Origin of the sequence: Hanstruepera flava (assembly GCF_023634025.1) — a bacterium.
Taxonomy (GTDB): domain Bacteria; phylum Bacteroidota; class Bacteroidia; order Flavobacteriales; family Flavobacteriaceae; genus Hanstruepera; species Hanstruepera flava.
Window position 1 is genome coordinate 115343 of record NZ_JALJCW010000003.1, and the last position, 57671, is coordinate 173013.

Genomic DNA, 57671 nt, shown 5'->3' on the forward strand with positions numbered 1-57671 from the left:
AATTATCGCTGAAGATGTAGAGGGACAAGCATTGGCTACTTTGGTAGTAAACAAATTACGTGGCGGATTAAAAATAGCTGCAGTAAAAGCACCAGGGTTTGGTGACAGACGTAAAGCTATGCTAGAAGACATTGCTATCTTAACAGGTGGTGTTGTTATCTCTGAAGAACGAGGTTTCTCTCTAGAAAATGCTGACTTAAGTATGTTAGGAACTGCTGAAACGGTAACTATTGACAAAGACAACACAACGATTGTTAATGGTTCTGGAAAAGCTGCTGACATTAAAGCTAGAGTAAATCAAATTAAAGCTCAAATTGAAACAACCACTTCAGATTATGACAAAGAAAAACTACAAGAGCGACTAGCTAAATTAGCAGGTGGTGTAGCTGTTCTTTATGTAGGTGCTGCAAGTGAAGTAGAAATGAAGGAAAAGAAAGACCGAGTAGATGATGCTTTACATGCTACAAGAGCAGCTGTAGAAGAAGGTATTGTTGCTGGTGGTGGTGTGGCATTGGTAAGAGCTAAAAAAGTTCTTGAAAAAATTACCACAGAAAATTTAGACGAAGTAACAGGTATTCAAATTGTAGCACGCGCCATTGAGGCTCCATTAAGAACAATTGTTTCTAATGCTGGTGGCGAAGGTAGTGTTGTAATTTCCAAAGTTATGGAAGGCAAAAAAGATTTTGGTTTCGATGCCAAATCTGAAACCTATGTGGATATGCTTAAGGCCGGAATTATTGACCCTAAAAAGGTAACCCGAATTGCATTGGAAAATGCAGCTTCGGTGGCAGGTATGATATTAACAACAGAATGCGCTTTAATCGATATTAAAGAAGATGCTCCTGCAATGCCTCCTATGGGTGGCGGAGGAATGCCTGGCATGATGTAAAAATCACATTAAATAAAAATAATTTAAAAACGCTCCAAGAATAATCTTTGGAGCGTTTTTTATTCTATATTTATTCCTCCATAAGTCACAAACAAATGAAGATTAACCACTTTTGCCTATTTATTTTAGCACTTACTTTTAGCTTTACAAATGCCCAAAATGACTCTATAAAAAGTATTGAGCAACAATACATTGATTACTTTAGTTTAAATCATGAAACGATTTACACCCAACTCAATAAAACTAAATTTTTTACAGCAGAAAATTTATGGTTTAAAACTTATATATATTATACCAAGACTCAAAAACCATATCGCAGAACTACTAATATCTATGCTAGTATTTTTGATTCCAAAGGTAATTTAGTTGAGAAAAAGTTACTCTTTGCAAAAAACGGCACGACCGCTGGTAATTTTAATTTAAAATCTGATTATCCACCAGGAACTTACTATTTAAAAGTATCTACCAACTGGATGCGTAATTTTAAAGAAGACCATTATAGTCTTGATGAATTCCAAATAATTGGCTCCAATTCTGAAGAAAACATCACAAGCAATACTTTAGAAAAAGAATTCGATTTTCAGGTTTTACCTGAAGGAGGGCATGCCCTAAACCATGTAATTAATAATTTTGGATTTAAAATTATTGACAAGAAAGGTGAAAGTGTAAAAATAGATTCGGGTTATGTGATTGATAGTCAAAATAACAAAATAACTACTTTTAAGAGTAACGATTTTGGCATGGGACAATTCAGCCTACTGATAGACGACAAAGAGCATTATACAGCAGTGGCTATATTAAAAGATGGAAAAACAGTCCGAAAGCCCTTATCAATGGCAAAACCATTTGGTGTCGCTATGAATGTATTTAATAATATTGAAAAAAGCGACATCGCAGTTGCTATTAAAACCAATAAAGCATCCTTGCCAAAATTAATAGATAAACCATATTTCATACTCGTTCATAGAGATGGTTTAGCTTTCAAAATAGATGTGAAGTTTGAACCAAACAAGTACACCTACTTACTTAAAATCCCTAAAGTCAATTTATATTCTGGCATCAATATTATTACTTTATTTAACGATAGTAATCAACCAATATCAGAACGTTTGACCTTTAACTATTCTGACAAATCAACAAAAAACATTTTGTTTTTAGATTTTACCAAAGAGGAAGACTCAACTACCGTTAGGTTTGGATTTAACGGCAAAAAGGATTCCATTTCCAAAAATATGAGCGTATCAGTTTTGCCCGCTATCACAAAATCTTATAATCCAGATAAAACAATACTTTCAAAACTTCTTTTAAACCCTTATGTTAAAGGATATATTGAAAATCCTAATTACTATTTTAATAATAAAAGTCCAAAGGCCGCTTATGATCTAGATGTTCTTTTAATTACTCAAGGATGGAGCAAGTACTCGTGGAGTAATATTTTTAATTCCCCTCCAAAACCTTATTACCCCTTTGAGTTTGGTATAACCATTAATGGTACCATTTCAGATAAAAATGATTTATCGCAGGGTGAAATTATGCTTGTTTCGGGACTTAATGAAATTTTCTTAAGTTCTGATATAAAACCAGGTAATAAGTTTAGCTTTGAAAAATTATATTTATCAGATAACTCCAGAGTATTTTTTAGCCTAAAGGATAAAAATGGTAAGGTAACCACTCCAAAAGTTTATTTTAATGCTTTCCCAAATTTAATCAATGAATCCATTAAAACGGAAGCTAACATAAAGCAAGATGAAGAATTAAATCTTCAAATTAAAATGGATGAGTTTATTTATGACAATGTAACTATACTCGACACTGTTGATTTAAAACACGCGCGAGACACTACAAGATACAGGTCAAAATACACCAATAGATATGGGTCGACTTTACGATTTGGAAACTCTGATTATCGTAATATTTACGCTAGAAGCAATAGGAATTATGATATTCGGATTTTTGAAGGGCAGTACGGCAGATATGCTGGTGGTGGTAGATACTCCAACAATATTTATGGTCAAGGTGGCTATTTTGGAACGCGAGATGCTGCCCCTGGAGATTTCAATCAAATTTTTACTCAACACAATCCTATGATTGGCAGTAATCTAGCCAGTCAAACATATTCTACCGTTTACAACGCTGTTGCAGCTCCTAATTTTGATTATCAAGATTATCAGAAAAAAGCGATGATTGAAATAAAAAACTCTATGATTGAATTTGGATTTTCTAGACCTGAAACATATTACACTCCTTTTTACAATAAAACAAAACGAGATACTTTTGCTGAATATGGAGTTTTGCATTGGATTCCAAATGTAACCACAAACCCTAATGGTATTTTTAGTTTTAAGATTCCTAACTATTTTTATGGAAAAATTAATTTGTATATAAATGGCATGGGCAGTGATGGTAGTTTATTTTCTAAAGTAGAGACAATTGATCTAAAATAATCCTACTGTTGTTAATAATAGATTGATTACCCACAGGCATTAAAAACAAAAACACGGTTTAGAACCGCGTTTTTGTTTTTAATTAGAGAGCTGTTGCTACTTTATATGCAAAGAATTCCACATTAAGTTAATCATTTCAACACCTTCAGGGTCTATTTCGTCATTCATATTCATAGTCATAATTAATATGCCCTCATCCTTGCCTCCAAGGGCTGTAATTTCATAGGTTTCAATCTCACCTTTATATTCCAAAACAGATTTTAAAACCTCTAATTTATGCCCAGAAACCAAAGTTCGTTCGTAATCTTGACGCTTCATGGTGTAACCATAACTAATACTTTCTTTTGTAACCTCATTAAGCATCATTTCTTGCAGCATGGTAGGATCGAATGCTTCATATTTTTGAATTAAAACACCTGAACCTGAAGCTGTCATAATCATAATCTGCTCTATTCCTTCTTCTAGAACAGTCTTTGAAATACTATAATCTTTAATATACTTAAAGTTATAGAATGAATCTTCATAAACCAGTGTGTCTTTCTCTCTAACAGATATCGTTATTGTCTTACCATTAACTTTAAATTCATTGTTTTCATCTAGAGCAATTTCATGCGACTCATCGCCTATTGTTAGGATAAAATCTTTTTGACTAAAACTTGATAAAGTTATTAGAAAACATGCGAGGCAAATTAAATTTTTCATAATAGAGGTTTACGGGTTAGTGAAACGAAAATAAACCAATTAAAACTTTTACAAGTATTATTTCCAATTAATTTTTATGATCTTCTTTAACCTCTTCATCTCTATACCTACAGCAATCATGAACAGAATTATAGGCTTCATCTGTTGCTTTTAACTCTTTAGTGTCATGACCAACAGCTACAATATTTTCTGTTATCGTTTGTAGGTTTGTTTTGCGCTCATCATAAATTAATTTTAATTCGTGGGTTTCAACATTCCACACGGCAGATTTTACTCCTTTTGTTTTAATACATGCCTTTTCAATTCTTTCTTTACACATATTACAAACACCATCTACTTCCATACTGGCTTTTGCATTCTTGTTTTGGGCGAAACTTAATGCACCAAAAAACATAAACACTACTACTATTAATTTTTTCATCTTTTTATTTTTTAAGTTTTTAATTTATTTTAAATCGCAATCCTGCGTAATACATACTTCCAAAAACTGGACCATATACAAAGGTTGTATCAAAATTTGATCCAAAAGGATTTTCTGCGGACATTACTGGATTACTTTGTCTTACATTGGTAATATTTTCACCTCCTAAATATACTTCAAATTTTGAAGAAAATACTTTGGTAACTTGAGCATTTAGAGTGGCAACCGTTGGCGAATATTCTGGTAACTGAAATTCCAAAGGATTACTTGCTGTTGATGAAAATCGTTGCTTACTTAACCAATTAAATGTTGCATCAAACTTCCATTGACTAGCAGAACCTTCTTTTACATTTGTTTTATATGAAGCATTTGCAAAAAAACGATGCTTTGGTGTTAACGGGTTTTCCAACTGACCCGACTGATATTCTGTTTGTACATTATAGTATTTATATGCCAATCGCAGATCAAATCGCTCAAATGCATTATAGTTAACTTCGGTTTGAAAACTATTTGCAAAACTTTTTCCTTGTAAATTATAAAAGTTTACTTCTAAGGGATTTTCATAATCAACCACAACTTGATTCTTGAAATTAGTTCTATAAAAGTCGAATGTTACATCACCCTTTCGATTAAACAAGTTAAAGCCTTGTAAAAACGAAACGCCATAGTTCCAAGCAATTTCAGGATCTAAACCATAAATATCTCCTCCTGAACTTAAAATATTTATCTGTCTAGAAGTTGAAAATAGTTTTTGGTTCTCGGCAAATATGTTAGCACTGCGTTTACCTCGACCAATTGAAGCTCTAAAAGCCGATTTTTCCCAAGGTGTATATCTTAAATGTAATCTAGGGGTTATAAAGAAACCGAGTAAATTGTGTTGGTCTACCCTAACACCTGCTATTAAATTCAACTTGTCTAAATTATCATAGTTGTATTCAAAAAATCCACCTATAGAAGTCTCTGTGCGTTCATAATCTGTAGCATAAACCAATTCATCATAATGATCATAAGTATAACTTATCCCTGTTTTTATTTTATGGCGTGAATCGCTAATTATAGAGTTATAAACTACATTGGCATACAAGCTATTATGCTGTATATCATAAATATTAAATCCGAAATAGGAATCTTGCTTATGACCACTAAAAGCAGTTTGAACACCTAAACTTTGATAGGGTATTTCAGGATTTACATAGCCAAATTTTGCAGACAATTCATAACGTTCAGTATTAATCTCACTTCCCCATGCATTAGTTGTAAACTTATCGGTTTCAGGTCGAAAATCTACTTGTCCAGCCAGTTTATTATCAGACACATACTTTAAATTAATAAAGCTAACCAATCCTTTTTCTGGATTGGTATATTGCCAACGGTTCATTACATTTATTTGGTCGTATAGTGGCATATCCATAAACCCATCGTTATTTACATCATGTCGTTTTTTATGTCTATTACCGTGTAAATACAATCCTGTGCTCCACGTATCACTCACTTTAGTGTTAAAATGCGTATTTAATTCCAACCGTTGATTACTCGCTCCATAAAGATTTACAAATAATTTATCATCAGATAAAGGCTTTACCAACTCGGCATTAATTTGTCCAGCAATGCTTTCAAAACCATTTACAACACTACCGGAACCTTTAGTGATTTGAATACTCTCTACCCAAGTTCCTGGTATAAAACTTAATCCAAAAGCTTGTGATGCTCCCCTAATAGATGGAATGTTCTCGGTTGTAATTAAGATATACGGACTTGTTAAACCTAGCATTTTAATTTGTCGTGTTCCAGTTAAGGCATCGGCAAAATTCACATCTATTGAAGGGTTGGTTTCGAAGCTTTCCGATAGGTTACAACAAGCGGCTTTTAACAATTCGTCACTACTAACCATTATAACATTTTGTGCTTGTAAATACGATTTTGCTGTTGCTTGTTTTCTAGTAGTCACAACCACTTCATCCAAATTGCTTGCAGGCTCCAAAGTGTGTTCTACTGTTTTGGCTGAACTTATAGTTAAGGTATCTGTCTTATAACCAACATAGCTAATTATCAGCTTTTTATATTGCGAACTATATGGAACAGAGAATTTTCCGTTAAAATCGGTAACATCGCCTTTATCTGAATTCAGCCAATATACATTTGCACCAGGCAATGGAATTGTTTGATTTGAATCGTTTTTTTCAAAAATGGTTCCTTGCAATTCATCTTGCGCAAAGGTTATAAAAGGTAATAACATGACTAAAAAAAATATCTTTTTCATGTTAATAGGTATTTTTAATTAGCATAATTACAGCCATTACAATCATAATACTGTTTTCAATAAACGTAGCTTTGGTCATTGGTAGTTTGAGTGCAGTTCCCAAACAAGCACATTGAATACTCTTTTTATCCAACAATGTTTTCGTTACACCAATAGTTGTAATTCCTAAAATCACCAATGTGATTACTAATGCTAGCGGGACTTGAAAGCGCATTAAAAACATAAGTCCTAAAGCAACTTCTATAAAAGGATAAATCCATCCATAAACTGGAATTGCTTTTGCTAAAGGATCGTACATTCTAAAAGATTCTGGAAAACCTTTTAAGTCTAATAGCTTAAAAAAGCTAAATACAATATAAAAGAGCCCCATAAAATCGAGCATAAAACCACTCCAATCTATTGGGTTATTGTTTAATAGAAATGATGCTAGAATGATATAGCCAAAAATTAAAAACAATGGAAATAATTGTCTTAACTCTGATTTCCCTATTTCGCTTACGGAATTTGGTGATTCAAAAACGTTACGTTCCTCTTTTTTAGAAATCGAATATTTTTCTGGTAATACTTGTTGAAGCTTTTCTGTTGAAATATGCTTATCCATAGTTATTGTAACCTTTGAAGTTTCTAGATTAACCATAACATTTTCAACATGATCTAAAGATTGTAAAGCCTCTTCAACTTTAGACTTACAACTATTACAGGTCATTCCTGTAACCACATATGTATGTTTCATTATTATTTTATTTGATAATTATTTCTTTTAATTCCTTACGTAAAAAATGTAAGCAAATCGGTATAGTTTAAGTTTAGCTATCCAATAGTCAAAACTTACCAATCTGGTCTTTTAAAAAAATAGTAAATCAAATGGTGAATACTTGATTGAGCACCCGAATGTCTGCAACCAAGTTAGGGGGAGAATAATTTTTAAAGGGCACTATCTGTTCTGGTAGACCTTCAAATAAATTTAAGTAAGAATATGTAAAACTTGTAAGAAATACTTGCTGCTCAAAATCCAAATCATTAAAGGTTTTAAAACTCAATTCATCTTGACCTTGAATTACATCAACTGTATCTTTACAACAGTCCATTTTAGCTAGCATCTCTTCAGCTTCTGAAGCACATTTTTCAACTTCAGCAAACACAGAAACATCAACTAAAACATCGCCACAATAGTGTTTTTCAACAGTAAACGAAACTGTTGAAAACAATACTAAAAGCGCCATGCCCACCGAAAATATTCTATGTATTACTGCTTTCATTATAGTGCAAATTTACAAAAAATAGCAAACATGAGAATAATTTAAAATACTATTAACAGTTAAACGCGTTGCTTATGATAATAAAATGCTGGAATAAGCAACAGCAATATAACGGGTTGAATTAGAAATCTACGTGTATTAAAAAACAAATAATAATCGGTTTGTTTCGGGTTAATAACAAAATACAAAAATAAGGCTATAAGAATGATATAGGCCACTACATAAATAAGGCCTGCAAATTTCAGTATACCAATATCCTTAAACAAAATAAACAAAATACCTAGTGAAATTACTGTGTTCATAACATAACGTAGCGTTGTAAACAGTGTTAGCTTAAATACTTCTTGCCTTGGGGAATCTATATACAAATAGTCGTTTTTAAAAAACGCCAAATACGGGTCGTAGAATATTTGCTCTTCAAATACACGTATTAGAATCAGCAGCCCGAAAAGCAGAACTAAACTTAAGTATTTAAAAGTTTTAGCCATTTGTCTTTTTTATACTAGAAAAACGATTGACCCAAAACACCCACAACAAGCAAACCATCCCGTAAATAATTCCAGGAAAAATAACCGTATGCAAAATATCTTTTCGCCAAGGGTAATGATATAATCCAATAGATAGAATTACAACTCGAAACAAATTAGCAATGTAAAGCAATACACTTCCAGCAAAAATATACAAAACCGTTATTTTAAAATTGCCGGAAAAAGCAATGACAAATGAAATAAACAAAATTATAACACTTACCGAATTACAACCTTCTATCACTCGAGCTACATACTTTTCATTAATAATCAACTTAATAGAAGCTTCATTTGGATGCGGAATAACCTGTACTCTGTAATCTAAATCATGTAATAAATCCGCACTCTGCTGCGCAACAATGTAAGTCATATAATCTGGGTAATACTTTTCGCCAGTAGATAATTGTAAATAGAATTTATAAGCAATAGTGAGTACAGAATATACCACTAAAAAACTGAAAATAAATTTTAAAACTGACCTATATTTACTAATTAATTTTTTCAAAAAAAACGCAACTAGAATTGAAGTTAAATTTATATAAAATTAACCTATGTATTCGTGCTTTTTAAATACTTTTGCTTAAACTTTTAAACAATGACGCTCCAAGAATTAAAACCTTTAGTAACAGAAATAACAACAGATAGCTCATTTTCTGTTAACGCTAGACTTTTATCGGTATGCCAACTTCTTGAAAAAGAGGTGCTGTATTACAATTGGGTAGGGTTTTATTTTAAAAACGGAGATAAAAACGAGCTTAAACTTGGGCCTTATGTTGGCGAACCTACAGACCACACAATCATTCCTTTTGGCAAAGGTATTTGCGGGCAGGTTGCCGTAAGCAATCAGAACTTTGTAGTACCAGATGTGTCTGCTCAAGACAATTATATTGCTTGTAGTATTACTGTAAAAGCAGAAATAGTTGTTCCAATTTTTGTCAATGGCCAAAACATTGGACAAATAGACATTGACTCTAATACACCTGATCCGTTTACTGAAGCTGACGAGCGTTTTTTAGAATTTGTTTGCAAAAAAGTTGCCTCGATTTTATAGTTGTTAATAACTTCCGCTTTAAGTTAAAAAAACACGAGTTTTTGATTTGTTTTTACGCTTCAATTTTTGATTGAATTGCCTACTTTTGCAACCATATAACAACACATCAAAAATGAGCAACAACAAAACTATTAAATCAGCTTTAATTTCTGTTTTCAGTAAAGACGGATTAGAGCCAATTGTAAAAACTTTACACCAACAAAATGTTACTATTTATTCAACAGGAGGTACAGAAAAATTCATAAAGGATCTCGGTATTCCCGTTAAACCTGTTGAAGATGTTACATCATACCCTTCTATTTTGGGCGGTCGTGTTAAAACATTACATCCCAAGGTGTTTGGTGGAATTTTAAATCGCCAAAACAACGAGAGTGATGTTGCAGAATTAGCTGATTTTGACATCCCTCAAATTGATTTAGTAATTGTTGACTTGTATCCTTTTGAAAAAACTGTTGCATCAGGAGCTAGCAATCAGGACATTATTGAAAAAATTGATATTGGCGGTATTTCTTTAATTCGTGCTGCAGCTAAAAATTATGCTGATGTTGTTTGCGTATCTTCAGTTGAAGATTACAGCGAATTTTTAGGGCTTTTAGAAACTAAAAACGGAGAAACTTCTGAAGAAGACAGAAAGCGTTTTGCTGCCAAATCTTTCAATGTCTCTTCACATTACGACTCTGCTATTTTTAATTATTTCAATAGTAATCACGATATAGCAAGTTTAAAAATAAGTGAGCAAAAGGGTCAGGTATTACGATACGGTGAAAACCCTCACCAACGCGGTTTTTTCTTTGGTGATTTTGATGCTATATTTACCAAGCTTCATGGAAAGGAATTAAGCTACAATAACCTACTTGACGTTGACGCTGCAGTTAATTTAATGCAAGAGTTTAAAGGCGAAGCGCCAACTTTTGCTATTTTAAAACACAACAATGCTTGTGGTTTTGCACAGCGCGATTCCGTTTACAAAGCTTACGTTGACGCTTTAGCTGGTGATCCTGTTTCGGCTTTTGGTGGTATTTTAATTAGCAATACTGAAATAGACAACGTAACAGCCGAAGAAATCCATAAACTGTTCTGTGAAGTTGTCATAGCTCCCTCCTTTTCTGATGAGGCTTTAGAGATATTAAAAGGTAAAAAGAATCGAATTCTTTTAGTTTTAAAAGATATCGAACTTCCTCAAACAACTGTTAGAACCTGCCTTAATGGTGTTTTGGTTCAAGATAGAGACAATAAAACGGATAGTATTGAAAATTTATCTCATGCCACAAACAATAAACCAACTGAAAGTGAGTTAGAAGATTTGATTTTTGCATCCAAAATTTGCAAGCACACCAAATCTAACACCATAGTATTGGCAAAAAACAAACAATTATGCGCAAGCGGAACAGGTCAAACCAGCCGAGTTGATGCACTTAACCAAGCTATTCACAAAGCACAATCTTTTAATTTTGACTTAAAAGGTGCGGTTATGGCTAGTGATGCATTTTTCCCATTTCCAGATTGCGTAGAGATTGCCAACCATGCAGGAATTAAATCTGTAATCCAACCTGGTGGCTCTATAAAAGACCAATTAAGTATTGATTATTGTAATGATAATAACATGGCCATGGTATTTACAGGAACGCGTCATTTTAAACATTAATTTTATTACATTTACAAGATAGACTTATAAACCTCAAAAATTTACTTATAGCCCATGGGATTTTTTGACTTCTTAACCGAAGAAATTGCAATCGATTTAGGAACCGCCAATACACTTATCATCCACAATGATAAGGTGGTTGTAGACAGCCCCTCTATTGTTGCCAGAGATCGAATTTCAGGAAAGATTATTGCAGTTGGTAAAGAAGCCAGCATGATGCAGGGAAAGACCCATGAAAACATTAAAACTATTAGGCCATTAAAAGATGGTGTAATTGCTGATTTTGATGCCAGTGAGCAAATGATAAGTATGTTTATTAAAAACATTCCTGCACTTAAAAAGAAGCTATTCCCTCCATCGTTGCGTATGGTAATTTGTATTCCTTCTGGTATTACTGAAGTAGAAATGCGTGCGGTTAAAGAAAGTGCAGAACGTGTTAACGGTAAAGAGGTGTATTTAATTCACGAACCTATGGCTGCTGCTATTGGTATTGGTGTAGACATCATGCAACCCAAAGGAAACATGATTGTTGACATAGGAGGAGGAACTACAGAAATTGCTGTTATTGCTCTTGGTGGTATAGTCTGTGATAAATCAGTTAAAATTGCTGGTGATGTGTTTACAAACGATATTATATACTACATGCGTACGCAACACAATTTATATGTTGGTGAGCGTACTGCCGAAAAAATAAAAATCCAAATTGGTGCAGCAACTGAAGATTTAGAATTGCCGCCAGAAGATATGAGCGTTCAAGGTCGTGATTTATTAACAGGTAAACCTAAACAGGTTTCTATATCATACCGCGAAATTGCCAAAGCTTTAGATAAATCTATTTTACGTATTGAAGATGCTGTAATGGAAACTTTATCGCAAACACCACCAGAATTAGCTGCCGATATTTATAACACAGGTATCTATTTAGCTGGTGGAGGCTCTATGCTTCGTGGGCTCGATAAGCGATTATCCCAAAAAACTGATTTACCTGTTTATATTGCTGAAGACCCTTTGCGAGCAGTAGTTCGCGGAACGGGAATTACACTTAAAAACTTATCTAAATACAAAAGCGTATTGATAAAATAGCATTTAAACCATGCAACAAATCATAAACTTCTTTTTAAGAAACAAAACCTTTTTGTTGTACTTGTTTTTGTTGTTTCTGTCTTTAGTTTTCACTATTCAGTCTCATTCTTATCACAAAAGTCGGTTTATTAATTCGGCTAACTTTTTAACAGGTGGTATTTACAATTCTGTTAATAATGTGCAATCGTTTTTTAATTTAAAGTCTCAAAACGAACTCCTTCAAGAGGAAAACAATTATTTAAAATCCGTGCTTTACAATACTTCTGGCGAATTTAAAGAAGGATTTATTGATAGCACACGCTTTTCAAGCAATTATAAATTTACATCAGCTAGAATTATTAAAAACAGTTATGCGTCAACCAATAACGTTTTACTTTTAAACAAAGGAAGAAGCGATAGCATAGATCAAGATTTCGGAGTTATTACTTCTAAAGGTATTTTAGGTATTATTGATGAGACCAGTAACAAGTACGCCACGGTTATCTCTATATTAAATACGAATATCAAAATAAGTGCCCAGCTAAAAAACACCAACCATTTTGGATCTTTGGAATGGGATACGAAAAACCCAAACCGAGTACAATTACATGAAATTTCAAAAATAGCACCCTTAAAAAAAGGAGATACTATAGTCACGTCTGGCCGTTCAATAATCTTTCCGAAAGGCATTCCAGTTGGCACTATTGAAAGTTTTAATTTAGATTCAGCTGAAAATTTCTACACCATTGAAGTTAATTTGTTCAATGACATGACCAATATAGAGCATGTGTATATTATAGAGAATACAGATAGAAAGGAAATTAATAACCTACTGAATAATGAATAATATTGTAATCTCACATACTATTCAGTTTATTGTGTTGGTTTTATTACAGGTTGCTGTACTTAACCACATCAATTTTTTAGGGGATATTAATCCATATTTATACGTTATTTTTATTTGTCTTTTTCCAATTAACAACAACCGAATTGCGTTCATTTTTTTGAGCTTCTTATTGGGTTTATCAATAGATTTATTTTCAGATTCAGGAGGTGTTCATGCTGCTGCATCGGTTACTATTGCATTTATAAGACCTGTTATTCTAAAATTTTGTTTTGGATCAATATATGAGCATCAAACCATAAAATTTAAACATGTAGATTTTGGTGCGAAAGTCATATATTTTATAATTATAATATTTATACATCATCTCATTTTATTTTCGCTGGAAATTTTTAACTTAAGCAATATACTTTTAGCACTTAAAAAAACGTTGTTTTCAGGTATATTTACCTTGCTCTTATGTGTAATTACAACTGTCATTTTTAGTAGAAAAAAATAATGCGGCAATTTTTACTTTTCTTTTTAATAATAATTGTAGGCTTTACCTTTATTGGTCGCCTATTTTATTTACAAGTTTATTCCTCTTCAGCCCATAATCTGTACGAGGATAATGCTATTAGAAAAGTATATGATTACCCTAAACGCGGCTTTGTTTATGACAGAAATGGAAAGCTTTTGGTAGGCAACCAACCGTCTTACGATGTTATGGTTATTCCAAGAGAAGTTAAGCCTTTAGATACTGTTGAATTTTGCCAACTTTTAAAGATAACCAAGGAGCAGTTTATAAAAACTTACGAAAAAGCATATCGCTACTCACCACGATTACCTTATGTCTTTATTCCACATTTATCAAAGGAAGACTATGCTGTGCTTCAAGAAAAAATGCGTAAATATGAAGGGTTCTACATCCAAAAACGACTATTGCGGGATTACCAAACACAATATGCAGCCAACGTTTTAGGCTTTATAGCCGAAGTTACCCAAAGTCAAATTGAAAAATCACCTTACTATAAAATGGGTGATCTAATTGGCAAACAGGGAGTAGAATTATCCTATGAAGAAGAACTACGAGGCGTAAAAGGCATTAAGTTTATTCAAAAAGACCGATTTAATCGTGACATTGGCCCTTACAAAGATGGAAAATTTGACACCTTACCAAAACAAGGAAAAGATATAACCATTACTATAGACTCCAAATTGCAGGAGTATGGCGAATGGCTTATGAAAAATAAAAAAGGAGGTATTGTTGCCATAGAACCATCCACAGGTGAAATTTTAACATTAGTTTCTGCACCATCATACAACCCAAACCTTTTGGTTGGAAGAAAACGATCAAGAAACTACACTAAACTACATAACGACAGTATCCACCTACCACTTATTGATAAAAGTCTTTTACGTGAGCATGAACCAGGTTCTCCGTTTAAAGCACTTGTAGCTCTAACAGCTTTACAAGAAGGTGTTATTACTACAGAAACTGCGGTAAGTTGTTCAGGAGTTTATCATTATGGTCGAAATGGAAAAATGGGTTGCCACTGCGGAGGCGGCAGACGTAGTTTGAATTTAGGTATTGCAAAATCTTGTAATTCCTATTTCGCCAACGCTTTTAGAAAAACCGTAGATAAGTATGATGATTCGCATAAAGCTATGGATATTTGGAGCAATCATATAAAAAGCTTTGGGTTAGGACAATATTTAGGTACAGATTTACCCATTGGAAAAAAAGGAAATATACCAGATGGTTCTTATTACGACAAGTGGTATCCAGATTTTAATTGGGGCGCAACAACAATAATTTCAAATGCCATTGGTCAAGGCGAAATTCAAGTAACTCCCATTCACCTAGCCAATATGACAGCTGCTATTGCTAATAGAGGTCACTATTACACACCTCATATTATAAAGGATATTGAAGGTCAAGAAATAAATAAAGATTTTGTAACCAAACATCAAACTACAATAAATGAAAATCATTTCGAACCTGTAATTCAGGGGCTATATGATGTATACAACAAAGGTACGGCTCATTTTTTACAAGTACCAGGAATTGAAATTTGTGGTAAAACAGGTACTGCTGAAAATTTCACAGTAATTGATGGGAAGCGCACGCAGTTAACTGACCACTCCATTTTTGTGGCTTTTGCTCCAAAAGATAACCCCAAAATAGCCATTGCCGTATTTGTTGAAAACGGTTATTATGGAGCTCGATTTGCTGGGCGAATAGCCAGCTTAATGATTGAGAAATATATCAATAATGAGATTAGTAGAACAGATTTAGAAAATTGGGTTCTAACACATAGTCTGGAAAATGAATATCAAAAACCGTTTTCTGGTGAACCATTTAAAATTAATGCCGAATCTCAATATCAAATCATTGATTTACAAGAAAAACCACAAACAGACAACAAACCTGTTGAAGCTCAAAACCAAACCATAACAATACCTGCCAATGAGACAAACTGATAGATATTTTAAGTTTGATTGGATAACTATAGTATTGTTCTTGCTTTTAGTAGGTTTTGGGTGGATGAATATTTTATCGGCCTCACATATTGGAGAAACAATCGATTATTTCGATTTTTCTCAACCCTATGGTAAGCAGTTGGTTTTTATAATGCTTACCTTTTTATTAATAGTTATATTATTGTCCATAGAGGCTAAATTTTATGAACGCTTCTCTAGCATCATTTATTTAGTAGGTCTTTTATCGTTAGCAGGTTTATTTGTTTTTGGGAAAAATGTAAATGGTGCCACTTCATGGTATGGTATAGGAGGCATGACCATTCAACCCAGTGAATTCGCCAAAGCTGCTACTGCCCTAGCTGTTGCTAAATATGTTAGCGACATGAATACCGATATTAAAAACTTCAAAGACCAAATAAGACTCTGTGTTATTATTGCCCTGCCAGCTATTCTCGTGCTTTTACAAAATGATGCTGGAAGCACTTTAGTATACGGCTCATTCTTTTTTGTTCTCTATCGTGAAGGCCTACCAAAAATATATTTATGGATAATAGTCGTGCTTGGGTTAATATCTGTAGCATCATTAAAATTTGGCCCCTTAATTACTATTGTTGCAACTAGTATTATTGTTTTTAGTTTTCATTTTCTACGAAAGAAAAAACCTTCCATAATTCAGCCAATAGCCATGTTATTAGCCGCAATTATCTTGACATTTGGAGTTAACTTTTTCTATCAAAAAATACTTCAACCTCATCAACAAGACCGTATTAGCCTTTGGTTACGTTTAGAAAAAGATCCTGATAAGATTGAACAGATGCGTCGTGATATTCTTTACAATCTTTACGAGTCTGAAAAAGCCATTAGCTCTGGAGGTCTTAATGGTAAGGGGTTTTTGGAAGGTACACGTACAACTGGAAAATTTGTACCAGAACAACACACCGATTACATTTTTAGTACGGTTGGTGAAGAATGGGGTTTTTTAGGTAGTGCATTGGTTGTAATAACCTTTGTTTTGCTCCTTTTAAGAATTTTGCATTTAGCTGAGCTCCAAAAATCACAGTTTAGTAGGGTTTATGGCTATAGTGTAGCTTCTATTTTATTCTTTCATTTTATGATAAACATTGGAATGGTCATGGGACTGATTCCTACCATTGGTATACCACTGCCCTTTTTTAGCTATGGTGGTTCTGGACTTTGGGGCTTTACAATATTGCTCTTTATTTTCATTAAGCTAGACTCCAATAAAATTAATGAATGGTAACCCGTTTTTTAATTTAATTTTTTTTACGAAAAATATTTCCCTAATTTTATTCCTTAACTCTCTCTCAATATTATTAAAGAGTTAAGTCTCAAACCCATTATACTAAAAGTATTACGTTATACGATGTAATTTCTTACTTTTATAAAACTTATAACTATAACTATTATGTACAGTTTAAAATTACACAAAACTACCATCACATGAAAAAGCACATTTTATTTTATTCTTTCCTAATTATTGGATTAATAGTTTACGGACAAACAACAAAAGATCACGATTCTACCGCCATTTTTATTCTTGATAAAATGGCTGACAACATTGGGAATTTGGAAGCTGTTACTTTTGATCTAACTAATTCATCCGATGAATTTGACGATAATGATAATGTTGTAACCCAATTTTCAAAAAGTACTATTACGTTTTCTGGCCCTAGTAATTTATTAGTCAGAAAAAATGGTACTAAAGGTAAAGTTGGCTATTGGTATGATGGAAATTACATAACATATTATAACTTTGATGAAAACAACTATGTCACTCTAGAAGCTCCTGAAACTACCTTGGAAATGATTGACACCATGCACGAAAATTATGATTTTGTTTTTCCTGCAGCCGATTTTTTCTACCCCTCTTTTACAGATGACATGATTGAACAATTTGACAGTATATCTTATTTGGGTAAAAAGATTATTCAAGGTGAAGAATGTTACCATATTATGGCTCAAAGCAAAGATTTAAGTGTGCAAATTTGGATATCTAATCAAACGTTTTTACTACCTAAACATTTTGTGCTAATCAATAAGGCAAAATCTAATATGCAATATGAATCAACATTTAGTAATTGGTCATTGAACCCTTCAGTCCCTGAATCGGCTTTTAGTTTTATGCCACCTCCTACGGCAAGAATGATAAGCATCCTAAAAAAGTAACAACAACACAATTAAATAAAATTACAAATCATGTCAATATATAACTTAAACATTAAACACATACTCGGAATAGTTTTAGTCTTTTTCGCTCTTATACTTCCTTCAGAAATAAGTGCACAGCGCATGAGACATAATGCATCTAGAGGTGGAGGACGTACCATGTCAAGACCTACCAGCAGACCTTCCAATAATAGAGCTACAATGAACAGAAGTTCAAACAGAAATAGGGCAACAACAAGACCAACAACTACTAATAGAGCGCCAAATAGAAGTATTAATGGTGGTCACAATAAAAGTACAAATAGGAGCTATTCAAAAAATAAAATGCCCAACAGAAGTACTAATCGCGCTACAAACAATAAATCTACTCGAGATAGATCAGCAACTGGTGATAGATCTTCACGTGACAAATCTGCTCCTAAATTAGACACACGTAATCGTAAAACCTCAAATGTTAAAGATAGAAGCGGTAATAGAGGCAATGGAAACAGAGGCAATAATGTTAACAGTGGCAATAGAAGAAACATCAATATAGATAATAGCAGGACTGTAAATGTAAATAGAAGGAACACCTATGTTAGACCTAGCCCTCGCAGATATTCTAGACCTCCATATGCTTATGGAGGCTATCGCTATTATTGCCACAGACCTTATTTCTACCATCCTTTCGTTCCTTTCTATTGGGGTCCGTATTACCATCCTTGGGGTTATTTTGTTACATCATTGGCCACAACAGCCATTATAGTAAGTATTGTTAACGACAATGCTGATGACGATGATGAGGAATATCACTACGAAAATGGTAATTATTACCTTAAAACAGAAGATGGTTTTGTAGCAGTTCAAGCTCCTGTAGGTGCAGAAGTCCCGGATATCCCAGATGAAGCTGAAAAGGTTGAAGTAAACAATACAACCAATTACTATTACGGCGGAGCCTTCTATGAGCAAAACAAAGATGGATACATTGTAGTCCCTGCTACCGCTGGTACTATTGTACCAGGTTTACCAGAAGGCGGCGAAGAAGTCAAAATTGGCGAAGTAACCTATGTGCAATTTGGTGAAACCTATTATCAACCCATACAAGTTGATGGTAAGAACATGTACGAAATTGTAGAAGTCAAGAAAGAATAATCTAAAGTTATTTTTATTTAACTATTAATCGATAAAATAAACCATATGAAAAAATTAAACTTTGCATTTTTGTTAGTATTAGTACCCCTACTAACAATTGCTCAAAACAACAAAAAACCCAATATCCTAGTGATATGGGGAGATGACATTGGCACTTGGAACATTAGTCACAACAACCGTGGTATGATGGGATACATGACGCCAAACATAGACCGAATTGCTAAAGAAGGTGTTGGTTTCACAGATTATTATGCTCAACAATCTTGTACAGCTGGTCGAGCTGCCTTCATTGGTGGAAGTGTACCTGTTCGTTCAGGAATGACCAAAGTAGGAATGCCAGGTGCCAAGGAAGGTTGGCAAAAAACCGATGTTACCATGGCAACAGTACTGAAGAGTCAAGGATATACAACTGGACAGTTTGGAAAAAACCATCAAGGCGATTTAGATGAGCATTTACCAACCATGCATGGTTTTGATGAGTTCTTCGGAAACCTATATCACCTTAATGCCGAAGAAGAACCAGAGAATTTTGATTATCCTGGCGATATGGTTTTAAAAAATGGTCAAACATTTAGAGAAAAATTTGGTCCACGGGGAGTTATTCATAGCTGGGCGGATGGTAACGGTGGACAGAGAATAGAAGATACTGGACCGTTGACCAAAAAACGTATGGAAACTGTAGATTATGAAACTTTAGAAGAAGCCAAACGTTTCATTAGAGAACAACATGAAGCCGGAAAGCCATTCTTTACTTGGTGGAATGCTACAAGAATGCATTTTAGAACCCATGTAAAAGACGATATGCGCAATCCTGGTCATGATGAATATACCGATGGTATGATTGAGCATGATATGCATGTTGGTCAGTTATTAGAGTTGTTGGATGAACTAGGAATTGCAGACAATACAATTGTGATGTATTCTACAGACAATGGCCCACATTATAATACATGGCCAGATGCTGGAACTACGCCTTTCCACGGTGAAAAGAATTCCAACTGGGAAGGAGCCTATAGAGTTCCTGCTTTTATACGCTGGCCAGGACATTTCCCGGAAAATGTCACCTTAAATGGGATTATTGCCCATGAAGATTGGTTGCCTACATTTGCTGCTATAGCTGGTAATCCAAATATCAAAGAACAATTAAAGAAAGGTACTTCGCTTAATGGAAGATCTTACAAAAATCATATAGATGGTTATAACCAATTAGACTATCTAACAGGAAAGACTAAAGAATCTCCTAGAGAAGGGTTTATTTATGTTAACGATGGCGGCTCAATTGCCGCATTAAGATACGGTGATTGGAAAGCTACATTTTTAGAAAACCGAGCAAGGCAATTACAAATATGGTTAGAGCCTTTTGTGGAGTTAAGAGCACCGCTTTTAACCAATTTAAGACGTGATCCATTTGAAAAAGCCATATATGGCTCAAATACGTATTACGATTGGTATATTGACAGAGCATACATTCTTATAGCCATTCAAAGCTATGCCTATAATTTCTTATCAACGTTTAAAGATTATCCTCCAAGTCAAACCGCTGGTGACTGGAGTTTAGGAAAAGTAGAAAAGCAGATTGAAGCCATGGTTACTAAAAGTAATTAAATTATAAAATAAGAAAGAAGCTGTGTCCTTATAGGCGCAGCTTTTTTATTTAATCAAATTTTATGAAAAAATATTTAGCACTTATATTAGTTGCATTAGCCATACTGGCCTGCAAAAAAGAGGTAAAAACAAGTAATAAACCTGAAACTATTGTTGATACTATAGAAGAAATAGATCCTCTCCCTTCTTGGAATGAAAGTGATACCAAGAATGCTATTATGGCTTATGTTAAAGATGTGACTAATGCTGAAAGTCAAAACTTTATTCCTGTTTCCGACCGTATAGCTACATTTGACAATGACGGTAATTTGTGGAGTGAGCAACCAGCTTACTTTCAATTATTTTTTGCTATAGATAGAGTGAAATCTTTGGCATCCGATAACCCTCAATGGGAAACAACACAACCGTTCAAGTCAGTTTTGGAAGGTGATCTAAAAACTTTGGCTTCATTTGGCGAGCATGGCATACTGGAATTAGTTATGGCAACTCATTCTGGCATAACTACTGATGAATTTGAAGCCATAGTAAAAGATTGGCTGTCAACTGCCAAACACCCCCGTTTTAATAAGCCTTACAATGAACTTATTTACCAACCCATGTTAGAATTATTAGATTATCTACGTGCCAACGATTTTAAAACCTTTATTGTTTCGGGTGGTGGCATTGAATTTATGAGACCTTGGGTAGAAAACGCCTATGGTATACCAAAAGATCAGGTTGTGGGTAGCAGTATTGCAACAGAATATGATTATAATAACGGCAATCCCATTATTAAACGATTACCAAAAATTGATTTTATAGATGATAAGGCAGGGAAACCTGTTGGTATAAACAAATTTATTGGTAAAAAACCGGTTTTTGCTTCTGGGAATTCGGATGGTGACTTACAAATGTTACAATGGACCGATTCCAATTCTTATAAATCATTTCAACTCTATTTACATCATACAGATGCCGACCGTGAATGGGCTTATGATAGAGATTCCCATATAGGTAAGCTAGATAAAGGACTTGATGAAGCCATTGAAAAAGGTTGGACTGTAATCAATATGAAAAACGATTGGAAAGTGATTTATCCTTTTCAAGTAAATTAATTAATAAACACCTATGTCTTTTTCAAAGTCTGAAATAAAGCAACTGGTAAAAAAATATTTCCCTTATTTAAAAAACAAAGAAATAGATATATTTTTAAAAATGTCCACTTATGAAGTTTATGACAACAAAGACATAATTCTAAAAGGTGGACGAACTGATAAGTTTCTTTTTTTAATATTAAAAGGAAGTTCTAGAGCCTATAGTATTGATGAAAAGGGCCAAGAATTAAACTGTCACTTAAGAGCAGAGGGGTATTTCTTTGGTGATGCTAGGGTTTTTGAAGACAAAGAACAAATACTAAATGCTGAAGCTATTGGCGAAACTCATATTCTTAAATTTAATATCGATGCGTTAGAAAAAAAAGGGTATCAAAATCCAAAGATTATGGCGTTTTACATAAATATACTGAAAGAGGTTATTGCTGCTTTTTCACACCGAATTCACACATTTGTAGCAATGACTTCAGAAGAACGTTATTTGGATTTAATAGACATGAACCCAGACTATTTAAAATCAACCTTTGATAAACACATAGCTAGCTTTTTAGGTATTAAACCCTTAACGCTTCATCGCATCAAAAAAAAGCTAAAAATTATCAAATGATATTTTTTTAAAGACAATGATGCAATAATTTTGTGAAGCTATAATTAATCATATAATCAAACAACTATGAAAAATCACAAATTAAGAAAGCAAAGCTTGTTCTATTTTTTTAGTTCACTTTTTTGCTTAATGCTAATAGTAGCATGCAATAATAAACAGGAATCATCTTCAGAAGATACTTCTGTAGCAGATGATGGCTTTAAAGGAAAAATTGCATTGGATGTAAGAGATTCAGAAGCCGATTGGACTGCTTATGCTCCAAAACAAGCTCCCGAAGGTGCACCAAATATTCTATTTGTTCTATATGACGATACAGGATTGGCTGCTTGGTCGCCTTATGGAGGACGTATTAACATGCCTACTATGGATCGTCTGGCTGCCAATGGACTAACTTACACACAATGGCATACAACAGCATTATGTTCACCAACACGTTCTACAATTTTAACAGGTAGAAACCACCATTTAAATGGTATGGCCTCCATTACAGAAACTGCCGATGGTTTCCCTGGAGCTAATGGTCGAGTTCCAGATGATTGTGCGCCTTTCGCACAGATTATGCGCGACAATGGCTGGAGTACGTTTTGGTTAGGCAAAAACCACAATGTTCCAGAGTCTGATATCGCCTCTGGAGGTAATCGCTCCGAATGGCCAACACAAATTGGATTTGACCGTTTTTATGGATTCCTTGGAGGAGAAACCAACAACTGGTATCCAGATTTGGTAATGGATAACCATTTTATTGAACCACCTGCAACTCCCGAAGAAGGCTATCACTTATCTAAAGATTTGGCCGATCAAGCTATAAATATGCTTCAAAACCAAAGATCGACCAACCCATCAAAGCCTTTTTATATGTGGTTTAATCCGGGAGCTAACCATGCACCTCATCACTCTCCTGCTGAATACACAGCAAAATACAAAGGTATGTTTGATGATGGTTACGATGCTTATCGTGACTGGGTTGTTAAACGCATGAAAGATAAAGGTATTTTACCAGAAGATACCGCTATGACACCTTTTAACCCTATGCCAGAAGATATGGCAAACCCAGCTGATTATGTTCGCCCATGGGATGAGTTGAACGATGATGAAAAGAAATTATTCTCAAGAATGGCTGAAGTTTATGCTGGTTTTTCTGAATATACAGATGCTCAAGTAGGCAGAATAATTGATTATCTGGAAGAAACAGGGCAACTGGAAAATACTATCGTGATATATGCTGCTGATAATGGTGCTTCAGGAGAAGGTAGTCCAAACGGTTCTGTAAATGAAAATAAGTTCTTTAATGGTTACCCTGATGAGCTATCTGAAAACATGAAATATTTAGACGTTCTTGGCGGTCCAGAAACATATAATCACTTCCCTACTGGTTGGGCTGCTGCTTTTTCAGCACCATTTAAAATGTTTAAACGTTACTCACAATTTGCAGGTGGTACAAATGATCCACTAGTGATTTCATGGCCTAAAGGAATTAAAGCCAAAGGTGAAATCCGTCATCAATATCATCACTCTACCGATATTGTTGCCACGCTTTTAGATGTTTGTGGCATAGAAATGCCTAAAGTATATAATGGTGTAAAGCAAACACCACTTTCTGGTGTTTCTATGGCTTATTCATTTGATGCTGAACCAAATGGACCAACTCAAAAGGAGGTTCAATACTACTGTATGTTAGGAACCAGAGGTATCTGGAAAGACGGTTGGAAAGCTGTGGCTATTCATTCACCACTATCTGGAAAAAGTAATTTTGATAAAGATGTATGGGAATTATACCATGTTGCTGAAGATCGTTCTGAATCCGTTAATTTAGCTGAAGAATACCCAGATAAACTACAAGAGTTAATAGACGAATGGTTCCGTCAAGCCGAGATAAACAAAGTTCTTCCATTAGACGATAGAAGTGCTGCTGAAATATTAACAATCGAAAGACCAAAGGAAGAACCTCCTAAAGACCGTTTTATTTACAAACCTGGTACAGATCCTGTTCCAGAAGGTGTTGCTGTAAATATTAGAGGTCGTGATTATAAACTTTTGGCTAATGTTGAAATTACTGATCCAAATGCATCTGGTGTTATCTTTGCACATGGTTCTCGTTTTGGTGGTCATGCATTATTTATTAAGAATAAAAAACTATACTACGTATACAACTTCTTGGGTATAAAACCTGAACAGGTATTTGTTTCCAACACAACTCTAAAACCCGGCAGATACACTTTAGGTGTAGAATTTAAAAAAGAGAGCCAAGGTGAATATGGTGAATCATTAGGTCATACTAAACTGTATATTAATGAAGATGTAGTCGCAGAAGGCCCAATGAAAACGCAACCTGCCAAGTTTACACTTTCAGGTGATGGTCTTTGTGTTGGTTATGATAGTGGAGACGCTGTAAGCGAAAACTATCCCTCACCAAGTGAGTTTAAAGGAGGAACTATTTTTGGAGTAGGTGTAACAGCTGAAGGTACTCCTTATATCGATTTAGAAGCTGAAGCAAAACGTTTAATGATGAGCCAATAAATTTTATAAATTGGTTAATAGCACTGCAAAAAGGGAGTTCAAAATTAATGAACTCCCTTTTTATTTAAGAGTTATATTTTGATTCACATTTTTTTGTATCTTGACTATAATTTACTAATAATCATTACTTTATTATCTAACTAAAACTAAAATCATGAAAAAACTTTTAGCAGAATTTATTGGTACCTTTTGGCTTGTTCTAGGAGGTTGTGGAAGTGCTGTTTTAGCGGCTGGTGTTCCAGATATTGGCATCGGACTTGTAGGAGTCTCACTTGCATTTGGTTTAACCGTTTTAACAGGAGCTTACGCATTAGGGCATATCTCTGGAGGCCATTTTAATCCAGCTGTATCTATTGGGTTATGGATGGGTGGACGATTTGAAGCCAAAGATTTACTTGGCTATATCGTTTCGCAAGTATTAGGTGGCCTAGCTGGCGCAGCTATCTTATACTTAATTGTTAGTAGTGCTACTAATTTTTCTGGTTTTTCTGGTCCTGGAGCTTTTGCTACAAATTTTTACGATGCTGACGTTTATGGTGTAAACTACGGATTGGTAGGCGCTCTTGTAACAGAAATTGTTATGACTTTTATGTTTTTAATTGTTATCCTTGGTGCTACACATAAAAATGCATCTCCTGGATTTGGCGGTATGGCCATAGGATTAGCTTTAACCTTAATACATTTAATTAGTATTCCTGTTACCAATACATCGGTTAACCCAGCAAGAAGTACAAGTCAAGCTTTATTCGTTGGTGGTGATGCCACTGGTCAGTTATGGTTGTTTTGGGTAGCGCCTATTGCAGGAGCAATTTTGGCAGGTATTGTCTACAAATATATGGCGCCTAATAAGAACTAAAAAATTGATATACTATTTAAAAATAGAGGGAGATTTGGCTTCCTCTATTTTTTTAGCTCCAGTTTTTCGGCAAAATAATCGCAAAAATCTTTCATGGTTGCCGTCATTTTTTCGTCTTGGGTGGCACGATTAAAGGTATCGCTCATAGCCACTAAAGTTTGATGAAAAAACACTTTCATTTCATCAACAGGCATATCTTTTGTCCATAGATCTATTCGTAATGTCTCTTGCGATTTGTGGTCCCAAACCGATAAAAGCATGGCCTTTGCTTCTTCATTATTAATGCCTCCATCTTCAGCAGTCCAGCTTAATTTTTCTGGCACTCTATTATCATCTAACTCAACTTTTAACTCTATTGTAGATTCCATTCTTGCTATTCTTTACGTGGTTTGTATTTACTGTTATTAAATATGTTTATAGGCTCTTCAGTTAGCATATTCTTTAAAGACACATCGTTGTTTTCCATGTAAGCCTTTACAATTTGCCATCCCATAAAGCGACCTATTCTTCCTGGCGATTCATTATCTATTATTTCTAAGTAAAATTTAGAAAATGGTGCCGGATTAATAAAACGACTTGGTAATTTTGAATCTGTACTGTACAACAATTCCTTATCAATAAAATAGTTCCAAATAAAATACTCATTATCTTGAGACCATTTTAATTCCTCCTCGGTATATCCAATTTTTTCAGCGTCAGTTTTAAAAGGAATCATGACATCTTTAAAGTATAATATCTTACCATAGTATATCATTTCGTCTAAAAATGTCTTTCGATCCAATTGGTAAACATATTTTCCTCCATAAGATGCTGCCATATCCACAACAATCTGGTCTTTATTAAAATTCTGTTTTAAATAATTTTGAATACCACCATAAAATTCGTGATCAGACCCTAAATATGTATCCACAGAGATTAAAGCAATGGTATCTGTAACAATAACTTTATTTCTATAATCTACATCTGAGGGTGTTGTTATAACCCGAGGTACAGTAAATTCCGGAAAATAATATTTTAGATGTTGAAATAATTGCTCAATTTCTAATCTCACGTCACTAAAATCATCAAATGTTGAAACGCTCTCTGCTAATAGTTGATGTCTCAAACTATCCTGCATGCGCTCTACCCAAAATGAATCTGGATAGGATTCTGGGAACATAAAAGGATAAGCTTGCTTCAATTTCGGCAAATCTGATCCATCTGCTTCATAAAATGCCTTATCAAAACGCTCTACCAAAAAATCAACATCAATTTTAGCAATCTCTTGTTCCACTTTAGATTCCTTATTGCAAGAAACCAAAACAAGCATTGAAAATAATAATATAAAATACTTCATACTTAAGATTCTAAACCTAATTTTTATTAGTTGTGATATTGCCTTACTTTTGTGCAACAAAGGTACATTTCTTTGGTTAAAAATTTCTATAAAATGCAAACAGAAAAAGTTATTGAATACATAGTAAATTGGCTTAAGGATTATGCTATTAACGCAAAAGTAAATGGTTTTGTTGTTGGTATTTCTGGCGGCATAGATTCTGCTGTGACTTCTGCATTGTGTGCCAAAACAGGATTAGATGTTTTATGTTTAGAAATGCCTATTCATCAAGCGGCAAGCCATGTAAGTCGGGCACAAGAACATATTGCTCAATTAAAAAAACTATTTGAAAATGTACGTCATACTAGAACTGACTTAACACCTGTTTTTGAAGAATTTAAGACCGAAGTTTCTTTAGAAGGCAAACAAGCAATTGTTGATATGGCTTTGGCAAACACACGTGCCAGGCTGCGAATGACAACACTTTATTACTATGCGGGCTTACAAAAACTATTAGTTGCTGGAACCGGAAATAAAGTAGAAGATTTTGGTGTTGGCTTTTATACAAAATATGGCGATGGTGGTGTTGATTTGAGTCCTATTGCGGATTTACTAAAATCTGAAGTTTATGAACTTGGTGAATTTTTAAAGGTTCCTAAATCCATAATGGACGCTGCTCCAAGCGATGGGTTATTTGGTGATGCCAGAAGCGATGAGGACCAAATAGGTGCTTCATATCCAGAATTAGAATGGGCTATGCAAATGGATGCAGAAGGAAAAACAACAGATGATTTTGAAGGCAGAAAACAAGATGTATTAAAAATATATCAGCGTTTCAACCGATCAAACAAGCACAAAATGCTACCTATTCCTGTGTGCGAAATACCAAACAATTTAAAGTAAGGCCCTTATTTATCATTAGAATTTATTATCTTTACTAGGCTACTTAATAAATTTGTAGCTTGTTAAGCCTCAACAGTATCAACATCGAAAAAAATTCTAGACATGATAAATCTGTTGGTAGTTGATAACCATCCTATTATAAGAAAGGGCATTGAATTGCTATTTGTCACCTCACCACATATTCAAGTTGTAGGTGGAGTTGGGAATGGCGAAGCCATTTTTGAATTCCTCAAAGAGAATAGAGTTGATATTATTTTGTGTGAAATTGATTTGCCAAAATTAAATGGTTTAACCGCCTTAAGGCGACTTAAAAAAGATTTTCCTGATGTCAAGACCATTATTTATAGTGCTCAACCAGAAAGCATTTATGCTATCAATGCTATAAAGGCTGGTGCAGATGGTTATCTTTCCAAAACTGCTGGTATTATTACACTTAAAGAAGCCATTTTAAGGGTTCATGAAGGTGGAACATATTTAAGTAATGATATGGAAGAACAAATGAAAAAAGGCAGACGAGTTGGGCGTTCTGGTTCGTATTATCGAAAATTATCAACACGTGAGATTGAAGTTTTAAAATTAATTTCGTCTGGACGAAAAAACAAGGAAATTGCCGCCGAATTAAACATAAATGAAAAAACCGTTAGCACTTATAAAGCGCGTTTAATGAAAAAGTTACAAGTTGATAATATTGTAGATTTAATAAGTCGTGCCAAACTTCTTGAGTTATAAAACCCTATTTAATTTTCTGGACAACAACATTTTAAGACCTGAATAATCTTTAACTTCTTCTAATACTTCTCGATTTACTTGAGCTTTATTCTCTAAGGTCTCTTGTTTAAACTCACTTACTTTTTGTTCAATTAAAAAGCATCTTAAACTCAAAATGGTCTCGCTTACTAACTGTGCTATGGTTTGGTTTTTTTCCTTTGGAAAAATATTCTTACTATGCCAATTGGCCAAAGTATAGCGCTCGTCTTCCATAAGAATGGTGGTTATCTCGTTAGCATTTTTGGGGTCAACTTTATTAATAAAGCTTTCTAAAGGAAAGTCAGGATCCTGGTTTAAAGTATCAATTATTGTATAATATAAATCCTTGAAGGTTGGATTTGAAAACTGCATTTCATCATCCTGTAAATCCAAATAAATTTTTTCAAAAACTCGAGCTTCCTGTTTTACAGGTTCTAATATTAATTCATTCTTCTCGTTTTCCTTTAAAATTAAATCTTCAAAATCTTCAAGTCGATTTCCATAAAGCAACAGAATTTGAATAATCTTTCGTTCTAATTCATATTGAACATCTACCTTTTTAACCGGTTGTTTATGCTTAATAACTTCAAAGGCTTTCTGTTCCTGTTTATATTGTTTATTGGTTTCCTGAAATTCTTTTTTATTAATTTGTGCAAGAGTGCTAAAAAGAACTTCTTCACTTATATCCATAATTCTAGCACATTCCCGAATATAAATTTCCTTTTTTATTCGATCTGGTATTTTTGAAATACTATTTACAATATCACGAACTGTTTCGGCTTTTTTTATAGGATCGTTTTTAGATTCTTCAAATAAAACCGAAGCTTTAAATTGAATAAAATCTTTTGCCTGTTCGTCTAAATAAATAGTCAGTTCTTCCAACGTATTATTTTTAGCAAAACTATCTGGATCTTCACCTTCTGGGAAGGTACAAACTTTGACGTTCATACCTTGTTCTAAAATTAAATCTATACCACGAAGCGAGGCACGAAGTCCTGCTGCATCACCATCAAACAACACAGTAATGTTTTTGGTAAGCCTATTTATAAGCCTTATTTGTTCGGGTGTTAAAGCAGTTCCTGAAGATGACACCACATTTTTAATTCCGGTTTGATTAAACTGAATAACATCTGTATATCCTTCAACCAAATAGCAATTATCTTCTTTCGCTATACTTTGCTTGGCCTGGTAAATACCATACAACACCTTACTTTTATGATAAATGTCGCTTTCTGGTGAGTTTAAGTATTTAGCTGCTTTTTTATCATTGGTTAGAATTCGACCACCAAAACCAAGAACCCTACCACTCATACTGTGAATTGGGAATATAACACGCCCTTTAAATCGGTCAAAACGCTTATCTTCCTTTACAATGGTCAATCCTGTTTTTTCCAGAAAATTAAGTTGATAGCCTTTTTTTAAGGCTTCGTCTGTAAAGGCCTGCCACTCATCTAAAGAATACCCTAAATCAAATTTCTTTATTGTTTCTTCTGTAAAACCTCGTTCTTTAAAATAACTTAAGCCAATAGCTTTACCCTGATCTGTTTTATGAAGAATATTTTGAAAATATTGGCTGGCATATTCACTTACCAAATACAAGCTTTCTCGTTCGTTTGCTTGCTCTTTCTCTTCGTTGGACTGTTGGGTTTCCTCAACTTCAATATTATACTTTTTGGCTAGGTATTTTATGGCTTCGGGATAAGTAAAATGTTCATGCTCCATTAAAAAGGCTACAACATTACCACCTTTACCACTGGAAAAATCCTTCCAGATTTGTTTTACTGGAGATACCATAAAACTTGGTGAGCGCTCATCGCTAAACGGACTCAATCCTTTAAAGTTACTTCCCGCTTTTTTTAATTGTACAAAATCACCTATAACCTCCTCTACTCGAGCAGTTTCAAATACTTGGTCTATGGTTGTTTTAGATATCAACTAAATATTATTTTGAGAAATGTAAAAGTACTAAAAGTTATGGCATTTTATAGAATACCCAATTTGAAATGTAACTAAAATCAACTAACTTTCTGAATTCTTATTTAAAACCTTTTTTATGAAACCATATAAGCTTTCCATTCTGTTTTTTGTTGTACTGTTTTCTATAACAGACTATGTCAAGGCACAAGATCAAGTTGGTCCTATTTTTGAAAATGGCGAAGCCCAAATAGTTCCAGAATTTAATAATCCTGATAAGTGGATACGTCATGATTTATGGGTTGAAACCACTTTCGATACTGATGGAGACGGTAAATTAGACCGTATGCATGTTGCTGTTACACGACCACCTCAAACAGAAAACGGCTTAAAATTACCAGTGGTATACGAATCAAGCCCCTATTATGCTGGTGTAGCACCTAATGTAGATGGCTTATTTTGGGATGTTCATCATGAATTAGGTGAAACAGCAAAACCGCGAGTGAAAGTTGAAGTTAAACGTATAGGCAAGCGCCCAATAATCTCGAATTCTCAAATAAAAACCTGGGTCCCAAGAGGCTATGTTGTTGTACATTCGTCATCTCCTGGAACTGGATTATCTGATGGTGCTCCAACTGTAGGTGGCGACAATGAGTCATTAGCTCCAAAAGCTGTTATCGATTGGTTAAACGGTCGCGCTAAAGGGTATACAGAGCGAGATGGCAAAGAAGAAGTTAAAGCATATTGGTCTACAGGAAAAGTAGGTATGACAGGCACATCGTATAATGGAACAATTCCCTTGGCTGCTGCAACTACTGGCGTAGAAGGCTTAGAAGCCATTATTCCAATTGCTCCAAACACATCATACTACCACTATTACAGATCAAACGGATTGGTACGTTCACCTGGTGGTTATTTGGGAGAAGATATAGATGTACTTTATGATTTTATTAATAGTGGTGGTGAAGAATTAATTCTTAATAAGGATTATATAAAAGACCACAAAGACTCCAAAAAATTTATTAGAAAAAGAGATTACAACAATACCAAAATCCGTGATACTGAAATGAAAAATGGTATGGATCGTATTACAGGGGATTATAACAATTTTTGGGCTGGACGCGATTATTTAAATGATATGGAGCCCATGAAAGCTGCATTACTCATGTCGCATGGTTTTAACGATTGGAATGTTATGCCAGAGCATAGTTATCGTATTTATAAAGCAGCATCAGAGAAAGGTTTACCGACCCAAATTTATTACCACCAATTTGGACATGGTGGCCCACCACCAATTAGCATGATGAATCGTTGGTTTACACGCTACTTACATGGTGTGGAAAATGGTGTTGAAAATGATGCCAAAGCTTGGATAGTTAGAGAAAATGATAACATGCAAGAACCAACAGCTTATAAAGATTATCCAAATCCAGATGCTAAAGATGTAGCCTTGCATCTAAACGCTGGAGGAAATGCTATTGGTCAATTATCCTTAAGCAAAACAAAAAAGCAAGGCACTGAAACTTTAATTGACGATGCAACTATTTCCGGAAACGATTTAGCTCAAGCCAAAAACTCAAAAAACAGGTTGTTATATGTAACACCAGAACTTAAAGAAGATCTTCATATATCTGGACTTGCCAGTATATCAATAACTTTAGCTAGTAGCAAGCCCGCTGCCAACCTATCAGTTTGGTTAGTGTCGTTACCTTGGAACTCAGAAGGTAAACCAAAAATTACTGATAACATTATTACACGAGGTTGGGCGGACCCACAAAACCATAAATCTTTAACCGAGAGTGAACCTTTAAAGCCTGGTAAATTTTATAGTTTGAATTTTGATTTACAGCCAGACGATCAAGTTATTAAGAAAGGACAACAAATTGGTTTAATGATATTCTCTAGTGATAGCAAATTTACCCTATTACCAAAGCCCGGAACAGAATTGACCATAGATTTAGATAAAACCAGCTTAACCTTACCTATTGCTGGTGGTGAGGAAGCATTAAAAAAAGTAACCGAGTAAATACAACAGAAGGCTTCAATGTTTTTGAAGCCTTCCATCCTACTAATTCAATGTAATTAACACTAGTCCATATCAAAACGAATACCTAATGATATGTTATTTTGGTCTATTGCTTGATTATTAAATATAGGTTGTAAATCATATTTACAATATATACCAATTCCACCCCAAGCCAAATAGCCGCTTAACCCGTAAACAAAAGCATTGGTGTTATAATCTCTAAACTTATCTTTTTCTTTTTTGCCGTTTTCTGAATACTTTAGTTTTTGCTGAGATTGTAAATTCAATCCTGCATAACCTCCTAATCCTACTTTAAATTTTCTGTAAGTTGAATATCTAAAGTAATCATCGCGCTCAATTTTTTTAGATGGTCCAAATTCAAAATGAACAGGGATTACCAAATTGGTTGTTCTGAATTTCGATTTATTGACGTTAACCCGAAACTCTTCTAAAGAAACATTTCCATCATCATCTTCTACAAAATAAAGATTGTCCTTAATATCTAATTTATTCCATTGAAAAGACACACCATATTTAAACCTTAGCGCATTTGAGTTTTTAAACACACGTGTTTTCCATGCCCAACCTAATTCAACAAAACCAGAACCTCCAATTTTGTATGGCGAATCGCTTAAGGATTGCCCTTCTATTATGGCATTGTTAAACCCTATGGCAAAGACTAAATCACTGGTAGTGCGCCTATCGTATTTACGTGGTCGTCTCTTATGATCTGGACCAATATAAAAACTCCCCATATCGTACTCATCTGACTCTTCATTTTTCCCAATTTCAATTTTAAAGCCTTCAAGATTGGCTCCTGTATCAAAATCTACATACTCATTACGTTCCAGTAAAGCAATACGGTTATCTATAATTGCCAAGCGGTTTTCAATGTTTAAAGCATGCTTTTCAGCTTGTTCATTTTTTCGCCTTGCGGCTTCTTCCAAAGTAATCTCACCGTCATCAAGTCTCTTGTTTATGGCTTCAACGGCTTCTTTAAGCCGTGACTTTTCTTCAGCCTTTATAATCTTTTTTTGCTCTATTAAAGCTTCAATTTTATCTTCATTTTTTTCCTGTGCGTAGTTAAGCTGCACTGTCACTAAAAAGATAATAAATACTAGTGTTTTAGTAATAATTTGCATAATTGTTCGATTTTTAATTGATGATTATTTAATCGTTTCTATGTGCTACAGCAGTAGAAACCTTTTTATAACTTGTTTTAATTTTTTGAAAAACTTTATCCCTAAAAGATTGGTCCAAATCAAATTCTACTTCCTCTAATAATCCTTGCGGACTTATTTTTAATTCCTCTTTACTATCAACTGTTTTTGTATAAACATCTTTCTGGGCTTTAGCCAATAAATTATCTATTTCACTGTCAATATTTTCTGTTTTTTCAGCAATAGAATTCGTGCTTGCAATTGTATTTGTTTTTTCAGGGTTTTCTATGTTTAATTTATTTATCTCTTTTTTTCTATCATTAACTTTATTGAACGCTATTCTATCAATCTTAAGGTTTTTAGAAATCGTATTTTTTGGTTGGTTTTTCACTTTAACAGCTGCAACTTTTTGTTCTTGTTGTATAAAGTTTGGTTGAATCTGATTTTTCTTCTCTATAGTTGTTTTTTCCATTTCGCTATCAGAAACCTCTTCGGTTGTAACTGTCTCGCTACTATTTAGTTGTTCTTTAACTTCGCTACCTGTTTCATTACTGTTTACCACTTTAATGGTATTGGTTCCATTAGAAACTTCATTATTGTTAAAAAAGATATTGGAAACCACCAGTACAATTACAATACTTGCAGCTATTCCAATCCACCAAAACTTGGCATGAGATAATTTTTGGTCATTAGTATCTAACCTATCGGCTAACTTATTCCATGCTGTTTCGCTAGGTTTTATAGCACGTTGCTCTAACTTATCTTTTATATGTTCTTCAAATTTAACTGGTGCCATAATTCTTATTATTTAGTTCCTTTAATTTTTTCTGAAGCAATTTTCGGGCTTTTGATAGCTGTGATTTTGATGTTCCTTCGCTTATTTCCAACATCTTTGCTATTTCATGATGTTTATAGCCTTCAATAGCATACATAACAAACACTAGTCTATAACCTTCTGGTAATGTATCTATCAGCTCCTGTATTTCGGCTACATTTATTTTGTCATAAATATCATTTTGATACTCAACTGCATAATTTGTGTCTTCTAAACTGAACTCAATTTTTTTTTGTTGCCTTAAAAACGAAATAGACTCCCTTACCATTATTTTACGAAGCCAGCCTTCAAAACTTCCTTTGTCTTCAAACTGCTTTATGTTAGTAAAAGCTTTAAAAAACCCATTTAGCATAACCTCTTCGGCATGTTGAATATCCTTTATATAATATCTGCACACACTTAACATTTTAGGCGAATACTCCTCGTAAAGTACATGTTGCGCTTCACGATTATTCTTCTTGGCTTTGCCAATTATGTTAGTGTTATTATAAAGTTGAATAACCTTCAAAATAGCTTTCATTAGATCTTCTATTTATAAAGACGCAAAAAAAATACAAATGGTTGCCTGACATTTATAATTTTTTAAAAAAATATGTATTTAATATATACATTAATAATTAGTAGTTTTACCACATAATAAAATCATTTCTTAATGACCTACTCTAAATTACCAATTTTAATACTGATTTTAGCTGTATTCCTTTCAGGTTGCAATAATGATGATGACTTTTCAATAAATAACCAACCAGAGCCTATTGAATTATCACCAAATGTAGAAGTTTACAATTCTAATTTGGTTGAAAATAGCTATGTATTTGCTATTGAAAATGGGGGGACAAAATCGTATTTACTAGATAAGGCTGGATTTAAAGTCTATGAATGGGAGTTAGACACTAGATTGGGAAACGATTTAGAAATACTTCCAGACGGAAGGCTAATAGGAATGTTTAAAGTAAATGACCCTATCTTTACTTTTGGTGGAGGTGGCGGTATTGTTAAAATTTTAAACATAGATGGTAGTGTTGATTGGGAATATGAATATGCTTCAGAAAATTATATTGCCCATCATGATGTAGAGTTATTACCTAACGGAAATGTTATGTTTTTAGTTTGGGAAAGAATCCCAATGAACGAAGCTATCGCAGCTGGTGTAAACACCAATCATGATATTTTTACTGAAACCCTTATTGAAGTAAACCCTACTTCAAATCAGATTATTTGGGAATGGCATAGTTTTGATCATATTATTCAAGATCAGTTCCCTGCTTTACCTAATTTTGGAAACCTAACAAACAATCCCAACCTAATTAATATTAATTATAATATTATTGATAATGGCGATATTATGCACGCTAATGGCATTGACCACGACCCATTAAACAATGTTATTTACATAAGTGTCAATTATTATAGTGAAGTTTGGGTAATAGACCATAGCACTACTACTGCCCAAGCAGCTACTTCAGAAGGCGGAAACTATAACAAGGGAGGAGATCTGTTATATAGGTTTGGAAACCCTGAAACCTACAACAATGTAGGTGAACGATTATTTTACAACAATCATTTTGCCAACATACTTGAAAACAATGTGCCTGGTAATGGTAATGTTTTAATTTATATGAACGGAAGCCATATTGAACAGTCTACTGTTTATGAATTTGAAATGCCATCTGCACTTGAGTTAACACCAAACGTTAATAATGAACCAACAGTGGTTTGGAGTTTTACGGATGATAATTTATTCTATGGTAGAATTTCTGGTGCCGTTAGGCTACAGAATGGTAATACTTTAATTTGCGAAGGCGACTATGGCTTTTGGGAAGTGTCTCCTTTAGGTGAAATTGCATGGAAATATTCTGGTGATGATGGAACGTCGTTTTGGAGATGTTATAACTACAACCTAAATGATTCTGCTGTAACAAGTTTAGGGTTGTAAGCGTTATTTTTTTCGGTCAATCACATAATTAACCATAAGTTCTAAAGACGAGCGAAAAGTTGATTCTGGATACGTATCTAAGATAGCCAATGCTTGTTTTTGAAAATCTTTCATTTTTTCAATAGCATAATCTAATCCGTTATTGGCCTTCACATAAGCTATAACCTCTTTGACTCTCGTTTTATCCTTGTTATAATTCTTTATTGAATTTATTAACCAATTTTTATCTTTCTTTGGTGCATTATTAAGAACGTGAATTAATGGTAGCGTCATTTTCTGCTCTTTAATATCAATGCCTGTTGGTTTGCCTATTTTATCTTCACCATAATCAAACAAATCGTCTTTTATTTGAAAAGCCATCCCTATTAGCTCCCCAAATTTCCTCATACGCTCTACATCGCTAGAATCTGGTTTTACAGAAGCTGCTCCTAAACTACAACAGGCTGCAATTAGTGTTGCCGTTTTTTGTCTGATTATTTCGTAATAAACCGCTTCAGTAATATCTAGTTTTCTTGCTTTTTCAATTTGAAGCAATTCACCTTCGCTCATTTCGCGTACAGCAATTGAAATGATTTTCAGCAAATCAAAATCATTATTGTCTATTGATAAAAGCAAACCTTTAGAAAGCAAATAATCACCAACCAAAACGGCTATTTTATTTTTCCATAAGGCATTAATTGAGAAGAAGCCACGACGCCTATTACTATCATCTACTACATCGTCGTGTACTAATGTAGCTGTATGAATTAACTCTATAACAGATGCGCCTCGATAAGTACGTTCGTTTACTTCGCCATTTGATACCATTTTGGCAACCAAAAAAACAAACATAGGGCGCATTTGCTTTCCTTTTCTGTTTACAATATAATGCGTAATACGATTTAAGAGTGCAACTTTGGAAGACATTGACAACTGAAACTTTTGCTCGAAAAGTTCCATTTCAAAGGCAATAGGGTGTTTTATTTGCTCTACAATTTTCAAATACCAATCTATAATTGAAGGTTAACAAACTTACTGAAAATGCACGTGAAAAACTATTCTGAAATATTGGAAAAAACCATTCACTAACTTTTATTGGCCAATTGACCACAAGCAGCATCAATGTCTTTACCTCTAGAGCGCCTAACCGTAACTGTAATATTGTTTTTTTCAAGCTGACTTACGTAACTTTCGATAGCCTGATTGCTAGCCTGCTGAAATTCGCCATCGTCTATAGGATTATACTCTATTAAATTAACTTTACTTGGTGCAAACTTGCAAAATTCAATTAAGGCATCAATATCCTTTTGCTTATCATTAATACCTTTCCAAACTACATATTCGTAAGTAATTCTATTTTTAGTTTTTAAGAACCAGTACTGTAAAGCCTCACGTAAATCTGTTAATGGAAAGGTAGCATTAAATGGCATGATTGAAGTTCTAACCTCATCAATAGCAGAATGTAAAGACACGGCCAATTTAAATTTAACACCATCATCGGCCATTTTTTTTATCATTTTGGGTACACCAGATGTAGATACCACAATACGTTTTGGTGACATTCCCAAACCTTCATCCGAAGTAATCTTATCAATAGCCTTTAGAACATTATTGTAATTCATAAGAGGCTCTCCCATTCCCATAAACACTATATTGCTTAACGGTCTATTGTGATATAAACGACTTTCCTTATCAATTGCTACTACCTGATCGTAAATCTCATCAGGATTTAAATTACGCATACGTTTTAATCGAGCTGTTGCACAAAACTTACAATCTAAACTACAACCTACTTGACTAGATACGCAAGCTGTTGTTCTATTCTTTGCTGGAATTAGTACGGACTCAACAATTAATCCGTCATGTAGTTTTACGGCATTTTTTATAGTGCCATCAGAGCTTTTCTGCATGGCATCTACCTTAATGTGGTTAATAACAAAATTTTCTTCAAGCATAGCTCGTGTTTCTTTAGATATATTTGTCATATCGTCAAAACTATGAGCCGATTTCACCCAAAGCCATTCGTAAACCTGATTTCCGCGAAAAGCTTTATCTCCTTCTTTCACGAAAAATTCACGAAGTTGCTCTTTAGATAATGCTCGAATGTCTTTTTTGTTATTCATTTTATGTAACTACTTTAAACGTATAGCAAAAAAAAGCCTTGATTAACAAGGCTCTCTTTGTTTTATAAAATTAGCATGGCATCACCATAACTATAGAATTTATATTTTTCTTTTACAGCCTCTTCATAAGCCTTTTTAATAAAATCGTGACCTGCAAATGCAGAAGCCATCATTAACAAGGTGGATTTTGGCATATGGAAGTTGGTAATCATACAATTAGCAATACTGAAATCATAAGGAGGAAAAATAAACTTATTTGACCAACCATTGAATTCATTTAATGTACCACTAGACGATACAGAGCTTTCAATTGAGCGCATAGCTGTAGTTCCTACGGCACACACACGCTTTTTATTTTTTATTGCTGTGTTAATTGTATTAACAGCTTTAGAATCGATTATAATCTCCTCACTATCCATTTTGTGTTTTGAAAGATCTTCAACCTCAACTGGATTAAATGTACCTAAACCAACATGTAAAGTAACTTCAGCAAAATTTACACCCTTAATTTCCAAACGTTTTAATAAATGTTTAGAAAAGTGTAATCCAGCTGTTGGTGCAGCAACTGCACCTTCGTTTTTTGCAAAAATGGTTTGGTAGCGTTCTTCATCTTCTGGCTGTACATCTCTTTTAATATACTTTGGAAGCGGTGTTTCACCTAGTTCTGTAAGTTTTGCTCTAAAATCTCTATAAGATCCGTCATATAAAAAACGCAAAGTTCTACCCCTTGAAGTCGTATTATCGATAACCTCAGCTACTAACGATTCTTCTTCTCCAAAATATAATTTATTACCAATTCTTATTTTACGAGCAGGGTCTACCAACACATCCCAAAGACGTTGTTCTTCATTTAATTCACGAAGTAAAAAGACTTCAATTCTTGCACCTGTCTTTTCTTTATTCCCATATAATCTTGCTGGAAACACTTTGGTGTTGTTTAAGATCATCACGTCATCTTCATCAAAATAATCAATGATGTCTTTAAACATTTTGTGTTCAATAGTTTGATCTTTTCTATTTAAAACCATTAATCGTGATTCATCTCTATTTTCAGATGGATACTCGGCTAATAATTCATCAGGAAGATCGAAGTTAAAATGGGATAATTTCATATGCCTATTATATTTTGTTTGTATTTAATTTTGCAAAGTTGCAAATATACAACCTGAAAGTAGGGGTTGTCAAGTATTTAGGCAATTATTATTCAGATACTTTAATTCCAAGGGTATTCATGTCATCCCAAAAGCTTGGGTAAGATTTAGAAACCACAGCAGCATCATTAATATTAATATCAGTTTTTAAGGCTAAAGGAGCAAAAGCCATTGCCATTCTATGGTCGTTATAAGTATCTATAAATACATTGCTTTTTATGGGTTTTGTAGAATGCAATAGTAAACTAGACTCGTTAGCATTTACATTTGCCCCGAGTTTTTCCAGTTCAGTTTTTAAAGCTAGTAGCCTATCGGTTTCTTTAATTTTTAATGTATGTAGTCCTGTTAGTTCACAGCTCAAACCTAAACCAAAACAAGTTACAGCAATGGTTTGTGCTATGTCTGGTGCGTCAGACAAATCCAATACGATTCGCGATGTATTATCAATATTCGCAACCTTACGAAGAACAAGTTTGTTGTTTTTGATGTTAGAAACCACTCCAAAGTGTTCATATATTTTTGTTAGTCGAGAATCACCTTGAAGACTATTTTGCCTATAGGATATCAACGCAACTTGAGCATTAATCTCACTTAAAGCTATTAAACTGAAATAGTATGATGCTGATGACCAATCACTTTCTACAGTAATTAATGTATCCTCAATTTTTGATTTTGGTTTAACAATTATTGTATTGTTTGAAAATAAGGTTTCAATTCCCAATTGGTCAAGCAGGCTCAATGTCATCTTTATATATGGGACTGATGTTATCTTACCTTCTAACGTTAGTTCAATACCGTTTTTTAATTGTGATCCTATTAGCAATAATGCCGAAATGTACTGACTACTAACATTGGCCTGGAGGTTTACTTGACGTTTTGTTAATGCTTTACCATTAATTCTTAAAGGTGGAAAGCCAATATTTTCTAAATAAGAAATATCTGCGCCTAATTGAACTAAAGCATCAACCAATATCTTTATTGGGCGTTCTTTCATTCTTGAAGAACCAGTCAGAACAACCTCTTGCCCTTGTTGCGTTGAAAAGTATGCGGTTAAAAAACGCATGGCTGTGCCTGCATGATGCACATCAACCTCTTTAGGGTTTTTAACACCTAGAGCCTTTTGCATGACTTTGGAATCATCTGAATTTGATAGATTATTAATTTTCAGATTTGGGAATAAAGCCTGTAGCAACAACAATCTATTAGATTCACTTTTAGAACCCGTTATTGCAATTGTAGTATCAAGATTTGACAGTTCTGATTTTTGAAGCTTTATAGTCATGATAACTATTTTAACTTAGCGTTGTTTTGATGACGGTCATGATCGCGCTTGGTTTTCTTGAGCATTTTTTTGGTAAAGGCTTCTTGTAAATCAATTCCGGTTTGGTTAGCTAAACACAGGACTACAAAAACCACATCTGCCAATTCCTCACCTAAATCCTTGTCTTTATCACTTTCTTTCTCGCTTTGCTCACCATAACGACGAGCAATAATGCGTGCAACTTCACCAACCTCTTCTGTTAATTGCGCCATGTTTGTCAATTCATTAAAATACCGAACTCCATGTTCTTTAATCCAATTATCAACTTCTTTTTGCGCGTTTTCTAGATTCATTTTAGACTTTTTTAAGTACTATTTTTTCCGTTTCTTTCTCTATCATTAATTCAAAAAACCTCTTAAATTCCGGGTAATTTTCTGGAAGAATTAATGTTTTATTCATATCCAAATTTATAGTGAATTGTAACATTTTACCATTCTCTCTTGCAAGATAAGTAAATTCTCCTTCGTTATTGTTGTATTGAATCTTTGTGTTTTTGGGCAAACTTTCTACAATATAACCATCTGGAAGCATCATGTTTACAACATATTTTTCTGATCTTGGATAAATAATATCAATAGGATAAAGCCTGGCTTCTTGTTTAAACGGATTTTCTTTTGGTTCCATAAAAATCATTGGAGACATATACAACTTATCTCCTATTTCTTCTATAGCATTCTCTAGGTGGTAATCATATGAATACATAATTGGTTTACTTAATTCTTTACCACCACTTATCTCTAAATTTGAAATTTCTATTTCACCTTTATCTTCTTCTAATTTTTGAATATGAAGTTCGTTATTGATATTGTTATATTGTTCTCGAAAATCAAATGCTAAGTGATTGGTTAAATGATCTCTAACTTTTCCATCAATTGATAAATCATCGTTTATTTTAATATTTAAGGATACGGTTTCTTTTGATGACGTATTACTATTTAAAGGTATCCATGCAGAGCTACCATGCTCTCGAACAATTCTTCCCTGCCAGTTTATAACATGCTCTGGTAATATATTTGCAGTTGTGTAAGGGTTAGTGGCATCCAATAAAATTAAGCCATCTTGTACTTCGATTGCTGAAATAACATAGTTAAAACCAGAACGTGTAGGCAATATTGGAATTCCATGACTTCGTGTACTTACTAGAACAGGGTTAGCTGTTAAACCTGCATAACGTAACATTGCTGTTAGCATCAAGTTAATTTCAGAAACATTGCCTGAACCTGTTTTGTAAGCACTTTTAACCCCATCGTTTGAATAAATAGAAACAAACTTATTCCATTTTACTTTTGATTTAACAAAGTTAAACACCCTTGCTGCTTTTTCCATAGGGTCATCTACACCAGCTAAAACGGCATCTAAATCATCATCAAAATAGCTTGTTTTATTGAGTTGCCCACCAAAATTATCATTTCTATATATGGTTTCAACAACTTTATCCCATGTTGTTGAATAGGTTTTTATTTCTCCATCAGGTCCTCTAAAAAAAGCATACTCCCAAGAGATTCTAGTTTGATAATTTCTTAAGTTGTCTACATAGGGCTCATAAACTAAAGCTGGTATATTAGTTTCGTGCACTTCTGTTTTACGTTCTTTAAATCTCCACTCTGAACCTTCAGTCGTGCTTGATTGGGTTCCTCGACTTGTAGTAACTCGATTTCTTGCATAGGTGTTTTCTACACGATCATATTCTGATTCTAAAACTTCAGGGTAGTATGTTGATTTTGGGTTAACCGTTTTATTAAAATTAAAAAACTCTGGTATTCTAACTTCAAAGTCCAATTGTTTAATTGGAATCAATTCCTGCAGAACTACATCTTCTAAAGCGATATATGGAGAATGGATGGCATATTCATATTCAATTACAACACCATCGTTGATATTAGGCAATGTGAATTTTAGCAATTCCCAATTATCACTTTCTTTTTCCTCAAAAATGCTTTCGCTCTTTAGTTTAGTCTTTTTTACCTTACCATTTTCTAAATGGTAGGTGTAGCCTCTTAAGCTTTTTAAATCTTCTCCGCTTGAAGCTGATTGATCATATAATCTAATTTGGTGAGTTGCCCAATTATAGCCTTCTTTATCATAAATTTTAATACGTCTGTACATAGTATTAACTTGAGTAAAACCATCATTCTGACTATATTGATAGTAGATTTCTTGATTGTGATACAAAATTGTTGCGTGAGCTGATGTGTCTTGAGAATTTCGTTTTTCTAATAACTCGTCTTTGCTAACCTTACCAAAACGATAATCTTGAGAAAAAGAATTAAAGCTAAATAATGCTATTAAAATTAAGGTGATGTTTTTCATTCTATGATTTTTGTATTAACGCTATTTTAGATTTATCATATTTTATAACCTTTAACCAAAAGGCTCTAAAATCTTTGTAATCTTCTCTAGGGAAATTTCCTTTTTTTAGCAAAAACTTGCGTTTAAATAACAGTTCGTTTTCATTAATCTGTTTAACACTAAATTCATATTCTCCAAACTTGTTACTTATGCTTATATCATCTTGTAAGGCTTCAACCTGAATTGAACTTGGCAGTTTTATTGTAAACTCATCATAATCTACAAATCCTCTATCTACCTCAACAGGCAATTTTCTTTTCTTATATCTTGGAGGCGCTTTTGTTACCCGATTAAAAATATTTGGCTGTAAGAGCAACCTGTTACCAGCTTTTGTTGCATATTTTAAACCTTCAATAGACACATTTTCTGTAAAAACCACATTATCCTTATCATTGGTCAAGGATTTTGATATGATTGCCAAATTATTTATATAATCCCAGTACTCTTTATAGTACAATTCTTGGTCTTTATGTGTTTTATACAATAACCTTTCATGGGTTCTATACTGACTGCCTAAAGATTCTAAATTAACTTCGGCAACTATATTTCCAGAGGCATCCAATTCAACTGTTGCCTTGGTATTTAAAATATTATCATCATCCTTATAAACTGTTGTGTGTACAATTTCCCCTCCTTTGGGTGTAATTATCAAAGCATCTCTATCATCAGTGAAATTGGCTATATAACCAAAAGGAACAGTTTGACTTGTACATTCCAGCCAAACATAATCTCCATTATTTGGCAGACAAAGTATAGCATGATTTCCCTGTGTAGCTGAAAACTCTTTGTCAATATTTCTGATATCTTCGTCTCCATAAATTATAGTATAATATGATGGCACACCTACTTCGTCCAATAATGATTTGGTATAATTTGTAAGTGCCTTGCAATCACCATAACCCAATCTATCTACATCTGAAGCATACATGGGCTTCCAACCACCAATACCTACTTGCACACTTATATACCGCGTTTTACTTTGCATGTATTCATAGACAATTTTAGCTTTCTCTAAATTTGTTGTAGCACTAGCCGTTAGGGCATTTATTTCTGTTTTAACAGTCTCGGGCAATTCTTGTGTTCCAGTAATTAATTTGTCGTTCATCCATTGTCCAAAATCTGTCCAGTTATTATTAACTCCTTTTACACCTTCCATATCAAATTCAGTTAGCGCAGCTTTTAAATTAGGTGCAAACGTTTTATAGGGAGGACTATACGATTCTGGCGCAATTGACATTAAATTTGAAGCTTTGTAGTGAAAATCATTAAGCTTTTCAATCTTGTAATCTTCAAAGTTTTCTGTCTTAATTTTAACTGTAGAGCTCGAATTATTGATAATTTGATATTCTGCGTTTTGTGTACTTGAATAATATCCTTCAATTGGGTACCATGATGGCAAAAATGCAGTTGTACGATAATCTACTTCAGATTCATAAACAATAGTATAAGGATAGTTAATTGGTGTATAATCTAAATATTTTACTCTATTGTCTGAATACAACGAAATCCCATCAACAGCGCTTTCATCAATAAAGTCTTTTTCTTTAAATTTTTTTATTTCATTTCCTTTGGCGTCATAAACTCTAGCCTCAAGGTTGCGAATACTAACATTATTGCTATAAGACTCATAAGTTCCTATATCAGAATCTCCGTATTTATTAAATACTGTAATAATTCTATTATTGTTAACAACCATATGGTTGTAATCTTTTATCTCTATTACCATCTTATTTTGACGCACAACAGAATTGGCTTTAATTTTTAATTGGAATGGAATAGAATCTGAAATGAGCAAAGCACTTTCTTGAGCTATAGAAATATGAAAACAAATAATAGCAAAAAATACTAGAAGGTTGGTTGGTTTGGGCATGCTAAAAAATTATGGACATAAAAATATAATTATTTTTAAAAGTCTCTTAAGGAAAGCTTAAAGATTTTTGTCTTTTGAATCTATTATTATCGTTACTGGTCCATCGTTAACTAATGAAACTTTCATATCGGCTCCAAACTCACCTGTTTGAATAGGCTTTCCTAAACTGATTTCCAATGCTTTAATAAAAGATTCGTAAAGTGGAATAGCAATATCTGGCTTTGCTGCTTTTATATAACTTGGTCTATTACCTTTTTTTGTATTGGCATGTAATGTAAATTGACTCACAACAATTATATCGCCTTTGCAGTCTAATATGGAAGCATTCATAACTCCGTTTTCATCTGGAAAAATACGCATGTTTACTATTTTATTGGATAGCCAATTGATATCATCATGAGTGTCATCATCAACAATTCCAAGCAATACCAGAAGTCCATTACCTATTGCTGCAACTTGTTTATCATTAATAGTTACACTAGATTCTGAAACGCGTTGAAGAACTACTCTCATAATTAAACATCGTCATAATTATCGGTTCGGTAATGCTCATCCTCTCCTTCTAAAATCTGTACATAACTACGATATCTAGAATAGGCAATTTCATCATTATCTAAAGCGTCTTTTACGGCACATTTAGGCTCGTCTAGGTGAATACAATTGTTAAATTTACAATCTTGCTTTAACGCAAAAAACTCTGGAAAATAATCACCGACCTCTTCCTTATCCATATCTACCACTCCAAATCCCTTTATTCCGGGTGTATCAATAATTTTAGCACCAAAACCTAAATCGAACATCTCGGCAAAAGTAGTCGTGTGTTGACCTTGCATATGTTGCGACGAAATAGCTTTTGTTTTTAAATCCAGTTCTGGTTCTATGGCATTAACTAGTGTAGACTTTCCAACACCAGAATGGCCAGCAAACATACTTACCTTATCTTTCATCAAGGACTTAACCTTATCAATATTTTTTCCTGTTTTTGCAGAAATACCAATACACTCATAGCCTATTTTTCGATAGACATGTGCTAAAAATTTCACTTCATCAAGTGTATCGCCATAATACGAATCAATTTTATTAAATAATAGAATGGTTTTTACAGAATAGGCTTCTGCTGTTACCAAAAAACGGTCTATAAAACTGGTAAAGGTTGGTGGATTATCAATTGTAATTAATAAAAAAACCTGATCTATATTAGCTGCAATAATGTGGGTTTGTTTTGATAGGTTAACCGATTTTCTAACAATATAGTTTTCACGGTCGTGAATATTTTCTATAACACCAGTAACCTCATCATTTTTAGTTTCGAGCTCAAAATCCACTACATCTCCAACCGCAATTGGATTCGTACTTTTTATACCTTTTAAGCGGAATTTCCCTTTAATTCTACACAAATACGTAGCACCTAAATCGGTTTTTACCGTGTACCAACTTCCTGTAGATTTATAAACAATTCCTGTCATTACTACAAAGATGCTAAATTTCTAATTAGCATTTATAATCTTCTCTTGATGATTTATAGATTCTTGATGCACCGCCTTAAAAACCCGCAAAATAAATTCTTCGCTCAAATTCTTTTCTTCACCTTGAAGAATCATTTTACCCAATATTTCATTCCATCGCTTTGTTTGCAATACAGCAACATTAAATTCTTTTTTAAGTGTACCTATATCATCAGCAACTTTCATACGTTTACCTAGCATTTCAATAAGCTGGTGGTCTATCACATCTATCTGCGTACGAAGTGTATTAATTTTATTTTTAAACTCTGCCGCTTCACCTGTTTCCTTTCTAATTTTTAAATCTTCCATAAACTGGATAAGGGTTTCAGGAGTAATTTGTTGTGCTGCATCACTCCAAGCATTATCAGGATCAAAATGTGTTTCAACCATTAAACCATCATAGTTTAAATCTAATGCTGTTTGGCATAAATCAAAAATGATATCGCGCTTTCCTGCAATATGTGAAGGATCCAAAATCAAAGGTAAATCTTGAAACCTATTTTGCAAATCGATGGGCAATTGCCATTCTGGATTATTTCTATATCGTGTTTTTTCATAAGTTGAAAAGCCTCTATGAATAACGCCTAAATTCTTAATGTTTGCGGTATGCAAACGCTCTACGGCTCCGAGCCATAAAGCCAAATCTGGATTAACCGGGTTTTTTACCAAAACAGGTTTATCAGTCCCTTTTAAAGCTTCGGCTATTTCCTGTACAATAAAAGGGCTTACCGTTGTTCGGGCACCAATCCACAATACATCTACATCGTGCTGCAAAGCTAATTCCACATGATTGGCATTAGCTACTTCTGTAGAAATAAGCATTCCTGTTTCCTCTTTGGCTTTTTGCAACCACTTTAATCCTAGAGCACCCACGCCTTCAAAATTTCCTGGTCTTGTTCTAGGTTTCCAAATACCAGCTCGTAAAACAGTTGCATCGCTATCTTTTAATTGATGTGCAATTTTTAGTACTTGTGCTTCTGTTTCTGCACTACAAGGACCAGCAATGACCAATGGGTGACTTAACCCAAAGTTATCTAGCCAATTTCTTAACTCTTTCTTGTTTTTCATATTCTTATTATTAAGCAATTCCGTTTAATATATCTTTTATGTGATTGGTATTGGCCATTTCACTATGAATTTCATCAAAATCATCATTTTCCAAATGCGTCTTAAATGCTTTTAGATTTTGAATGTACTCCTCTAGGGTTTCAATCACATTGGTTTTGTTTTGTTTAAAAATTGGCGTCCACATATCTGGTGAACTTTTGGCCAATCGAACTGTTGATGCAAAACCACTTCCAGCCATATCAAAAATATCACGTTCGTTTTTCTCCTTTTCTATAACCGTTTTTCCAAGCATAAAGGAACTTATATGCGACAAATGTGATACATAAGCAATGTGCTTGTCATGCGCTTCAGGGTTCATATAGCGAATGCGCATTCCCATAATTTTAAATATAGTTAAAGCACGTTCCTGAAGCTTGAACGCTGTTTTTTCTATTTCACAAATTATATTGGTCTTGCCTTTAAATAAACCCAATAAAGCAGCATCTGGTCCCGAAAATTCTGTACCTGCTATAGGATGCGTTGCCAAAAAATTTCTGCGTTTAGGATGATTTTCAACAGCTTTGCAAATTTCAACTTTTGTCGATCCAGATTCCATAACCAAAGCATCATCGTTAACTAAGTCTAATACTTTAGGCAAAAGTTCTACAGCTGCATCAACCGGAATTGAAAGGATAACACTATCTGCTTGTCTTAAATCGTCCCATTCTGCCTTAAAGTCAATTATTCCTAGCTTTACAGCTTTTTGTAAATGTTCATCATTGGTATCTATTCCATAAATAGAAATATCAGGATTTAAGTGTTTAATATCTTTGGCAATACTGCCGCCAATTAAACCAACTCCAATAATATATATGTTTTTCATAGTCTAAATTCTTGCAATAGCTTCTTCAATATCTTCAACAGTTGCACATAATGAAAAGCGCACATAGCCTTCACCATTACTACCAAATATAGTTCCTGGTGCAATAAAAATGTCATTCTCCTTTAATAGTAAATCAATAAACTCTTCCGATTTTATAAAAGGTGGCAACTTGGCCCAAACAAACATTCCCGATGCATTTTTATTGTACGTACAATTTAAGGCATCGGCCAGTTTCCAGATTAGCTCTCGACGTTGCTTATAAACCTGATTTAAGCTAACATACCATAGCTTTGAACAATTTAAAGCTTCAATAGCAGCTTTTTGAACACCGTAAAGCATACCTGAATCCATGTTGCTTTTCACTTTCAAAATGGCATTAATAAATTCTGATTTTCCTAAAACCATCCCAACGCGCCATCCTGCCATATTAAATGTTTTACTCAAGCTATTAAGTTCCAAACACACGTCTTTAGCTCCCGAAACCTGGAATATGCTTTTAGGTTCTGTGTTTAAAATAAAACTATAAGGATTATCATTAACCAATAAAATATTATGCCGCTTGGCAAAAGACACCAACCTTGTAAAAAAAGCATCACTGGCTTTTGCTCCTGTTGGCATATGCGGATAATTTATCCACATAAGTTTTACTTGTGATAAATCTTGCTTTTCTATAAGTTCTAAATCTGGTAACCAATCATTTTCTTCCGTTAAACTATATAAAATAGGTTTTGCACCTACCAACTTTGTAACTGATGTGTAAGTGGGATATCCTGGATTGGGAATTAAAACTTGATCGCCTTCATTTAAAAACGCCATGGAAATATGCATAATACCTTCCTTACTTCCCATTAATGGTAACACCTCTGTTGACGGACTTAAATACACATTATATTGTTCTCTGTAAAAGGAAACCATGCCTTCGCGTAACTCTGGTAAACCTTGATAACTTTGATACTGATTGGCTTTAGGGTTTACAAAGCTTTCGGTTAATGCCGAAATAACTTTTTGTGGTGGACTTAAATCTGGGCTGCCAATTCCTAAATTAATAACTGGCTTTCCATTTGCCATTAGCAGCCTAACCTCTCTTAATTTTTTAGAAAAGTAGTACTCCTCAACCGTTCGTAATCGATTTGCTAATTCAATCATGATCTTGCTTGTTTATACTGCCCTAATACCTTAAAATCTTCTGCCATAATCTTTATAATGGATTGTGCTTTTTCAAAATCGTTGTAATCGTTAAAAGTAACATCAACAAAAAAGGCATATTTCCAAGGTGTTTCAATTTTTGGCAACGATTGTATTTTTGTTAAGTTTAATTTACAATCGCTCATAACATTTAATATAGTAGCCAAACTCCCACGTTTATGCTCTAGTTGAAATTTTATAGATGCCTTATTTATTTCCTCCATCGGTATTTCATGATTCTCACGTTTTACGATAACAAAGCGAGTTTCATTATGCTTAATAGTCTGAATGCTTCTTGCCATTATGTTAAGTTCAAACAAATTGGCTGCTAGATAACTCCCAATAGCTGCTACTCCTTTTAATTGATTTTGTTGAATACGTTTGGCCACTTCGGCAGTGTCCTTATCTTCAACCAACTTAATATGCGGATATTGTTTTAAAAACGCCTTGCATTGCAACAATGCCATAGGATGAGAACACACCTCATTAATATCTTCAATGGATTGCCCTGGTAATGCCATGAGATGGTGCTGAATATCCAAATAATATTCGCCAACTATATGCAGATTATGTCCATCAATCAAAGCATAATTGGGTATTATTGAGCCTGCAATAGAATTCTCGATAGCCATAACCACTGCATCAGCTTGTCCAGACAACAAGGTGTCTACTGCTTTATCGAAAGACAAACATTCGTTTAAAACAACGGTATCACCAAAATAGTTTTTGGCAACTATATGATGGAATGACCCTTGTACTCCTTGTATGGCAACAGATTTTATCATAAACAAAAAAAAGTCTCGATTATTAACCGAGACTTTTATCTAATATATTTTTAATTAAAATTACATATACGCAGTCTCGTTTCTTTTACTAAAAAAGAAATAAAACCAGTTATAATATGTAAAATTTGTACTTGCTTTCATAATTACAAGGGCTAAAGTAATTAATAAATTGAAAAAACAAAATCTTTTTTGGTTGTTTTAACATTATAACGTTTTCGTAAAGCAAATCCTTTAAAAATAATAGTTACTTTTGAAACAAATTATAAGTAGTCTATGTCTATAAAAGTTGAAAACCTCACTAAACTTTACGGAACTCAAAAGGCATTAAACAATATATCTTTTGACGTTAAAAAACCAGAAATTGTTGGTTTTTTAGGTCCTAATGGCGCTGGTAAGTCTACTATGATGAAGATACTAACCACGTTTATTGAAGCTACAGATGGTAAAGCACTAGTTAACAGTTTTGATGTTGACTCTCAAAAGCAGGACGTACAAAAAAGTGTAGGGTATTTGCCAGAACATAACCCGTTGTATTTAGACCAATATGTTAGAGAGTATTTAGCTTTTAATGCCCAAGTTTATGGTGTTTCAAAACATAGAATCCAAGAGGTTATTGAATTGACTGGCTTAACACCAGAAGCCCATAAAAAAATTGGTCAACTATCCAAAGGTTATAGACAGCGTGTTGGACTAGCCAATGCCTTACTACATAATCCTGAAGTCTTGATTCTAGATGAACCTACAACAGGATTAGATCCAAATCAGTTAATTGATATTCGAAAATTGATTAAGGATTTAGGACAAGATAAAACCGTGTTCCTTTCCACACATATTATGCAAGAAGTTGAAGCTATGTGCGATAGGGTTATTATTATCAATAAAGGTGAAATTGTTGCGAATAAGACACTCAAGGAATTACGAGATGACAAAGAGCAAGTTGTGGTAGTGGAATTTGATTATCGTGTTGAAGACGCTTTTCTTTTAAAATTACCTAAAGTGAAACAGGTAACAAACACTTACGATTTTGTTTATGAAATAACTTTCAATACTACCGAAGACATGCGTTCTCATGTATTTGATTTTGCCCATGACAATCAGTTAAAGATTCTTCAACTGAATCAAAAAAATGCTAGCTTGGAAAGTTTGTTTAGGGAGTTGACTTCTAATTAGTCTATTCAAAAATAAGCCTTCCAGTATACAACTGTTCAACCTCTACAGTTGGTGGTCTATTAACCGAAATCAAATTACCTGCACCGACTAATTCGCCACTCAAGGATTGTTGCGGATTCACGATAATATCATTGCTACCTCTGTGATAGACATCTACATGTTGAGCCACCAAACTTTCGCCTTCAAAACGGCCGATGCCAGAATAAAAACCTACAAATAAATTGTCTACTTCGCCAGAAATATAAAAGGATGATAAATTGTTAGAAACGATACGAAGCCTATTGGCATTAACAGCCAAACTAAAATTACCACTCGTTATAGTGCCTTCGCCACTAACATCTTCAGAAAACAATTTTAAAACATTGTAATTTAATATCCCTTCAGAAATAACAGAGTATTGTGTAGAACTTCTAATATCGGTAATATTAGGTGCTGAAACATAGATAGTGGTTAGTCCATATTCGCGAACAAAATTACAGGTATTGTTATTGGTAAGCTGTAACTCATCTCCAACAACCTTTGCCTCAACATCATTTATTAGATATTCACCAGATTCTACAATTACAGAAAAATCTGCCGCTTCCTTTACAACCAATTTAATATCGCGATTTACAAGAATTTTACTAAAACTTGTAACACTAACTTCCTGTTGAACTGTTGTACCTGCATTTTGAATACAATCAAAAGCATCTTCCTTACTACAGGAAACAATCAGTAATACAGTTACTATGTAAACTATTCTTTTCATAATCATTACAATCGTATTCCAACACCAAATTCAACAGCTTCGGCCTTTGCTCCATGAGACTTTAATGAAATAGCCCCAAACCATTTGTCCCCAAAATAACGTTTCAGACCGACTCTAAAATAAGTTCTACCTTCAAAATCAAACGGATAATAAATATAATATCCTAATTGGGTGATGATTGAGAATCGGTTTATAAATAATTCGTGTCCAGCAAAAATTCCAACACGTTTATAATCTTCATCACCAGATACATTTTCTTCAGGAAATGATACCGATTGATAATAAATCAGTTCTTTTAAAAACATAGAAAAAAAGGCATCTACACCCAACTGTACAGCACTTTTATGCGATAGCCGTTTGTCGGCATAAGCCGATAGAATATAAAATGGGTATTGTCCGCTTCCCACTACATCACTTTCATTTATTCCGCTTCTAAAAACCAAATTATACTTTATAGGTTGTGTAAACTTTTCTTTAGAAATGGTGTAGATATACTCCTGGTCTTCTTCATCTAAATTATAGGTCATTCCTACATTAAAAGCAATAGTATTTATACTAGCATTAGGCGCTTTTATATTGGCATTGGAATAATGAACCAAAGATAATCCGGCTTGAACCCCAAACTTTTTAAACAAGCGTTCTTTTTTATAATTAAGCATGATGTAAGTACTGCTTAAAAAATGGGTGCCAAAGGCATTGTTCCTATAATTTGTTTCTTTATCATAGGGGTTGGTTGTGTAACCAATTCCCTGCCCTATTCTAAAGACTAAATTACGTTTTAAAAAGTAAAAATTGTAATGCGCATAAACGGCAAAATTGTTTCCTAAAACTTCATTCTTTAAATCTTGATACGCAAATGACACACCATAATCTGGGTAGCCATAGCGTTGTTCCCAATCTTCATTTCCGAATGTTTTTTTATTCCAACTCAAAATAAAACCACTGGGATGCCCTTGAATTAAATGCAAGATATCATCGTTATGATTAGCTATAGTCCCGTGGAAATAGTTAAGATCAAAATACGAATCTGTAGGCTTTTTTTGGGAATAAAGCATACTAACACTCACGCAAAAAATACAAAATAGAAGTTTCTTCATGAAAAGGTTTAAGGCGTAAATGTAAATAATTTCTTATTAGAAACTATTTTAATTGTTTTAAGGCGTTTTCCAATAAACTAAATATGGTTTCAATATCTTCTTTTTTGGCTGTACCAACAGACAGTCTAAACCAATTAGAATCTGTTGATGTTCCAAAAGCATAAAAAGGTACGATTGCTAACTTTGCCTCTTGAATTAGATAACTGGTAACATCTTGAATAGAATTAAGCATATTTCCATTAGCAGTAGTCATTCCAACTAAATCAAATTGAACGGTTAAATACAAAGCAGCTTGTGGCTCTATGGCTTTTACAGCGAAGCCTTTACTTTCTAAATCGTTAAATCCTTTATAAAAAGCAACCAATCTTTCATTTAACTCACTTTTAATATGCTCTAAATAGTTTGATACTGATTTTTCCTGTTGTAAATAAGCTGCTGTAGCCATTTGTTCGGCTTTAGGAGCCCAAGCACCTATATGGCTTAACATAGCTTTCATTTTACTAATGACATGGTTTGGCCCAAATGCCCAACCCACACGAACACCAGTTGCGGCAAAAGCCTTGGAAATTCCATCAACAAAAATAGTATACTCTCGCATATCAGGAACTAATTCTACTGGATTGTAGTGTACAGTATCACCATAGGTTAATTGCCAATATATTTGGTCGTATAAAAGATAAAGTGGTTTCATGTTTTCACGCTCTCGTCTTTTGTTTTCCAATAGAACTAATTCAGAAATGTCTTGCAAAGCCTCTTTCGTAAAGGTTGTTCCTGTTGGATTTAACGGTGAGCATAAAGCAATTAAGTTTACATCTTGAATATGTGGCTCTAAATCAGAAGCCGTTGGCATAAACTTATTTTCGGCTTTCGTTTCTACAATTACCGCATTGTTTCTAGACAAGTAGGTATAAGCATCATTATTCCATGATGGCACAGGATATAAAACGGTATCATTAATATCTAAAATAGTTTGATAAACGGCATAAATTAATGGTCTAGCACCTCCTGAAATTAAAATATCGTCTTTAGAATACTCTAAACCTAAATTTTTAGATAGATATTTTGAAACACTTGCCCGCAAGCTTTCCATACCATTTGCAGCCGGATAATTGGTTTCGTTATTATTATAAGCCTTAACTATTTCAGTATTCAATTCTTCGGGAATTGGAAAAATTGACGCATCAAAATCACCAATGGTCTGATTATAAATCACTTCGCCTTGAGCTTTAAGTGCATTGACTTCTCCAGCAATTTTAATGATTTCAGAACCTTTTAAACCTTCGGCTAATTTTGATGTTTTCATGTTGAATTAATTTTTCGCAAAAATACAGTTTCTTGACTTATTTTTGCAACAAGACTACCTGTTTTATCAAAACACCTGTGATGCGATGGCTTTTATGTTATCGCTTTTGCCCATGGAATAGTAATGGAGTATTGGAATGCCCGATTTCTGCAATTCTTTTGATTGCTCAATACACCATTCAACACCCACTTGCCTAATATGCTCGTTGTTTTTACATTTAATAATTTCAAGGATTAAATCTTCTGGTAAATCAACATGAAATCTGTGCGGTATTAAATTGAGTTGTTTTTTTGTAGCTATAGGTTTTAAGCCTGGAATAATTGGCACTTCTATTCCTGCATCTCTGCATTTTTTTACAAACTTGAAATATTTATCGTTATCAAAGAACATTTGGGTTACAATATATTCGGCACCCTTTTTTATTTTCTCTTTCAAAAAATGGATATCACTTTCTAAACTTGGTGCTTCCATATGCTTTTCAGGATATGCCGCTACGCCTATACAAAAATTGGTTTTAGATGAATTTTGAAGTTCTTCATCTAGGTAATTACCCTTATTAAGTTCTTGTATTTGAGCTACTAATTGACTGGCGTAAGTATGTCCATCTTTTTCAGGCTTAAAATAGGTCTCGGTTTTTACGGCATCACCTCGCAATGCCATGACGTTATTAATTCCTAAAAAGTCTAAATCAATTAAGAAATTCTCTGTATCCTCCTTGGTGAAGCCACCACATAAAATATGAGGGATCGCATCAACACCATATTTGTTTTGAATGGCTGCACAAATACCAACGGTTCCAGGACGTTTTTTAACCACTTGTTTTTTTAGTAATCCATTACCAGCGTCCTTATATGTATACTCTTCTCGGTGGTAAGTAACATCAATAAATGGTGGTTTAAATTCCATCAACGGGTCAATGTTATCAAAAATGGATTGAATGTGTTGACCTTTTAAAGGTGGTAAAATCTCAAACGAGAATTGTGTCTTTCCGTTGGCTTTTTTTATGTGTTCTGTAACTTTCATACTAATTTGTTAAGTTAGGGTTTAACCATTTTGCAGCGTCTTCATCACTAATATTCTTACGTTTAGCGTAATCTTCTACTTGGTCTTTAGTGATTTTCCCTAATCCAAAATATCTAGCTTCAGGATTAGCAAGATAATAACCACTTACACTAGCTGCTGGCCACATCGCAAGACTTTCGGTTAGTTTTACACCAATGTTTTCTTCAACTTTTAAAATGTCCCAAATGGTCTTTTTCTCTAAATGATCTGGACAAGCCGGATAACCTGGTGCAGGACGAATACCTTGATAACTTTCGGCAATTAAATCTTCATTGGTTAAATTTTCTTCAGAAGCGTAGTTCCAATGTTTGGTTCTTACTTCTTTGTGTAAATATTCTGCAAAAGCTTCAGCTAATCTATCGGCTAATGCTTTTATCATTATGGAATTATAATCGTCGTGATTCGCTTCAAATTCTTTTGCTAATTGTTCGGTTCCAAAACCTGTAGTCACGCAAAAACAACCGATGTAATCTTGAATTCCTGTGTCTTTAGGCGCGATAAAATCAGCTAATGCAAAATTTGGAACGCCTTCTCTTTTTTTGAGTTGCTGACGCAGTGTTAGGAATTGGTGTTTGGTGTTTGGTATTTGGTTTTCAACCGTTACTTCAATATCATCATCATTTACAGTATTTGCAGGAAACAACCCAAAAACTGCTTTTGCTTTCAGTAGCTTTTCATCAAAGACTTTTTGAAGCAAGACTTTAGCGTCTTTAAACAATTCGGTTGCTTGTTTACCAACGATGTCGTCGGTTAAAATATCTGGATATTTTCCGTGTAAATCCCAACTTCTAAAAAATGGTGACCAATCGATATAATCTTCTAAAATCGTAATATCAAAATCTTGAATATCTTGTATTCCTAATTGTTTTGGTTTTACAATTTCGGTTGTGTTCCAATCGATTTTAAACTTTCGTTCACGCGCTTCTTCAATAGAAACATATTCCTTTTGTTTACCACGTTTTAAAAATTGCTCACGGAATTTTTCATATTCCTCACGAATCTGTTCTTTGTAAACAGTGTTATCCTTTTGCAACAGATTTCCAACAACGGTTACAGCTCTAGACGCATCGTTGACGTGCACAACAGTATTAGAATAATGTGGTGCAATTTTTACCGCAGAATGCGCTCTAGAAGTAGTTGCGCCACCAATTAACAACGGAATATTAAATCCTTGTTTTTCCATTTCTTGCGAAACGTAAACCATCTCGTCTAAAGATGGTGTAATTAAACCGCTTAATCCAATGACATCGACGTTTTCTTTTTTAGCGATTTCAATGATTTTTTCTGGCGGAACCATGACGCCTAAATCCACAATCTCGTAATTATTACAACCCAAAACAACGCTCACTATATTTTTACCAATATCGTGTACATCGCCTTTTACGGTTGCCATTAAAATTTTACCATTAGAGCGTTGCGAATCGTCTTTTTCAGCTTCAATATAAGGTTGTAAATAAGCAACTGCTTTTTTCATTACACGAGCCGATTTTACCACTTGAGGCAAAAACATTTTTCCGCTTCCAAACAAATCGCCAACCACATTCATTCCAATCATTAAGTGACCTTCGATTACTTGAATAGGCTTGTTTACCGCTTGTCGCGCTTCTTCAACATCTTCAACAATAAAGGCATCAATACCTTTTACCAAAGCGTGCGTAATGCGGTCTTGCAAAGGTTCGCTTCGCCATTCTTGTAC

52 protein-coding genes (2 of these 52 running past the window's edge) are annotated in these 57671 nt (G+C 33.9%); 21 read left to right on the forward strand and 31 right to left on the reverse strand.

The window, feature by feature from the left end; translation table 11 throughout:
• A protein-coding gene (gene groL, locus MTX13_RS10635; RefSeq protein WP_250434774.1) for a chaperonin GroEL crosses the window boundary here: on the forward strand, nt 1-889 show its 3' portion. The gene continues 743 nt to the left of window position 1, outside the view; 889 of the gene's 1632 nt are visible here — the last part of the coding sequence; the start codon falls outside the window, past its left edge; the stop codon is at nt 887-889.
• Nucleotides 890-984: 95 nt separating this feature from the next.
• On the forward strand, nt 985-3333 hold the full coding sequence (locus MTX13_RS10640) for a hypothetical protein (protein ID WP_250434775.1): 2349 nt from the start codon (nt 985-987) through the stop codon (nt 3331-3333).
• A gap of 96 nt (nt 3334-3429) precedes the next feature.
• Here the strand turns inward: MTX13_RS10640 and MTX13_RS10645 are convergent, their stop codons facing one another.
• From MTX13_RS10645 to xrtF, 7 genes are all read right to left on the reverse strand, one after another.
• Nucleotides 3430-4035 (reverse strand): hypothetical protein, encoded by a 606-nt coding sequence (locus MTX13_RS10645; protein WP_250434777.1) that lies wholly within the window; start codon nt 4033-4035, stop codon nt 3430-3432.
• A 67-nt stretch (nt 4036-4102) separates the two neighbouring features.
• Entirely contained in the window at nt 4103-4456 is a 354-nt protein-coding gene (locus MTX13_RS10650; protein WP_250434779.1) for a heavy-metal-associated domain-containing protein, read from the reverse strand.
• Between the two features lie 19 nt (nt 4457-4475).
• The gene (locus MTX13_RS10655; RefSeq protein WP_250434781.1) at nt 4476-6716 is read right to left on the reverse strand and encodes a TonB-dependent receptor; all 2241 of its coding nucleotides are present in this window, start codon (nt 6714-6716) and stop codon (nt 4476-4478) included.
• Between the two features lies 1 nt (nt 6717).
• Nucleotides 6718-7449, reverse strand: coding sequence for a heavy metal translocating P-type ATPase (locus tag MTX13_RS10660; RefSeq protein WP_250434784.1), 732 nt, complete (start codon nt 7447-7449; stop codon nt 6718-6720).
• 127 nt (nt 7450-7576) lie between these two features.
• Nucleotides 7577-7975 (reverse strand): HYC_CC_PP family protein, encoded by a 399-nt coding sequence (locus MTX13_RS10665; RefSeq protein WP_250434786.1) that lies wholly within the window; start codon nt 7973-7975, stop codon nt 7577-7579.
• A gap of 59 nt (nt 7976-8034) precedes the next feature.
• Nucleotides 8035-8463, reverse strand: coding sequence for an exosortase F system-associated membrane protein (locus tag MTX13_RS10670; RefSeq protein WP_250434788.1), 429 nt, complete (start codon nt 8461-8463; stop codon nt 8035-8037).
• On the reverse strand, nt 8456-9007 hold the full coding sequence (gene xrtF, locus MTX13_RS10675; protein WP_250434790.1) for an exosortase family protein XrtF: 552 nt from the start codon (nt 9005-9007) through the stop codon (nt 8456-8458). Before xrtF ends, MTX13_RS10670 begins: the two co-directional genes overlap by 8 nt.
• Nucleotides 9008-9097: 90 nt before the next feature.
• Here xrtF and MTX13_RS10680 point away from each other — a divergent pair, with 90 nt between their 5' ends.
• The 14 genes from MTX13_RS10680 (at nt 9098) to aqpZ (ending at nt 25561) form a co-directional block, all read left to right on the forward strand.
• A complete protein-coding gene (locus tag MTX13_RS10680; RefSeq protein ID WP_250434791.1) occupies nt 9098-9553 on the forward strand; it encodes a GAF domain-containing protein in 456 nt (151 codons plus the stop codon).
• A 112-nt stretch (nt 9554-9665) separates the two neighbouring features.
• Nucleotides 9666-11198 (forward strand): bifunctional phosphoribosylaminoimidazolecarboxamide formyltransferase/IMP cyclohydrolase, encoded by a 1533-nt coding sequence (gene purH / locus MTX13_RS10685; RefSeq protein WP_250434792.1) that lies wholly within the window; start codon nt 9666-9668, stop codon nt 11196-11198.
• Nucleotides 11199-11252: 54 nt separating this feature from the next.
• On the forward strand, nt 11253-12281 hold the full coding sequence (locus tag MTX13_RS10690) for a rod shape-determining protein (RefSeq protein ID WP_223034843.1): 1029 nt from the start codon (nt 11253-11255) through the stop codon (nt 12279-12281).
• 10 nt (nt 12282-12291) lie between these two features.
• The gene (mreC, locus tag MTX13_RS10695) at nt 12292-13107 is read left to right on the forward strand and encodes a rod shape-determining protein MreC (protein ID WP_250434793.1); all 816 of its coding nucleotides are present in this window, start codon (nt 12292-12294) and stop codon (nt 13105-13107) included.
• Complete coding sequence (gene mreD, locus MTX13_RS10700; protein ID WP_250434797.1) at nt 13100-13603, forward strand: rod shape-determining protein MreD; 504 nt, start codon at nt 13100-13102, stop codon at nt 13601-13603. The genes mreC and mreD overlap by 8 nt, the downstream gene beginning before the upstream one ends.
• Complete coding sequence (gene mrdA / locus MTX13_RS10705) at nt 13603-15567, forward strand: penicillin-binding protein 2 (RefSeq protein ID WP_250434804.1); 1965 nt, start codon at nt 13603-13605, stop codon at nt 15565-15567. Before mreD ends, mrdA begins: the two co-directional genes overlap by 1 nt.
• Nucleotides 15554-16828: a rod shape-determining protein RodA gene (gene rodA / locus MTX13_RS10710; RefSeq protein WP_250434805.1), complete on the forward strand. Its 1275-nt coding sequence runs from the start codon at nt 15554-15556 to the stop codon at nt 16826-16828. The genes mrdA and rodA overlap by 14 nt, the downstream gene beginning before the upstream one ends.
• A 200-nt stretch (nt 16829-17028) precedes the next feature.
• Nucleotides 17029-17754, forward strand: coding sequence for a DUF2092 domain-containing protein (locus MTX13_RS10715; RefSeq protein ID WP_250434807.1), 726 nt, complete (start codon nt 17029-17031; stop codon nt 17752-17754).
• Between the two features lie 30 nt (nt 17755-17784).
• A complete protein-coding gene (locus MTX13_RS10720) occupies nt 17785-18885 on the forward strand; it encodes a DUF6515 family protein (RefSeq protein ID WP_250434809.1) in 1101 nt (366 codons plus the stop codon).
• Nucleotides 18886-18930: 45 nt separating this feature from the next.
• Nucleotides 18931-20490, forward strand: coding sequence for an arylsulfatase (locus tag MTX13_RS10725; protein WP_250434811.1), 1560 nt, complete (start codon nt 18931-18933; stop codon nt 20488-20490).
• Between the two features lie 62 nt (nt 20491-20552).
• Nucleotides 20553-21584 carry an HAD family hydrolase gene (locus MTX13_RS10730; RefSeq protein ID WP_250434813.1) on the forward strand — a complete coding sequence of 344 codons (1032 nt, stop codon included), beginning with the start codon at nt 20553-20555 and terminating at the stop codon, nt 21582-21584.
• 13 nt (nt 21585-21597) lie between these two features.
• Complete coding sequence (locus tag MTX13_RS10735; protein ID WP_250434814.1) at nt 21598-22188, forward strand: Crp/Fnr family transcriptional regulator; 591 nt, start codon at nt 21598-21600, stop codon at nt 22186-22188.
• 66 nt (nt 22189-22254) lie between these two features.
• Nucleotides 22255-24705, forward strand: a complete 2451-nt coding sequence (locus tag MTX13_RS10740) for an arylsulfatase (RefSeq protein ID WP_250434815.1) — start codon at nt 22255-22257, stop codon at nt 24703-24705.
• A 151-nt stretch (nt 24706-24856) separates the two neighbouring features.
• Complete coding sequence (gene aqpZ / locus MTX13_RS10745; protein WP_317238881.1) at nt 24857-25561, forward strand: aquaporin Z; 705 nt, start codon at nt 24857-24859, stop codon at nt 25559-25561.
• A gap of 44 nt (nt 25562-25605) precedes the next feature.
• Here aqpZ and gldC read toward each other — a convergent pair whose 3' ends face one another.
• Together gldC and gldB are read right to left on the reverse strand one after the other, a co-directional pair.
• Nucleotides 25606-25929, reverse strand: a complete 324-nt coding sequence (gldC, locus tag MTX13_RS10750; protein ID WP_262920476.1) for a gliding motility protein GldC — start codon at nt 25927-25929, stop codon at nt 25606-25608.
• Between the two features lie 5 nt (nt 25930-25934).
• Entirely contained in the window at nt 25935-26897 is a 963-nt protein-coding gene (gene gldB, locus MTX13_RS10755; RefSeq protein ID WP_250434817.1) for a gliding motility lipoprotein GldB, read from the reverse strand.
• A gap of 93 nt (nt 26898-26990) precedes the next feature.
• On the opposite strand from gldB, the gene nadE reads away from it, so the two are divergent.
• Together nadE and MTX13_RS10765 are read left to right on the forward strand one after the other, a co-directional pair.
• Nucleotides 26991-27779, forward strand: coding sequence for an NAD(+) synthase (gene nadE, locus MTX13_RS10760; RefSeq protein WP_250434819.1), 789 nt, complete (start codon nt 26991-26993; stop codon nt 27777-27779).
• Nucleotides 27780-27881: 102 nt separating this feature from the next.
• Nucleotides 27882-28508: a response regulator gene (locus MTX13_RS10765; protein ID WP_250434821.1), complete on the forward strand. Its 627-nt coding sequence runs from the start codon at nt 27882-27884 to the stop codon at nt 28506-28508.
• Here MTX13_RS10765 and dnaG read toward each other — a convergent pair.
• Nucleotides 28503-30461, reverse strand: a complete 1959-nt coding sequence (gene dnaG / locus MTX13_RS10770; RefSeq protein ID WP_250434823.1) for a DNA primase — start codon at nt 30459-30461, stop codon at nt 28503-28505. The genes MTX13_RS10765 and dnaG overlap by 6 nt on opposite strands.
• Before the next feature lie 118 nt (nt 30462-30579).
• Here dnaG and MTX13_RS10775 point away from each other — a divergent pair, with 118 nt between their 5' ends.
• Nucleotides 30580-32466 (forward strand): Xaa-Pro dipeptidyl-peptidase, encoded by a 1887-nt coding sequence (locus MTX13_RS10775; protein ID WP_250434824.1) that lies wholly within the window; start codon nt 30580-30582, stop codon nt 32464-32466.
• A gap of 62 nt (nt 32467-32528) precedes the next feature.
• Here MTX13_RS10775 and MTX13_RS10780 read toward each other — a convergent pair whose 3' ends face one another.
• From MTX13_RS10780 to MTX13_RS10790, 3 genes are read right to left on the reverse strand one after another with little or no spacing between them, the layout of a single operon-like run.
• The gene (locus MTX13_RS10780) at nt 32529-33608 is read right to left on the reverse strand and encodes a hypothetical protein (protein ID WP_250434825.1); all 1080 of its coding nucleotides are present in this window, start codon (nt 33606-33608) and stop codon (nt 32529-32531) included.
• A gap of 28 nt (nt 33609-33636) precedes the next feature.
• Entirely contained in the window at nt 33637-34422 is a 786-nt protein-coding gene (locus tag MTX13_RS10785) for an MSCRAMM family adhesin SdrC (protein WP_250434827.1), read from the reverse strand.
• Nucleotides 34409-34981 (reverse strand): RNA polymerase sigma factor, encoded by a 573-nt coding sequence (locus tag MTX13_RS10790; RefSeq protein WP_250434829.1) that lies wholly within the window; start codon nt 34979-34981, stop codon nt 34409-34411. Before MTX13_RS10790 ends, MTX13_RS10785 begins: the two co-directional genes overlap by 14 nt.
• Nucleotides 34982-35113: 132 nt before the next feature.
• Between MTX13_RS10790 and MTX13_RS10795 the strand changes: the two genes are divergently transcribed.
• Nucleotides 35114-36397 carry an aryl-sulfate sulfotransferase gene (locus tag MTX13_RS10795; protein WP_250434831.1) on the forward strand — a complete coding sequence of 428 codons (1284 nt, stop codon included), beginning with the start codon at nt 35114-35116 and terminating at the stop codon, nt 36395-36397.
• A 3-nt stretch (nt 36398-36400) separates the two neighbouring features.
• On the opposite strand, the gene MTX13_RS10800 is transcribed toward MTX13_RS10795, so the two are convergent.
• From MTX13_RS10800 to MTX13_RS10860, 13 genes are all read right to left on the reverse strand, one after another.
• Nucleotides 36401-37378, reverse strand: coding sequence for a polyprenyl synthetase family protein (locus tag MTX13_RS10800; protein WP_250434833.1), 978 nt, complete (start codon nt 37376-37378; stop codon nt 36401-36403).
• Between the two features lie 83 nt (nt 37379-37461).
• Nucleotides 37462-38499: a 23S rRNA (adenine(2503)-C(2))-methyltransferase RlmN gene (gene rlmN / locus MTX13_RS10805; protein WP_250434850.1), complete on the reverse strand. Its 1038-nt coding sequence runs from the start codon at nt 38497-38499 to the stop codon at nt 37462-37464.
• A gap of 62 nt (nt 38500-38561) precedes the next feature.
• Nucleotides 38562-39611, reverse strand: coding sequence for a tRNA preQ1(34) S-adenosylmethionine ribosyltransferase-isomerase QueA (gene queA / locus MTX13_RS10810; protein WP_250434852.1), 1050 nt, complete (start codon nt 39609-39611; stop codon nt 38562-38564).
• Between the two features lie 88 nt (nt 39612-39699).
• Entirely contained in the window at nt 39700-40932 is a 1233-nt protein-coding gene (locus tag MTX13_RS10815; RefSeq protein WP_250434861.1) for a 3-phosphoshikimate 1-carboxyvinyltransferase, read from the reverse strand.
• A 5-nt stretch (nt 40933-40937) separates the two neighbouring features.
• Nucleotides 40938-41264 carry a nucleotide pyrophosphohydrolase gene (locus MTX13_RS10820; RefSeq protein ID WP_250434863.1) on the reverse strand — a complete coding sequence of 109 codons (327 nt, stop codon included), beginning with the start codon at nt 41262-41264 and terminating at the stop codon, nt 40938-40940.
• A 1-nt stretch (nt 41265) separates the two neighbouring features.
• Nucleotides 41266-43281 carry a transglutaminase domain-containing protein gene (locus tag MTX13_RS10825; protein ID WP_250434864.1) on the reverse strand — a complete coding sequence of 672 codons (2016 nt, stop codon included), beginning with the start codon at nt 43279-43281 and terminating at the stop codon, nt 41266-41268.
• 1 nt (nt 43282) lies between these two features.
• Complete coding sequence (locus MTX13_RS10830; protein ID WP_250434866.1) at nt 43283-45190, reverse strand: DUF3857 domain-containing protein; 1908 nt, start codon at nt 45188-45190, stop codon at nt 43283-43285.
• 57 nt (nt 45191-45247) lie between these two features.
• Nucleotides 45248-45703: a D-aminoacyl-tRNA deacylase gene (gene dtd, locus MTX13_RS10835; protein ID WP_250434874.1), complete on the reverse strand. Its 456-nt coding sequence runs from the start codon at nt 45701-45703 to the stop codon at nt 45248-45250.
• 2 nt (nt 45704-45705) lie between these two features.
• On the reverse strand, nt 45706-46656 hold the full coding sequence (gene rsgA, locus MTX13_RS10840) for a ribosome small subunit-dependent GTPase A (RefSeq protein WP_250434882.1): 951 nt from the start codon (nt 46654-46656) through the stop codon (nt 45706-45708).
• Nucleotides 46657-46677: 21 nt separating this feature from the next.
• Nucleotides 46678-47763: a bifunctional 3-deoxy-7-phosphoheptulonate synthase/chorismate mutase type II gene (locus tag MTX13_RS10845; protein WP_250434890.1), complete on the reverse strand. Its 1086-nt coding sequence runs from the start codon at nt 47761-47763 to the stop codon at nt 46678-46680.
• 10 nt (nt 47764-47773) lie between these two features.
• The gene (locus MTX13_RS10850) at nt 47774-48625 is read right to left on the reverse strand and encodes a prephenate dehydrogenase (protein ID WP_250434892.1); all 852 of its coding nucleotides are present in this window, start codon (nt 48623-48625) and stop codon (nt 47774-47776) included.
• A 3-nt stretch (nt 48626-48628) separates the two neighbouring features.
• Nucleotides 48629-49771 carry a pyridoxal phosphate-dependent aminotransferase gene (locus MTX13_RS10855; RefSeq protein ID WP_250434894.1) on the reverse strand — a complete coding sequence of 381 codons (1143 nt, stop codon included), beginning with the start codon at nt 49769-49771 and terminating at the stop codon, nt 48629-48631.
• Complete coding sequence (locus tag MTX13_RS10860; protein WP_250434895.1) at nt 49768-50595, reverse strand: prephenate dehydratase; 828 nt, start codon at nt 50593-50595, stop codon at nt 49768-49770. Before MTX13_RS10860 ends, MTX13_RS10855 begins: the two co-directional genes overlap by 4 nt.
• 273 nt (nt 50596-50868) lie before the next feature.
• Here MTX13_RS10860 and gldA point away from each other — a divergent pair, with 273 nt between their 5' ends.
• Nucleotides 50869-51765 carry a gliding motility-associated ABC transporter ATP-binding subunit GldA gene (gene gldA / locus MTX13_RS10865; RefSeq protein ID WP_250434903.1) on the forward strand — a complete coding sequence of 299 codons (897 nt, stop codon included), beginning with the start codon at nt 50869-50871 and terminating at the stop codon, nt 51763-51765.
• Nucleotide 51766: 1 nt separating this feature from the next.
• Here gldA and MTX13_RS10870 read toward each other — a convergent pair whose 3' ends face one another.
• The 5 genes from MTX13_RS10870 to metH form a co-directional block, all read right to left on the reverse strand.
• A complete protein-coding gene (locus MTX13_RS10870; protein ID WP_250434905.1) occupies nt 51767-52513 on the reverse strand; it encodes a head GIN domain-containing protein in 747 nt (248 codons plus the stop codon).
• Between the two features lie 5 nt (nt 52514-52518).
• Entirely contained in the window at nt 52519-53610 is a 1092-nt protein-coding gene (locus tag MTX13_RS10875) for an acyloxyacyl hydrolase (protein ID WP_250434912.1), read from the reverse strand.
• A gap of 43 nt (nt 53611-53653) precedes the next feature.
• The gene (locus MTX13_RS10880; protein WP_250434918.1) at nt 53654-54913 is read right to left on the reverse strand and encodes a pyridoxal phosphate-dependent aminotransferase; all 1260 of its coding nucleotides are present in this window, start codon (nt 54911-54913) and stop codon (nt 53654-53656) included.
• 66 nt (nt 54914-54979) lie between these two features.
• Nucleotides 54980-55936 carry a methylenetetrahydrofolate reductase [NAD(P)H] gene (metF, locus tag MTX13_RS10885; protein ID WP_250434925.1) on the reverse strand — a complete coding sequence of 319 codons (957 nt, stop codon included), beginning with the start codon at nt 55934-55936 and terminating at the stop codon, nt 54980-54982.
• A 1-nt stretch (nt 55937) separates the two neighbouring features.
• Nucleotides 55938-57671, reverse strand: partial view of a methionine synthase gene (gene metH, locus MTX13_RS10890; protein ID WP_250434935.1) — the 3' portion only. 951 nt of this gene lie beyond the right edge of the window; the window shows 1734 of its 2685 coding nt (coding positions 952-2685); its start codon lies off the right edge, out of view; its stop codon occupies nt 55938-55940.

Excerpts from the sequence above, each read along its gene's own strand:
- MTX13_RS10640 (WP_250434775.1), top strand. The coding sequence starts at position 985 with ATGAAGATTAACCACTTTTGCCTATTTATTTTAGCACTTACTTTTAGC.
- MTX13_RS10645 (WP_250434777.1), bottom strand. The coding sequence starts at position 4,035 with ATGAAAAATTTAATTTGCCTCGCATGTTTTCTAATAACTTTATCAAGT.
- MTX13_RS10650 (WP_250434779.1), bottom strand. The coding sequence starts at position 4,456 with ATGAAAAAATTAATAGTAGTAGTGTTTATGTTTTTTGGTGCATTAAGT.
- MTX13_RS10655 (WP_250434781.1), bottom strand. The coding sequence starts at position 6,716 with ATGAAAAAGATATTTTTTTTAGTCATGTTATTACCTTTTATAACCTTT.
- MTX13_RS10660 (WP_250434784.1), bottom strand. The coding sequence starts at position 7,449 with ATGAAACATACATATGTGGTTACAGGAATGACCTGTAATAGTTGTAAG.
- MTX13_RS10665 (WP_250434786.1), bottom strand. The coding sequence starts at position 7,975 with ATGAAAGCAGTAATACATAGAATATTTTCGGTGGGCATGGCGCTTTTA.
- MTX13_RS10670 (WP_250434788.1), bottom strand. The coding sequence starts at position 8,463 with ATGGCTAAAACTTTTAAATACTTAAGTTTAGTTCTGCTTTTCGGGCTG.
- MTX13_RS10680 (WP_250434791.1), top strand. The coding sequence starts at position 9,098 with ATGACGCTCCAAGAATTAAAACCTTTAGTAACAGAAATAACAACAGAT.
- purH (WP_250434792.1), top strand. The coding sequence starts at position 9,666 with ATGAGCAACAACAAAACTATTAAATCAGCTTTAATTTCTGTTTTCAGT.
- MTX13_RS10690 (WP_223034843.1), top strand. The coding sequence starts at position 11,253 with ATGGGATTTTTTGACTTCTTAACCGAAGAAATTGCAATCGATTTAGGA.
- mreC (WP_250434793.1), top strand. The coding sequence starts at position 12,292 with ATGCAACAAATCATAAACTTCTTTTTAAGAAACAAAACCTTTTTGTTG.
- mreD (WP_250434797.1), top strand. The coding sequence starts at position 13,100 with ATGAATAATATTGTAATCTCACATACTATTCAGTTTATTGTGTTGGTT.
- mrdA (WP_250434804.1), top strand. The coding sequence starts at position 13,603 with ATGCGGCAATTTTTACTTTTCTTTTTAATAATAATTGTAGGCTTTACC.
- rodA (WP_250434805.1), top strand. The coding sequence starts at position 15,554 with ATGAGACAAACTGATAGATATTTTAAGTTTGATTGGATAACTATAGTA.
- MTX13_RS10715 (WP_250434807.1), top strand. The coding sequence starts at position 17,029 with ATGAAAAAGCACATTTTATTTTATTCTTTCCTAATTATTGGATTAATA.
- MTX13_RS10720 (WP_250434809.1), top strand. The coding sequence starts at position 17,785 with ATGTCAATATATAACTTAAACATTAAACACATACTCGGAATAGTTTTA.
- MTX13_RS10725 (WP_250434811.1), top strand. The coding sequence starts at position 18,931 with ATGAAAAAATTAAACTTTGCATTTTTGTTAGTATTAGTACCCCTACTA.
- MTX13_RS10730 (WP_250434813.1), top strand. The coding sequence starts at position 20,553 with ATGAAAAAATATTTAGCACTTATATTAGTTGCATTAGCCATACTGGCC.
- MTX13_RS10735 (WP_250434814.1), top strand. The coding sequence starts at position 21,598 with ATGTCTTTTTCAAAGTCTGAAATAAAGCAACTGGTAAAAAAATATTTC.
- MTX13_RS10740 (WP_250434815.1), top strand. The coding sequence starts at position 22,255 with ATGAAAAATCACAAATTAAGAAAGCAAAGCTTGTTCTATTTTTTTAGT.
- gldC (WP_262920476.1), bottom strand. The coding sequence starts at position 25,929 with ATGGAATCTACAATAGAGTTAAAAGTTGAGTTAGATGATAATAGAGTG.
- gldB (WP_250434817.1), bottom strand. The coding sequence starts at position 26,897 with ATGAAGTATTTTATATTATTATTTTCAATGCTTGTTTTGGTTTCTTGC.
- nadE (WP_250434819.1), top strand. The coding sequence starts at position 26,991 with ATGCAAACAGAAAAAGTTATTGAATACATAGTAAATTGGCTTAAGGAT.
- MTX13_RS10765 (WP_250434821.1), top strand. The coding sequence starts at position 27,882 with ATGATAAATCTGTTGGTAGTTGATAACCATCCTATTATAAGAAAGGGC.
- MTX13_RS10775 (WP_250434824.1), top strand. The coding sequence starts at position 30,580 with ATGAAACCATATAAGCTTTCCATTCTGTTTTTTGTTGTACTGTTTTCT.
- MTX13_RS10780 (WP_250434825.1), bottom strand. The coding sequence starts at position 33,608 with ATGCAAATTATTACTAAAACACTAGTATTTATTATCTTTTTAGTGACA.
- MTX13_RS10785 (WP_250434827.1), bottom strand. The coding sequence starts at position 34,422 with ATGGCACCAGTTAAATTTGAAGAACATATAAAAGATAAGTTAGAGCAA.
- MTX13_RS10790 (WP_250434829.1), bottom strand. The coding sequence starts at position 34,981 with ATGAAAGCTATTTTGAAGGTTATTCAACTTTATAATAACACTAACATA.
- MTX13_RS10795 (WP_250434831.1), top strand. The coding sequence starts at position 35,114 with ATGACCTACTCTAAATTACCAATTTTAATACTGATTTTAGCTGTATTC.
- rlmN (WP_250434850.1), bottom strand. The coding sequence starts at position 38,499 with ATGAATAACAAAAAAGACATTCGAGCATTATCTAAAGAGCAACTTCGT.
- queA (WP_250434852.1), bottom strand. The coding sequence starts at position 39,611 with ATGAAATTATCCCATTTTAACTTCGATCTTCCTGATGAATTATTAGCC.
- MTX13_RS10815 (WP_250434861.1), bottom strand. The coding sequence starts at position 40,932 with ATGACTATAAAGCTTCAAAAATCAGAACTGTCAAATCTTGATACTACA.
- MTX13_RS10820 (WP_250434863.1), bottom strand. The coding sequence starts at position 41,264 with ATGAATCTAGAAAACGCGCAAAAAGAAGTTGATAATTGGATTAAAGAA.
- MTX13_RS10825 (WP_250434864.1), bottom strand. The coding sequence starts at position 43,281 with ATGAAAAACATCACCTTAATTTTAATAGCATTATTTAGCTTTAATTCT.
- MTX13_RS10830 (WP_250434866.1), bottom strand. The coding sequence starts at position 45,190 with ATGCCCAAACCAACCAACCTTCTAGTATTTTTTGCTATTATTTGTTTT.
- dtd (WP_250434874.1), bottom strand. The coding sequence starts at position 45,703 with ATGAGAGTAGTTCTTCAACGCGTTTCAGAATCTAGTGTAACTATTAAT.
- rsgA (WP_250434882.1), bottom strand. The coding sequence starts at position 46,656 with ATGACAGGAATTGTTTATAAATCTACAGGAAGTTGGTACACGGTAAAA.
- MTX13_RS10845 (WP_250434890.1), bottom strand. The coding sequence starts at position 47,763 with ATGAAAAACAAGAAAGAGTTAAGAAATTGGCTAGATAACTTTGGGTTA.
- MTX13_RS10850 (WP_250434892.1), bottom strand. The coding sequence starts at position 48,625 with ATGAAAAACATATATATTATTGGAGTTGGTTTAATTGGCGGCAGTATT.
- MTX13_RS10855 (WP_250434894.1), bottom strand. The coding sequence starts at position 49,771 with ATGATTGAATTAGCAAATCGATTACGAACGGTTGAGGAGTACTACTTT.
- MTX13_RS10860 (WP_250434895.1), bottom strand. The coding sequence starts at position 50,595 with ATGATAAAATCTGTTGCCATACAAGGAGTACAAGGGTCATTCCATCAT.
- gldA (WP_250434903.1), top strand. The coding sequence starts at position 50,869 with ATGTCTATAAAAGTTGAAAACCTCACTAAACTTTACGGAACTCAAAAG.
- MTX13_RS10870 (WP_250434905.1), bottom strand. The coding sequence starts at position 52,513 with ATGAAAAGAATAGTTTACATAGTAACTGTATTACTGATTGTTTCCTGT.
- MTX13_RS10875 (WP_250434912.1), bottom strand. The coding sequence starts at position 53,610 with ATGAAGAAACTTCTATTTTGTATTTTTTGCGTGAGTGTTAGTATGCTT.
- MTX13_RS10880 (WP_250434918.1), bottom strand. The coding sequence starts at position 54,913 with ATGAAAACATCAAAATTAGCCGAAGGTTTAAAAGGTTCTGAAATCATT.
- metF (WP_250434925.1), bottom strand. The coding sequence starts at position 55,936 with ATGAAAGTTACAGAACACATAAAAAAAGCCAACGGAAAGACACAATTC.